Source organism: Anaerocolumna sp. MB42-C2 (genome assembly GCF_030913705.1).
Taxonomy (GTDB): Bacteria; Bacillota; Clostridia; order Lachnospirales; family Lachnospiraceae; genus Anaerocolumna.
Window position 1 is genome coordinate 3,249,556 of sequence record NZ_CP133190.1, and the last position, 57,671, is coordinate 3,307,226.

A 57,671-nucleotide genomic window follows, 5' to 3' on the forward strand; every position below is an offset into this window, starting at 1 on the left:
AGCACCGACACATAATAACGCATAAAAGCTCTTGCTTTTGAAAAATTCAGCTAAGCTATGTTTTTTCATTATTATCACCTCTAGATATATTTTCACCAGAAATGATAGTTTTATTCATTGATAAAAATGTAGAAACAAAAATCTATCAAAAAACATTCTTCTTTTACCCAGTTTTTCCTGCAAATGGTACTTAAAATACTTTAAAAAATCCATAACCAGCTTAAGTTCTTCCGTTTTCACTTCATATTCTCCGTATCTGACACCCATATATACATTTACAATTTTTAAGAAACTGGTATGGTTAAAATATATTTTATCACCGATTCTCGCTGCATAGGATAGCAGAGTTTCATCTGCAGTTAAACGAAATCCCTCTTTATCCAGATAGTGCAGGATTTCCGCCAGGATTAGGGATAATTTTAAATTATCTGAAACACTCTTAAATCTCTTATTATATCTGCTAACTAATATTCCATAATAAATTAAAATAATGCAGACAAATAATATCAGAATACATATCAGGACACCAAGAACAGGAATCAGGTAACTATTTTTGCTTCCTTTATCAAGAGCCTTTGTTCCCGGTATATTTTCATTAACCAGGTTTTGATTATATGGAGGTTCACCGGTTATCTGGGGAATGGCCACTCCGGAATCATGATATGGAGAATCGGATGTAAGATCCGCCCAGGGGGTATACCTGTCTGCATAATACAAAGGTGTAGGTTCAAATGGTATCCAGCCGATTCCTTCTATATAAGCTTCAACCCAGGAATGGGCACTGCTGTTTAAAACCTTATAAGTATTACTGCCGTCCAGATTTTTATAATCAACTACAAACCCCTCTACATAACGGGTCGGTATATCTAAACATCTTGCCAATACACCCATAGTCGTTGCAAAATAAGTGCAATACCCCTTTTTCTGTTCAAATAAAAAGTAATCAACAAAATCTCTTCCTTTTGGTCTTTTACTAACTTTTGTATTATAAGGAAATTTATTTAAATAAGCCTCGATTGCCTTTAGTTTATCATAATTATTATCTAGGCCCCTGGTTAAATCAATGGCAAGGTTTCTTACCCTGTCCGGTAGGTTTGCCGGCAGAATGGTATATTGCTTTTTAATCTCCTGGGATCTTCTGAGTAAATCATTTTTTAACCCGATTATATCAAACTGACTACCCGAAGTATTATAATCAAAAATATCTTTTGCCGTTTTGTTAATGGCATAATCGGATACCATATAGTCCGTCTCTTTTGCATTCCGAAGTATATCCTGTAATCGTTCGCTGCTTAGATTAAGTTCATAATACTGGACCTCATATTTCGTACCCACTCCTTTTGCTCTGTCATAAAGAAATGCGCCTTGATTTGTTTCGCTGTATTTCACGGACTTATTAAAATTTATCTGAAACGTTTTTAACGGATAGAATAAAGATCTGGTTCTGATATCGTAATATTCTACGTTATAACTCTTCTTTTTCACTAAATTGTTTATATCTCTTCCTGTTTCTTTTTCCCTGGTGAATGCATTCAGCAATTCATAAAAGTCACAATAATATTCTTCATGACTGTATTCCCTTTCTGTCTCACTTTTTTCCCACTTCCGCCCTGTGTAAATATCACTGATTGAACCGATTAGATATCCTTTTGACGTGCTTTTATTCTGCGTTTTAATCTTTAGGGCAGTCACTTTATTTATATTTATATCCCCGCCAAGCTCATTCTCATCGTCGGAATAACCGGAGAAATTAAGGACAAATTCAGATCCGGTCCGATCGATAATATATTGCAGCTGAGTCATTAATAAGGAGCCTTTTTCCTCCATTATGTGTACAAAGCTCTTAACTCCCCTCCACTGTATCGGTTCGGCGTGGGAGGGAAAAGAAACTGATAGCAGTGCAATAATCAAACAAGCCGGTGCCAGATAAATAGCAGCTATACTATTATTTACCGTATTACTGCTTCTATTAAATAAGGTTCCGTAATATTCCGCAATCTCGGTCAATCCGTAAAAGATAACAATCCCTACGGATATTTTAGGAATATCCATTTTGTAAACTGCTGATATAATAAGTAAGACTAATAACAAGACAGATGTAACACTTTTTACACCCTTAAACCGATGCAGTATATAAGTTAATATACTGCCGGCAAATAAGATACCTGCGCATACGGCCAGAGCACATCCTCTCTCGTACAGCTTATCATCTCCATTATAAATAAGGCACCACTTATAAACCTTATTAATACCCTTTATGTAATTTATTTTAAAGAATACACTGACCAAAATTCCTGCAACAAAAAGACCGCATAGAGTAAAATAAGTAATCAGATTTTTTTTGTATTGATCAAACAGGTAAATCAAACCTGAAAATGTAATACAAAAAAATAAATGGAAAATGGTATAAATTTTCAAATGAAAAATACTATTTAAAAAAACGCCAAATGCCAAAGTAATAAGAAAGCTGTTTGCTACCGTCAGCCTTCTGGATACAGCAGTATTTTCGTTCATGCATTTAATACCTCCCCAATATCATCCTCTCTTGTAACTAATTTAACTGTAATTCCGGCAAGTTTCATACTTTTCACAATTTCTTCCTCATCAGAATTCACTTTATCCCGAATAAGCAGCAATGATAACTCACTGCCATTCTCCGAAACTTCCAGCATTGATTTGTATAGTTCAAAATTCAGATTGTGGGTAATTAGGACATAAAAACTATTCTCTGCCCCATAGTTTTTACTTTCCCCAAGTATCTCTTCTATTGGAACCTGTGAATTAAAGTGTATCTCAACGCACCTTTTGTAAAATAAATCAAAATCTGTTTTTCCCCGTATCACCTCTGTTTTCAATCCTGATTGTTCGTAATAAACCCTGGCATCGGTTTTATTATCTTTACAATAATTAGCTATTGCTAACACACTTTCAATAATCTGGTCTTCCACTATAACCGTTGTTAAGTTATCTTCTTGGATTTGCCTTAAATCCATTAAAATTATAACTTCTGATTTTGGGTTGGTACTATAACTCCTGCTGAATAATTGATTTTTCTTCGCGCTTAATTTCCAGTGTATCTGTTTTATACTATCGCCTGTCTGATATTTTCTGGTATCAATATCCATGGTATCCTGCTCAGCATTCCGAACATAGGAAGAAATCTTAACATCCTTTTTAACCGGTGCAATTCCTAATCTGGGTATTGATACAATACGGGGAAGGACTGTAACTTTTAATTTTGATGCAATTGGGTATGTTATTCGAAATAAATACAGATAATCGATAATTTCAACCGTATTAGCTCCTACGTAATATTCACCGCGGTAATTACAACGGAGTTTCGTTTCCATTTTCTCTGTTTGACCGGGTAACAGGCAGTATTTCCTTAGCTCTTCTGCATTCCATATAGTAGATTTGTCATGAAGAAAATTAACTTTAACACTTCGGAAAGTAATATAGTCTTCATTGGCAATGGTAAAAGAATAGGGTATCAGATCTCCTTTAACCAGTACTCTTTGCCCGATATCCTGGTAAATCCGAAACCGTATATATACATAATAAGTGTATATCAGTGATATGACCGGGATACATAAGCTCATATAAAAAAGAGCATAAGAAACGTTCCCCCCAAAATTAGAGGCGAATATTCCTGATGCTATAATCAAGATAAATAATATTAAACGGTTAAAAAACATAAAAATACCTTCCTGCTTTTATTTAATTCTATATAACAAAAATAAATCAGCTTTCTATGCCTATTCCGGGTTTTAATTACTGATTGAAGGCAGGAAGTATAGGGACACGGAATTTAGCAATAATTTTATCCAATACCTTTTCTGATGTTTGCTTATTCAGTCTGGCTTCCGGAGATAAAATCAATCTATGCCGGATGACCGGATGTATTACCTTTAATATATCATCGGGGATACAATATTCCCTTCCGGAATAATATGCGGCGGCCTGGGAGGTACGGATAAGTGCCAAGGTCGCTCTTGGGCTGGCACCCAGGGTTATATTTGTGTCATTTCTTGTACCATCTATTATATCTATCATGTATGCAATCAAATCATTATGTACCTTTACTCGTTTAACCTCTTCCTGCATAGCAGATATGGTTTTTCCGTCCGCTACAGGTTCCAGAGATTTTAATGGACTCCTCCTGATATAATAATCTGCCATCCGTTTTTCATCCGTTTTACTTGGATAACCGATGGATAATTTCATAAGGAAACGGTCAAGCTGTGCCTCCGGAAGATTATAGGTACCCAGATAATCAATGGGGTTCTGGGTTGCAATTACCATAAAAGGACAAGGTAGCGGATATGTCTTACCATCCACACTGATTTGCTTCTCTTCCATGGCTTCTAATAGGCTCGCCTGGGTTTTAGGTGAGGTCCGGTTCACTTCGTCTGCTAAAATTATGTGATTCATAATAGCACCGGGAGTGAACTCAAATTTACCCGTCTGCATATTATAAATCGATACACCTGTAATATCACTGGGTAACGTATCCGGTGTAAACTGAATCCGGTTAAAACCGCAATGAATCGATCTGGAAATAGCATTAGCCAACGTTGTTTTCCCTACACCGGGAACGTCTTCTAATAAAAGATGACCTTCTGCCAGTAAGGTTATCATAGCAAATTCAATTACCTCTGTTTTACCAATAATAACTTTTTCAATATTCTTTACGATATCCCCGATTATACTTTGATTTTGCATATGACCTCCCAATTTTTTTCTATACTGTCCTCCATTATTTCCGTCTGTTTAGCCCCAAAGAAACTTCTGCTTTGGGACTTATTACTTATTATCATATCACTTCTTTCGTATTTGTCAATTACTTCCACCAGGCAGAAACCAGGCTGTCAACCTCATGGGAATTAATCCGCTTTCGCAAAAATAAAGCTGTGAACTACAGTTCTTTTAAAGGAAACCCATTAAGAACTGAAGCTCACAGCTTATATATCATTGTAATAATTTCATATCAACCTTATAATTTAAATTGTTCTACTGCTGCTTTTAATTGAACGGATAAATCTTTCAATTCTTTGTAATGAGTAGATACCTCTTCCATTTGTGCTAACTGCTCTTCGCTTGATGCAGATACTTCTTCGGCAGCAGCAGAGGTCTGCTGGGTAGAAGCAGAAATATCTCCCATAATATCTACAATCTCATCTTTCCGGCTTTTCATTGAGATACTTTCGTTATTAATTTCGTTAACATGTTTAATTACATCTTTTAAGGCTCTGGATATTTCCATAAATGCATTTTTCGTTTCACTTACAACTGTATTTTGTTCCATTGACGCTTGCTGTACTAGTTCCATGGTATTTACCGAGAAATTGGAGTAGTTATGGATTTCTCCTATAATACCTTTAATTTCCTCTACTGCATTGCCGGTCTGTTCTGCCAGTTTTCTGATTTCATCCGCTACAACTGCAAAACCCTTTCCGGCTTCCCCTGCTCTGGCTGCCTCAATGGAAGCATTCAGCGCCAAAAGATTAGTCTGCTGTGAAATCTGGGTAATGGTTTCGGTAATAACATTGATTTTTTTACTGCTTTCACTTACCTTAGTTATAACTTCGCTTATTTCCAGGGTTGTTTCATTATTTTTCTGAGTGGATTCCGTCAGTTTTCCAACAGCAATCAATCCCTTATCACTTAACAGATTCGTGGTATCTGCGGTCTGATTCATAAATGCCGCTGAATCAGCTACTGCTTCTATGCTGCCGGCAAGAAGATTTACTTTACCTACCGCATTTTGGGTATCTGAAGCTTCCTCTCCCACCGCAACCGCAACTTCCTGTATTGTAACTGCCACTTCATTAATAGCTCTGGAGGTTTCTTCCGTGATATTTGCTAAGGAGTCAGAAAAGTTCATTACCGTTTCGGAAGAATTTTTCATAGTTCCGATTAATGTCCTCATATTATTTAACATAAGGTTAAAAGATTCTGCCAGCATACCGGTTTCATCTTTATTTTTCACATTCAGTTCACAGATGTTAAGATTTCCATGGGAAACTTCTCCTAAATTACTGCTGATTTTAATAATAGGCTGGGATATATGTTTTGCAAATAAGAGTATAACCACAAGTCCGATTAATATAGAGCCGATAATAATGCTAAGTAATATTCTAAGAATCTGAAGAGAACCGCTGTTGTAATCCGACATGTAAGCACCGGCTGAAACAATCCATCCCCAGTTTGTGTCCAATTCCTGATAGGATATTTTTTCACCGAGTTTCTCCGAGCCCGGCAACGTCCAGGTATAACATACAAATCCCCCTCCGTTTTGTGCGGTTTTAATCTGTTCCTGCACTAATTTGAAATTGTTTCCGCTTTTATCTTCCACATCCCAAACATTCTTGCCCTCCAGTGAGGGATGGGCAACTTCCAGTCCGGTATCATCATATACAATAAAATACCCGTTTTTTCCCAGGTCAATATTCTTATTGATTTCTCTTTTGCCCTCGGCGTCTTTTTCACCTAATAAATAAACTTTAACTTCCTCTTGTGCTTCTTCCAACGAAACACTTCCTGCAGATACTTCTTTTTGTTTTGTATCAATTAATTGGAGCGCCTGCCTTACACTGTTTCTTAAAATTACTTCACCTTTTTTATCCAACTCCGATTTTGCTATTTGATAACTCACAAGTCCGGCCACTAATAAAGGAATAATTAACAGCAGGGAAGTCATAGTTATCAGCTTGGTCCGTATCGTGATTCGTATCTTTTTTTCTACATGTGATTCCAACCCGGGGAGGGCTTCCTTGTTCATTTTTTTTGATTTCATCCGTTCTCTCCGATTTACTTTATTTTGTTATCATAACTTTCTTAAGCTTCCAAATATCCCGGACATATTCCTCTATGGTCCTATCCGATGAAAATTTGCCGCTTTTGGCTGTATTTAATAAGGCTGCCCTGGCCCACTGCAGCTTATTACCATACGCCTTTTCTACTCTTTTCTGTGCTTCATAATAAGCTCTGAAATCCTTTAAGATAAAATACTGATCCGCCCTTTCTCCTCCTTTCGCCTCTAATAAGGATTGATAGATTTCCCTGAAGAGTTCTTTATTATCCCCTGAATATATACCATTTACCAGTTGGTCAGCCACCAATCTGATATCCTCATCCGTATTGTAAATGTCTATTGGATTATAACTTCCATTCTGCTCGTATGTTATGATTTCAGATGCAGTCAACCCAAATATAAAAGCATTTTCAGATCCTACTTCCTCCACAATTTCAATATTAGCTCCATCCATAGTTCCAAGAGTTAAGGCACCGTTAAGCATAAATTTCATATTGCCGGTGCCGGATGCTTCCTTGCTTGCAGTGGATATCTGCTCCGAAACATCTGCTGCCGCAAAAATTAACTCGGCATTGGACACCCTATAATTCTCAATAAAAACTACTTTAATTTTATTCTCTATGGCTTCATCTTTATTAATTACGTCCGCAACACTGTTAATCAGCTTAATTATCGCTTTTGCCCTGCTGTAACCGGCAGATGCTTTTGCTCCGAATATAAACGTCCTTTTTGTGAAATCTATACCCGGATTTTTCTTAAGCTGGTTATATAAAAACATGATATGCAGAATATTTAAAAGCTGACGTTTATATTCATGAAGCCTTTTTACCTGGATATCAAAAATAGAATCCGGATCTACTTCTATTTTGTTGTGCAGTTTAATATATTCTGCAAGTCTTATCTTATTTTGATATTTAATCTCCATAAATTCTTTCAGGCTTTTTTCATCTTCAGCTAAACTGCATAACCGATTCATTTGAGTTAAATCTGTTACCCAGCCGTCTCCTATCTTTTTAGTCACCCATTCCGCTAACAATGGGTTGCCGTGAAGCAGAAACCGGCGTGCCGTAATTCCATTGGTTTTATTATTAAATTTATCCGGATACAATTGATAAAAGTCTTTTAATTCCTGCTTTTTAAGTATCTCCGTATGAATTTTAGCCACTCCGTTTACGGAAAAAGAGCAGATAATAGCCAAATGGGCCATCCTGACCTGTCCATTATATAAAACAGCCATCTTCTCTACCTTATTTTGGTTTCCCGGGTAGATACGCTGTAAATCATTAACAAACCTGCGGTCGATTTCTTCAATAATCTGATAAATTCTTGGAAGCAGTCTGGAAAATAAGTCAATGGGCCATTTCTCCAGGGCTTCCGACATAATGGTATGATTCGTATAGGCACAGGTCTTATTCGTAATGTCCCAGGCTTCTTCCCAGCTTAAATAATATTCATCCAATAAAATGCGCATTAATTCCGCTGTAGTAACCGTCGGGTGCGTATCGTTTAACTGAAAACATACTTTTTCATAGAGGTTCCTTATGTCAGTATGACTTTCCATATACTTATTAACAGCTCTCTGAACACTTGCAGATACAAAGAAATACTGTTGTTTCAGCCTGAGTTCCTTCCCGGCATAATGATTATCATTGGGATACAGAACTTCACATATGGTTCTGGCCAGATTCTCCTGTTCTACTGCTTTTTCATAATCTCCCTTATCAAAGGAATCCAGATTGAAAGTATTGATAGCTTCTGCATCCCAGATTCTTAAAGTGTTAACAATATTATTACCATATCCGATGACCGGCAGGTCATACGGAACAGCCAGAACCGATTGATAATTCTCCTGTACAAAACAGTCTCTGCCCGCCTCGTCGCGAATCAGTTTTACATAACCCCCGAATTTAATCTCCTGGGCATATTCAGGACGTTTTATTTCAAACGGATTGCCGTTTTTTAACCAGTTATCTGGAACTTCCACCTGAAAACCCTTTTCAATTTTTTGTTCAAACATACCGTATTTATAACGGATTCCACAACCGTAAGCGGGATATCCCAGTGTTGACAAAGAATCCAGAAAGCAGGCCGCCAATCTTCCCAGTCCTCCGTTACCCAAAGCAGCATCCGGTTCCTCATCTTCTATCACATTAAGATCAAAACCCAGTTCCTCCAATGCTTCCCGAATTATTTTATCTGCTTTTAAATTAATTATAATGTTACCCAGGGCCCTCCCCATTAAGAACTCCATGGACAAATAATACACGGTTTTTACATCTTCCTCTTCATAAACTCTATGGGTATTCATCCAATCTTCTATAATCATATTTTTAACCGAATAAGCTACTCCATGAAAAATCTGCTGATTGGTAGCTTCTTTAAGCGTTTTTCGAAATAAAAGCTTTACATAACTTTCCACACCTCTTTTAAATTCTTCTTTATTTACAGTTTGCATATTAACCCTCCTTTCGCTAAAATAGTATTATTTTCTACAATATATTACCTATATTATAACTTATCAGAAGTCGGTTTTCAACTTCTGATAAAAGGCGCTGTCTCCCTAGCGCCGTGCATCCGATTATAGAAACATGGTTTTTGTTTCTATAATATAACTTATCAGAAGTTGCATTTCAACTTCTGATAAAAGGCGCTGTCCCGATTATGATTAAAAAACAGATAGCTGATTATACCAAAAGCTATCTGTTATATTATATAAACTATTTTATTGTCCGAAACCCCTTGTAATTCTTGCATAAACCCGGGATATCTTATACCAGGTTGCAAAATCCAAGATACCGGTTGCCGGCAGATTAAATATTTCCTGAAAATCACTTATGGCTGCCACGGTAGCCTGCCCAAAAGTCCCGTCATCTTCAGGAACTGTAATTGCTCTATAAACACCGGATATGGTTATTAATTGATCTTGTATATGGCCTACTGCTTTTCCTGACGAGCCAAGTGTTAAGTCCGTTCCGGGCCATAGTACTTCTGTACCGGCAATGTTATTTGTAGAATTTACGTAAATAGTATCTCCGAAAAAATAGCGTAAAATCTCTATCGCTGTGTATCCCCTGTCACCAAGTTCTTTAGACCCCCATAAGGATATCATAGCAGGACAGATTGCAAGTTCACCCCTGCAGGCCTGTGTTAATATCGGCTGGATAATACCGGGTCTGGATAAATAATTATTAAATATATTATCAACTACCCGGCTGACATTCGTATATATGTTTCTTCCGTAAAACCACTTCTGGTCAAAAGAAACCATCGAAGTTATATCAAAGTCATATCCCTGCCTTTTATACCAATTCGTATATATTCTGTTAAGGGAAAAGGAGATTACTACTAAACTATATGCATGTATTGTTTCCTCCGGCCAGGTAGCATATATCTGACTGCATACCACACTTTTTACATAACTGACATATTGGACGATATATTTTCTTGCGGCAAGGTTACTTGGTACTCCATTGTGAACTGTAATAAATTCCGGTATCATAACTGGTTTTGCATCAGTACCCTCAGCGTATTCTTTTACGTCATTTTCATAAACCTTTGGTGTATCGGTTCCAAATAAATAATTTGGGTCTATAATTATAACTTCCATGTCATTAATTCCAGGTATCAGAGCGGACATACTGACAGGTTGTATGGATTTAATCACGGGTAATACCTGGGCACTGTTAATCACTACGGTTTGATATCCTTTTGCTGTTACAATTATGATATATTCCGTATAAGGCTGGTAAGGTGTCACTTCCAGGCTATATTCAATTGGAGGCGTAATCAGTTCTACTTCCGGTGTTTTTCCTGAAATATCCGTAATAAGACTGTACAAAACCCTGGAAGGGTTATTCTTATTATAGATCTGTACTGCCGCGTTTTCTATCGGATAGGCATTTGCTTTATTAATAACTTGTAACTGCAATATTCCGCTGTTCCCTGACCCCAGCTGTGCCTGATATAATATCTTATACTTATTAAACATTAAGCCTTCCTAAATGTAGATTTATTTATTGTTATATATGCTTAATGCCAGAAAAAGATAACTAATAAGAAATATAAGAATTATCCATGATCGATTTCTTTGTGATGATATAAGAGAAAGAGGTTGATGTTAATCCTTAAGCTGCCTGGTTTGTGCTGTAAATACAGGAACAATCACCTCACATTTGTCATAGCTTTAGATTTAACAACAACCTCTTACATGTTATCTTATAATTTTACTACACCAAGAGTTACATTTTCTCCATTAATATTCCATTCTTTTATAAACCCGGCAGTTTCACCGAGAATAAGCTCTTCGGCCAAAACTTCTGTTTTAATTTCTTCTGAATTTCTATCAAAGATAGCTTTAATGGTATCGTTTCCGGTTTGATATACTTTGATGTGATCCATAACTTCAAAACCTGCATCTTTTCTCATTGTCTGGATTTTACTGATAATTTCTCGTACAAATCCTTCTTCAATGAGTTCTTCGGAAAGTTTTGTATCCAATACTACAGTGATACCTGAGTCCGAATCCGATACATAACCCTCTGTCTGGGCTGCTTCAATTAACAGATCTTCTTTATCAAGTACTGCTTCTGTACCGTCTAAGGTTACTTTCAGGCCTCCGGTAGCATTAATTTCATCCATAGCCTTATTTCCATCCAGCCCAGATAAAATCTGACGGATTTGACCGATTTGTTTACCGAATTTAGGTCCCAAAGTTTTTAACTGAGGTTTAAAGCTATAGGATGTAAAGTTTCTTACATCATCCGTAAAGGTTACCGCCTTAACATTTAATTCTTCTTCTATAATTTCCTTATAAAAATCCGGCAAGCCTAAGACTTTATTTCCTGATACATCCGTGAAGGTATCCTCTGATTTTACATACATTAAACCAATGGGCTGCCTGTTTTTAATATTGGCAGCGTTACGGCAGGCACGGCCTAATACAACGATATCCAATACGGCTTCCATGTTCTCCTCAAGTTCTTTATTAATATACTCCTGTTTGTAAGCAGGGTATTCGCATAAATGGATACTTTCCGGTACTGATTTATCAATATTAACCACCAGGTTGCGGTAAATATCTTCTGTCATATATGGGATAAACGGTGCCGAAACTTTAGCCAGGGTAACCAGTGCCGTGTAAAGAGTCATATAAGCGTTAATCTTATCCTGCTCCATACCTTTTGCCCAGAAACGTTCCCTGCTTCTTCTCACATACCAGTTACTCATTTCATCTACGAAATCATCCAGAATTCTGGCAGCTTCCGTGATTCGGTAATTTTCCAGGTTCTCATCCACGGTTTTAACAACTGTGTTTAATTTGGATAAAAGCCACTTATCCATTACGGTTAATTTATCATAATCTAAGGTATATTTGGTTGCATCAAATCCGTCAATGTTAGCATATAGTACAAAAAACGCATAGGTATTCCAGAAAGTACCCATAAACTTTCTCTGTCCTTCCGTAACGGCTCCGTTGTGGAAACGGTTCGGCAGCCAAAGGGCACTGTTAATGTAGAAATACCAACGGATTGCATCTGCTCCGTGTTCAGAAAGTGCATCAAATGGGTCTACCGCATTTCCCTTGGATTTAGACATCTTCTGACCGTTTTCGTCCTGAACATGACCAAGTACAATTACATTTTTAAATGGTGCCTTATCAAAGATTAAGGTTGATATAGCAAGTAAGGAGTAAAACCATCCTCTGGTCTGGTCAACCGCCTCACTGATAAAGTCAGCCGGGAAATTATCCTGGAACATTTCTTTATTTTCAAATGGATAATGCCATTGTGCAAAAGGCATGGAACCAGAGTCAAACCAGCAATCGATAACCGGTTTTACGCGGCTCATTTCCTTGCCGCATTCCGGACATTTAATGGTTACATTATCAATAAATGGTCTGTGTAATTCTATATTATCCGGACAGTTCTCTGACATGGATTTTAATTCTTCAATACTTCCGATTGCATGTCTGTGACCATCTTCGCATTCCCAGATGTTAAGAGGAGTTCCCCAATAACGGTCGCGGCTGATACCCCAGTCCTGAACATTCTTTAACCAGTCACCAAAACGTCCCTGTCCGATGCTCTCCGGCATCCAGTTAATGGTATTATTATTGGCGATGAGGTGTTCCTTTACATCTGTCATCTTAATGAACCAGGATTCCCTCGCATAATAAATAAGCGGTGTATCACATCTCCAGCAGAAAGGATAACTATGCTCAAACTTTAAGGTCTTAAATAACAGGCCGGTTTGGGCCAACTTACTTATAATACCCTCATCTGCTTTTTTACAGAACATACCTGCAAAATCGGTAACTTCAGGTTTCATTTCACCTTTCGCATCAACTAATTGTACAAAAGGAAGATCATACTTGCGTCCTACATTGGCATCATCTTCACCAAAAGCAGGTGCAATATGAACCACGCCGGTACCGTCGGTCAATGTAACATAATTATCACAGGTTACATAATAAGCTTTCTTGTCCGGTGAGACATAATTAAATAAAGGTTCATATTCCTTATATTCTAAATCGGTTCCGATATAGGTTTCTTCTATTGTATAATTACCATCAATAACTGAAAGAAGTGCTTCTGCTAAAATATATTTCTCTGTTTTAACAGTTACCTGCTCCTCTCCTTCGCTGCTTTCTTTTATGATATCACCCTTGGCATTCAGCCCCACAGAAACCTTTACATAGGATTCATTCGGGTTCACGCAAAGTGCCACATTGGATGGCAGTGTCCAGGGCGTAGTAGTCCAGGCTAAGATGTATTCGTTATCGGTACCTTTTACCTTAAATTTAGCAATTACGGATTTTTCTTTCACATCTTTATAACCTTGAGCCACTTCGTGGCTGGAAAGCGGGGTTCCGCATCTTGGACAATAAGGTACAATCTTAAATCCTTTGTATAATAATCCCTTTTCCCAGATTTGTTTTAATGCCCACCATTCCGATTCAATGAAATCATTATCATAAGTCACATATGGGTTTTCCATATCAGCCCAATATCCAACAGTACCTGAGAAATCTTCCCACATACCTTTATATTTCCATACACTTTCCTTACACTCATGAATAAATGGTTCCAGTCCATATTCTTCGATTTGTTCCTTACCATCCAAACCTAACTTTTTCTCTACTTCCAATTCTACAGGAAGTCCATGGGTATCCCAGCCTGCTTTACGCAGTACATTATATCCTTTCATGGTACGGTATCTTGGTATAATATCCTTAATAACCCTGGTTAATACATGGCCGATATGAGGTTTTCCATTAGCCGTCGGGGGACCGTCATAGAATGTATAGTTTTTACCATTTTTTCTTTCTTCAATGGTTTTCTCAAAAATTTTATTATTTTTCCAAAACTTCAGTACTTCTTTTTCTCTTTCCACAAAGTTAAGATTTGTAGACACTTTATTGTACATTTTATTTCCTCCTTTATAGTTCAATGTTTACAGCGGAGAGTTTTAATCTCTTTCCCTGTGCATCCTGCCCGGTAGGTTTTTTATTTTATAGGGAAGTTAGGAGAGCTTGTGTGGTACAGCTTCGCTGGACATACTCCTATAAAATGAAAAAAGCTCCCATCCATAAACAGGATGAGAGCATATATGCTTCATTGTACCACCTATTTACATACGATTCCATTCGGTAAAAGTATCGCCAAATCAGAATATAATATGCTTCCGTATAACGGTGGAAACCGGCTCGGCTTACTTTGTTCATAATAATGAACTTTCAGCTTACAACTTGGGAGTGATTTTCAGAAATCTGCTACCGGTATCAGGCTTTCACTAACCCCGACTCGCTTTTACTTTCGCTAAAACTGGATTCTTACTCTCTCCGTCATAGTTTTTATAATTACATATTTGATTATTTTTTATAATAATATATTATAATTTAAATGTCAATGTTAATTTTATTTCTCGGCTGATCTCTTAATAAGCACTTATCATCTGGTCAAGAACCGTGTTAATTGATTTTACATCGATTTTTTTATTAATAGACTTTAAATAGTTCTGTATATCAGCACTGGCCATATAATCTTCCATCTGGGTCATCATGTCATAAACCTTTACAGATTTATCTGGGAATTTAAAATCTTTATATTCTATTATTTTAGAATTTACTAAAACAGATACCAGTTTCTTTTCGTATTGTGCGAAATCCATTTTCATAGTCTGGCTCTTGTCTTTACCGGCGCAGTCTACAGCGATACTCATACCGGATAACAGATTACCAGTTATTGTAAACTTACCGTTCATATAACTGGTATAACCGTCACTGGTGCTGGAGAAATTTTCTAATTTAACAAGGAATTTATTCGGTACCGATGATTTCCCATCAGTAAATGCTATGTGAATATCTCCGGTTACGGCTTTTCCGTCTTCTTTCATTTTACCATCAATTTTAAAGGTTTCATCTTTGCTCATAGTATACCAGGCTTCAAAACCAATATCAGAACCCTTTTTAGCAGACACATAACCTAAGAATGAAGTTTTCGGATCGTTATCATAAGTAAAATCACGGGCAATAATATTTCCGTCTGCATCAACGAATACATTCATTACCAAATTCTTATCTTCCGTATCAGCTTTGGATCTTTCTTCCGTAATTTGTGCCAGGGCTGCATTTATAACATTGGTATAATCTTGTTTCGTACCAAGTTTAAATTTTACGTATAAATCAGCCAGATCAGTATCGGATTTCGCTGTCTTTAAAACTTTTTCGGCAATGTCTAACTGCGTATTTTTGGTAATTTGTACGGCTGCTCTTGTTGCAACTTCATTGATTCCGGATGTTGTAACATTGTCATTGATCAGACTTACATCATCTAAGTCTTCCACTAAAATAGATGAGTATTTATTTAACAGCTTATTTAATAATTCTGCTGAAAGTGGATTGTTATATAATAGATCCATAAGTTCTTTGGTAGTAAATGGAATAGGCGTCTGGTTAGATACCCCATTTGTTGGATTCATGGATAGTTTAAGATAAGCCTTGCTTAATTCAGGGATTATGATATATTCTAATTCTTTATCCATATCAACTAATACATTTAATTTGGTAACTTCCTTATCATTGGTAAAAAGTGAAATTTCAGATTTTGATTTTTTATCTGTCTGCATGGATTTAATAGCTGCTTTTACACTATTAAGCCCCTCCAGTCCCATGGACGAAACCAGACTAGGATCGATATCGGCTTTTATCGTCATTTCTGTGCCAATCCCAGCTTTTGATTTCTTGTAATTGTCAAGACATTGTCCATAATACTTGGATATGGCATCGATTTGTTTCTCTAAGTTTGCTTTTTCAACACTCTGGTAATAATCTGCCGGAGTCTCAGTTGATACGGTTGTTTCTTTTGCTACTGCTGTTTTCGACGTTCCTGTTGTTTCTGCGTATGCATTTACCGCCGTAGGTCCAACTAAGGATAAGACCATAAGAACGAGCGTTAACATAGCTGTCCCAAAAACCCTCGGCAGGCAACGGAAAAAAGCTTTGTTAAATGAACCTCCTCCGCTCCTTTGCTGTTCTGTAATTAATTTTGATTCATTCGTACTTAATAAATCATTTGTAGAGTGCTTGATATTTTTTTGACAATCCAACATAATAAACCTCCGCTTTTTTATAATTATATTTTAGGAATAAAAAACCATTCCTATAATTAGGTGCATTGAAGAAAAGCACCCTTTTATGGGAGTATATAAAACTTCTTCCGATAAATTACATTATAGGAAATCACAATTATTTCTATTTCACTAATCATAACAAATTTTGCTAATTTCGTCAATAATCGATACTACCTAACTTCAGATTATATTCAAAGTTCAACCATAGGACTGAACTGTAGTCTTTATATTATTTCAGCTCGCTTTTCCTGATAAAAAATCCTTAAATTAAAAAAGAGGCCTTTATTAAGTTCTTTAAACACAAATCTGCAAATGAATAATTAATTATATTTCCAAAGCAAAATTAGTATTAAGATTAATAAACAGCCTTTAACTTAATAATATTATATGATTCGAGTCCCAAAAGCCAGTTTTATATGGTACATTATCTGTATGGCTTTTGACGCTTGAACATAATAATAGTTTAATTATAAAATATCGGTTACGGAGTTTCTTCGTCCGTAGTCTCATCCGTTGAAGGAGGCGTTATTTCTTCGTCCTGATTTGGTGTTGGAGTTACGGTTTCAGTAGGTACAGGTGTTACGGTCGGAGTTGTTCCGTGTCCTTTCGGGGGTTTCGTTGGTGTTACATTACCATTATCACCGGTATTAGCATCTTTCGTTTCATCGGTAGTATCTTCATCCTCTTTACCGCCGGTTGGCTTTTTTGTAGGTTTAACAGAATCCTCTGTTGTGTCCTTAGTGTCATCTGCAGTATTTTTATCTTCATCCGTATTTTTATCTTCTTCCGTATTTTTCTCAGGTTTGTCTGTCGGCGCCTTAGTCGGTGCCTTAGTCGGTGCCTTAGTTGGTTCCATTACATCTGCTAAATCAATGCCGTAATCCACCAGCTTATCATAACTGATCTGATCAGAGTAATCCGTGCTTGGTTTAAAATTATAATACTCTTCCAAACAAAGGTTATTCTCATATATATATTTTGCCAACGGTTTTCCTACATAACGTATATGCCAGGGTTCGTAAGAATAACCGGTTATTTTTGTCTTATCCTTTGGATAACGGATGATAAAACCATATAAATGAGCATTTTCCGCCAGCCACTTTCCTTCTATTGAATCTCCAAAGGTTTCGTCCAGTCTATTATTTACTGAATCCGCTGATACGTCAATGGCAAGTCCGGTTTGATGTTCACTGAATCCAGGTGTTGCGGAATATTTGGCGGTATGTTCTAACCCCTGTTTTTTCACATTATCCGTAAATATATCATATTGTCTTTCATACGAACGGTAGGCAGATACTCCGTTCAATATTATATTCTGTGCTTTGCCTCCATCAAAAAGCTTCACTAAGGCATCCGCAGCTTCCTGCCTCATAAGTTTCTTTTCATCATAATAGCTGAATGAAAAATTGACATCCGGAACAACTAAATCACCAGGTATGTAATCAGAAGGCAATCGTAATTCTTTATTCACCAGAACTGTCATACTTTCCGGATTGGTATCCAACACCACCTTGTCATGGCCGGTAATTACTTCCAGGGCCTCTTCTTTACTGTTGTCCACTTTCGAATCTCCTGTTGCTTTATTTATATTATTATATTCAGAAGTACTTCCCGAATATGATGGGTCATCATAATAATGTTCAAAGGCATAAGTGGACTCACCTGAAGGGAATAGTGATGTTATGGATGCATAGGTAATCGCGCATAATATAACTAATGGCACACCCACAATAGCTGCCCTTTTTAAATTCCTCTTAATCATACGTTTCTTTTTTTTATTTAGCATACTTGCTCCCATTTTTTAACTACTATCAGGTTTAATGATACCTGACATTTACAAAGTACTGACTGTTATACCTGCATACCTGCCATATAACCAATATTATAACATATTATTAGACAAAATCCATGTTTTCCTTAAATAAAACGACATAACAATTAAAAGCCATAAATTATCTGATTAAATACCGCTAATATTGGTAAAATTAAATGAATTTTATAATATTTTAATTATTATAGCAATGATATCTAAGGGAATTTGTATTAATGATGTTATATCAGTGATAAATTAATTATCATAAATATTATTTAATTGAGACTATTAATATTATCTAATAGCTGGTTTTTTAACTGATATAATTCATTCGACAAGTCTACATATACATCATGAGGATTAACAAGTCTTCTTGTTTCATCCCATAAAGTATCCTGTTCTTTCAGACAATAATCCCTGATTTCCATAACTGACGGAGACTCATAAATACATTTTCCGTCTTTAAATATAGGTTTTAAAATCTCTCTTAAAGTATAAGTTCCTGCTTTTAAGTAAGTCTTTTTCCAGGTAGCTAAAGGATCAAATAATTTCAGAGGATTTTCTTCAGAATATTTCTCATAAGCCATGGAAATCAAGTCTGCTTTAATTTTACCGGTTTCTTTATCATAGATACGGTAAACAGTCTTGTTGCCGGGATTGGTAATTTTCCATGGATTCTCAGACAGCTTAATTTTAGGTATAAACTTACCGTCCTTTTTGATTGCAGCTAACTTATATACCCCTCCAAAAGCCGGACAATCCTTTGAAGTTATCAGATTTGTACCAACACCCCAGGAATTAATGGCAGCCCCTTGTGTTTTAAGGGAATCTATAAGATATTCATCCAAATCACTGGACGCTACAATAGAAGCATCTTTAAATCCGGCAGCATCCAGCATTTTTCTTGCTTTCTTGGATAGATAGGCCAAATCCCCACTGTCCAAACGGATACCGTAACTTTTCGGCATGTTTCCGGCATCTCTTAATTCTGTAAATACTTTAATTGCATTAGGAACCCCTGATCTTAAAGTGTCGTAAGTGTCCACTAACAGTGTGGCATTATTCGGATAAAGATCAGCATATTCCCGGAATGCAGTAAGTTCATCTTCAAAGCTCATAATCCAGCTATGAGCGTGCGTCCCTAAAGCCGGTACATCAAACATTTTAGCTGCAAGAACATTACTTGTCCCATTACAACCGCCTATTACCGCCGCTCTGGCTCCATAGGTTCCGGCATCCGGCCCCTGGGCACGTCTTAAACCAAATTCCATGACCGGTTCCCCTTTGGCAGCATAACATACCCGAGAAGCCTTGGTGGCGATCAGACTTTGATGATTGATAATATTTAAAACTGCAGTCTCTATTAATTGAGCTTCCATGATAGGTGCTATAACCTTTAATAACGGTTCCATAGGGAATACTACCGTTCCCTCCGGGACACCATAGATATCTCCTGTAAATTTAAAACCGGAAAGATAGCTTAAAAAGTCTTCGTCAAACATATTTAAGCTTCTTAAGTATGTGATGTCCTCATTACTGAAATGAATGCTCTTTATATATTCGATAACCTGCTCCAGTCCGGCACATATGGCATAACCGCTTCCGGATGGGTTGTTTCGGTAAAAAACATCAAAAATTACCGTATCATTGCTATTATTTTTATAATAGCCCTGCATCATCGTTAATTCATAAAAATCGGTTAATAAAGTTAAATTCTCATTTCCCATGGTACTACTCCTTTGTTCCCAGGCAGCTCGTCAAGGCTTTCTTTTCCTTACCTTTTGTGAGTGTTTTTTATCTTATCTTACAGGAATGTTTTTTTATCTTTTACATTATAACACATAATCCGAATAGTACAACCAATCGTAAAATATTTAATAATAGTTAAGAATTTCGTAATTTTCGTTTGTCTTGCCTATAAAAATACTTCGTATTTTCAACCATGATGTGATATAATATATAAAGCAAAAAAGAACTGTTACACAAATTATTTGTAATTCAGGCAGTTTTGTATTAACGAATCATAAGAAATTGGAGGGTTTTATGAAAACCATAATTACAGCACTGTTTTTACTTATATTTTTTATTATTAGTATACCTCTTTTTATTGTGGAAATAATTATAGGAAAAATCAATCCGCATTTAAAAGTTAAATCATCCCAAGGCATAGTGGTATCAGCCTTTCGTATCATATTATTTCTGTGTGGTATTAAAAAGACCGTTATCGGTGTTGAGAATGTTCCTAAAGAGGAAGCTGTTTTATATGTTTCAAATCACCGCAGTTATTTTGATATTTTGATCGGTTATACCTCCGTTCCGAATCTGACCGGATTTGTTGCAAAAAAGGAAATGTCCCATATCCCCTTTATCAGTTTGTGGATGTCTTTTTTAAACTGCTTATTTTTGGACCGGGATAATGTCAGGGAAGGCCTTAAGACCATATTAGAGGGTGTAGAATTAATTAAGAAAGGTTATTCTATCTTTATCTCTCCGGAGGGTACAAGAAGCCAGAATGCAGAAATGCTTCCATTTAAGGAGGGAAGTCTTAAAATGGCAGAGAAAACTGGCTGTGCTATCATCCCCGTATCCATTAATAATACGGATAACATATTTGAAAATCATATTCCATGGATAAAAAAGGCACATGTAGTGATTGAATTCGGAAAACCGGTATATCCTAATGAACTAGATAAGGAAAACCGTAAATTTATCGGCTCCTATGTGCAGAATATTATTCGTGAAACCTTGAATAGAAATGCCGGACTCGTCAAATTCTAAGGCTTGAACTTTTAAATAAATAATGATACAATATTACCACTGTATTAATGAGGGAAGGAGGTACATACATGAAACCTGCTGTAATAATACTGTTAATTGTTTTGGCTGTCGTAATCGGAGCACTGATTTTTTTAGTTATTTATGGACGTAAACTCCAAAAAAGGTCAGAAGAAAACCAGGCACAAATGAAAGCCGGTGCTCAGGCAGTCTCAATTTTAGTTATAGATAAAAAGCGCATGAAACTTAAGGAAGCAAATCTTCCGAAAATCGTTTTGGATCAAACGCCAAGATATCTGCGTGGTTCCAAGGTGCCTATTGTAAAAGCCAAAATCGGGCCTAAGATAATGACTTTAATGTGTGATGAAAAAGTATTTGATTTAATCCCGGTTAAAAAAGAAGTAAAAGCAGTTATGAATGGTATTTATATAATGGATGTAAAAGGCCTGCGCTCTAATTTAGATGCAAAACCTGTAAAGCAAAAATTTTTCCAAAGAATGAAAAATAATCTGTTAAATAAAGCAAAATCAAAATAATTTCTTTACAAAAAAGGTTATCGGATCTTTATATCAACTGCAAGAAATTTTGCAGCAAAAGTATAAAGATCTGATAACTTCTTTTTATTATCCGGCTTTCTTGGAGCTAATCTTTAGTTGAATCTGACAATCCGAAATAAAGGAATAATTAATGTCCAGTCCATAGTTAATTTCTGCGGTTATTTTGTCTTCATCTTCCGTAACCCTGATCTGTGACGTATAGATACCAACCTGAAGTTCACCATAAGGAGTCTGGTAGTAAGTAGTATTCTTGGAATTCTCCTCAAACACCATATGCACATTATTTGCTCCGTGTTTAATAATATCGATTTGTTTGTCTGCTATTTTTATGGTGCAGTTTGTGACTCCATCCATATCTTCCAGAATTTCTTCATAAACAACATAATGCTTCCCATTGCGGTTATAATACTCTCCCACGGATATTACTTCCACCGCTTCATCTTTATCTATCTCATATTGAAGACCGGATATTGACACCAATACATCTTTTTTCATATTAAACGCCTGCATAACACATCTATTCACAGATGTGTTACTGCCACAAATAAAAAGAGTGAAAGTATGTGGCATTCCTTTCTTTAAGTATATTTTATTTCACACTAACGCCCATGCTTTATGGGCATAAATCCAGAAGAATAGCCTCTTTTGCAGATTATTGTGTATCCGCAGGTTTTGTCAAGTATACTAAAGCAGTAATTCTCCTGCCGATATTAACACAGGGTATCGGCAAAACTTTCTATATTAACATCTTTCGTCTCTACCACATCACAAGGCAGAATTGTATTTGCAAATTTCTTAAATTTCTCTGCTCCGTCACTTACGTAAAATTTATGTTCTCCGGCCGGATTTACACTTTCTAACCCCTTGGATTTAAGAACTTCTTTTAACATTCTGGCCGTTTCAAATGCAGGATTAACCAGTGTCACCTTGTCACCTAATATTGAGCCGATCGTATGCCGGATAAGCGGATAGTGGGTACAGCCTAAAACAAGAGTATCAATATCATAATCTGTCAGTTCACTCATATACCTCTTTGCGACTTCCACTGTAATAGGGTCAGTAAGCCAGCCCTCTTCAACAAGGGGGACAAAAAGGGGACAAGCTTTACCGTATACTCTCACGTTAGGATTCGTTTTACTCAAATAATCATTATAGATTCCACTGTTGATGGTACCCTCCGTACCAATAATTCCTATTCTGCCGTTCCTGGTAGTTTCAGCCGCAACCTTGGCTCCCGGTTTAACCACACCGATAACTGGTATGGATACTTCCTGTGAGACAGTCTCCAAGGCAAATGCGCTTGCAGTATTACATGCTATTACGATTGCTTTAACATCTTTAGTCTGAAGAAATTTAACAATCTGTCTGGAATAAGTTATAATCGTTTTCTTTGATTTGCTGCCGTATGGAACCCTAGCTGTATCTCCAAAATAAATAATGGTTTCATTCGGTATCTGCCTCATTATCTCCCTTACAACGGTAAGTCCGCCGATACCGGAATCAAAAACACCTATAGGAGCACTACAAGACATCTCCCTGACCTCCTGCTTCCGCTGCCCTTGCAAATGCCAATTGCAGTAATTTTTCAATTAATTGAGGTTTTCCGATTCCTTTCGCCTCCCAGAGCATAGGATACATGCTGATAGAGGTAAAACCCGGCATAGTATTTATCTCATTAAATATAACCTCTCCGGTTTCTTTGTCTACAAAAAAGTCTACCCTGGATAATCCGAATCCATCCACGGCTTTAAATATTTTTACGGCATAATCTCTGATAATCTCCGCCGCATTACCTGGAAGCTCCGGAGATAATACGGTTTTTGAGGCTTCATTGTTATATTTAGCATCATAGTCATAAAAATCAGCAGCTGCAATAATTTCTCCCACACCGGAGGCTTTTGGTTCATTGCCTCCAAGCACGGCACATTCTACTTCCCTGCCGTTTATGGTCTCCTCTACTAAGATTTTTCTGTCGTGCTTTGCAGCCATATGTAATCCTTTGATTAAGTCATCCCTGTTATAAGCCTTTGAAATTCCTCTTGAGGACCCTGCATTAGATGGTTTTATAAATACCGGATAAAGAATTTTCTGTTCAATTTTTTCTACAACCTGGCTGATCTGCTCCAATTCTTTTTTCATAACCGAAACATAGTTTGCCTGTCTGATTCCTAAGGTATCTACAATAATCTTGGTAAATAATTTATCCATGGAAACACCGGAGGCAACAACACCACATCCTACATAAGGAATCCCGGCCAGTTCAAGTAAGCCCTGTACCGTTCCGTCCTCACCATAAAGTCCGTGGAGTGCCGGAAATACCACATCAATCTTTTCTGAGGACACTTTATTGCCATCCAGAAGTAAAACTGCTTTTTGGGTAGCATCCGGTGAAATAACCGCCGTTACAGTACTTTTATTCCAGTCACCTGATTTTATATCTGCTACTGAATCGACTTTAACCCATTTGCCTCCCTTTGTTATTCCTATTATAATAATCCGGTACAAATCCGTGTTAATATTGTTAATAATAGTAGTTGCTGAAACACATGAAACTTCATGCTCCGAGGATTGCCCTCCAAACAAAACTGCTACTGTTTTTTTATTCATAATAATATATCCTTTCTTTATGCCCAAGAGCTATAAAATACAGATAAGTAAACAAGTGCTTATAATTAACAGAAGCTGTTTCACATATACCCGGCAAAAGGGGCAACATTGAATGCCCTGCAGCTGACTATGGGTTTCTGATTGTGCCTCTATAGTATTTTTATTAAGTACTTGAATACTTTATTCATTTTACTATTTATTTCACTAACATTCAATAGCTTTTGCGAATACTATTCCTATTTTTGAATCAGACTCATTCAGTCACTTCATTTCTTTTCTTTACATGAATATATTTACCGCCTTTATAATTGGCAAGAAATGTCATTGCAAATCATAAAATCCTATACGGTCTAGACCCTTTTACATGTTTCGTCTGAAAAAAATTCACCGACCGATTCATTTTAACATATACAGATATTTATTACAAATGATTACTTACCCAAATATTGGTAATACTACTACTAAATAAAAAAATTTAAGGACTTAATTACATATTAATTTAAACAGCCTGTTTTATAGGGCAGAATGGAGTTTTATGAATCATCATAATATATACAGCGCATTGGCTATACATAAGAAATGGAATTACAAAAGTTACATTTACTGTGGATTTTTTTCCTTTAGTGTTTTACTTGTTTTATTTACCTTATTATTATTTAAGGCACTTCCTTCGGATGCCAGAAAAGATAATCTTCAAAAAGGCATCGCTTCGGAAATCATTCGGTTTCACGTTATCGGAAATAGTGATTCCGCCGAGGACCAGGCTTTAAAACTGGTAATTAAAGGAGCTCTGACAGATGCTTTGAGACCCAAATTGGAGCATGTAAAAAACATTAATGAGGCAAGAAGTATCTTAAATAATAATTTAGATGAAATGGAAACCGTCGCCAACAGAATAATCAAGGAAAATGGCTATGATTATACAGCCAAAGCCACCATAGAAAAAGGTTATTTCCCTTTAAAAGTATATGGGGACTTGTCCCTTCCTCCCGGGGAATATGAAGCTGTCCGGGTTGAACTTGGTGCTGCTGCCGGACAAAACTGGTGGTGTATCATGTTTCCACCTCTTTGTTTTGTTGATTCCACTTATAGTGTAGTCCCCAAATCCTCCAAAGAGGAACTAAAATATCTATTAACAGATGAGGAATACAAAGCCGTATTTTCTAATAGGGATACAAAAATTAAAGTAAAGTTTAAAATATTATCAATGATAAAAGATGCAATGAAAGATTAGAAAAAGGCTGCTATTGCAAAGAGCTGCTCCTGCGTTTATAATCATACTAAATGCTGCATTAATAGGTAAGGTCGTTTCGCATTTACCTAAAACTACATAAAGATAAACAGGAGTACTTATGAATTCGATAAAATTAAAAGCCCACGCAAAAATAAACCTCGGCCTGGATGTGGTGAGGAGACGGCAGGATGGATATCATGAAGTCCGCATGATTATGCAGACCGTTGGTCTTTATGATAAGCTGACACTAACCCGTACTAATAATACGTCCATCGTTATTAATACAAATCTGCATTATTTACCTACAGATGATAGTAATCTTGTTTATAAAGCTATTTCCTTAATTCGAAGAGAATATCAAATAGAACAGGGCGTTTATGTTAATCTGGAAAAGAAAATACCGGTTGCTGCAGGTATGGCAGGGGGAAGTTCAGACGCCGCTACAGCTTTATATGGAATGAACCGGCTTTTTGGTTTAAACCTCACTAAAACTGACTTGATGAAACTAGGGCTGCAGCTTGGAGCGGATGTTCCCTATTGTATCATGCGAGGAACCGCTTTATCTGAGGGCATCGGCGAAATTCTGACTCCCTTGCCTCCATTTCCGGAATGTAATGTATTAATTGTGAAACCCGGTATCAGCGTCTCAACTAAATATGTCTATGAAAACCTGAAACTGGATGAAAACACCAAACATCCTGATATAGATGGTATTATCCGTTCTATAATGAGAAATGATCTCTCCGGTGCAGTAAACCTTTTTGGTAATGTTTTAGAAACTGTTACGGAAGCGGAATATCCGATTATCCGAAGTATCAAAGCTACTATGATGGAACTCGGTGCGGTAGGCTCATTAATGAGCGGAAGCGGTCCGACCGTATTTGGGTTATTTGACGATATTAAAAAAGCAGAAAAAGCATTCTACCAGTTTAAGGTAAGTGATTTGGGAAAACAGGTATTCCTTACCGATTTATATCACCCAAGATATTAAGTTTTTATACTGCCTCTCCGATAATTACCATATAAAGTTAATTATTCTACCAAGGAGGGTGCAAGTTATGGGTTTAAATGGAGTTACTTCAGCTTCTTCCGTATACGGAAGCGCTAACACAAACCAAACTAAGAGTAAGGATACAACAAGTAAAACTGCTACAGATACCAATCAGGAGACCCCATCTGCCGTTTATGAAAAAAATACCGGTGAGAGTACTAAGAAAGTCGTTTACAAACAGGATACGGCCACTATCGCCCAATTAAAGGCGGATGCAGAAAAGCATACCAAACAGCTTAGGGATTTAGTAGAAAAAATGCTGTTAAAACAGGGTCAGACCTTTGATGAATCCACCATGTATCAATTATTAAGGGAAGGAAAAGTACCTGTAGATGAAGAAACTGCAGCTCAGGCAAAAGCTGACATTGCGGAAGACGGATATTGGGGTGTAAATCAGACTTCAGACCGTTTAGTATCTTTTGCAAAAGCTCTGACCGGCGGAGATCCGGATAAAATAGACGAGATGATCGACGCCGTGAAAAAAGGTTTTGAACAAGCTACCAAGACCTGGGGCGATGAACTTCCGGATATCTGCAAACAGACTTTGGATACTACAATGGAGAAATTAAATGAGTGGAAAAAATCCGCTTCCGGTCAAGATTCAACCGTAACAAGTTAAGCTTTTATGTGTTTTTGTATCTATAAATGACTCCAGTTAATTACTATATAGGAATCGTTTATACGAACAGAAATTAAGGCCTTGTCATAAATTCGGATATACTAAACATCGGAATTTATGACAGAGCCTTTTTCTTTGCCATAGATAAGGGATTTTTGTAAATTATATCGTTCTTTCTACTTTTTTCATTATAATTAATTTATCGCCAATCTTTATATTATTATCTTCTAATCCGTTGAGTTCTCTGATTCTATCCACAGTTGTATAATATTTCTTCGCAATATTCCACAAACTATCCTGGTTTTTCACAATATAACCCACAATACTTGGCATATTCTGTATTTTTTCATAGTCCAGGTCATAAGCCTCTATATCCGTAATGACAGGTTCCGTGATAGAGTCAAATACAATGGCATTTAATCCGATACCTGCTTTCACCTCTATTTCCTCACTGTCTAACATCATGACACTAAGCTGTTCTAATGCTGGTTTTACGTGATAAATGCTGGTGGGTTTAATTCCTTTTGCTTCAATTGTCTGGTTGAATGGTATAATACCTTTAACAGAATTAAGCGGTTTATTGTCATCTGCACAAATATATAAAATCTGTACCTCTAATACACCGTTTACCTCCAGACCATTATCTACCTGCGTGATATCATCTACTTTAATACCACCGGCTGCATGGCAGACCTGAAGAATATCCGGCTGATTGGCAGTTATTTTAAGACGGTCATTAACCCGCACCTTGCTGTTGTTTTTAACTAATAGATCTTCATAATGAGCATCCTTTAGAACAGGAACCAATTCTTTTACAGGAGAATAAATATCATTTAATAATTCCAGTTCTTCTTCTTCGTATATTTTAATTCCCATTTCCAAAACCACTTCTACATCAATGATTCTTTCCTCTCCGTCTGCATCCGGCATTACTTCCAGACTTTTACTTGCAATAGAGAATTCGATGTTATCTACCATATCTTCCGTACATCCGTTGCAGTCAACTGTTGTGCTAAAAGGTAATTCTGTCTCGAAATACTCAACAGGATTATCATCACTTTCACTGGCATATAAAATAAATACCAGAATTTCACCTTTCACAGTAAATTTATCTGTCAGCAGTCTTACCTCAGGATTTCTTAGTTCAAGCTCACTATATAAAATTTCTGAAATATTTCCTTTGTTAGACGGCAGGTGTATCTGATCTTTTACACGATAAGTATCTTTCTTATCAACAGCAATATCGGTTACTGTTATATTCTTATTTACAAATTGAACGTTCTCGTCACCCTCTATAGAAACCGCTGTTGCCTCATCATACAATTCTTCCACTAGAACTGTAAGCCCTACAATTGCTTTTACATTAATTTTTCTGGAATTTATCAGTCCAGGTGTCAAATCTTCCAGTTCCCAATTAATGATAGCCTCATCGCCGGCGCAGGCTTCATCTAAGTGGATTACTTCGTCAAATGGCACTTCTCCAGACATATTATGTACCGGCCTGACGTTCTCGTCGCTTAAATACAGCATATTAAAGGAAAGAGCGCCTTTTACCATCAATTTACCATTTAACATCTTGACGTCATTAATTTTAATAGCGCCCTGTTCTTTAATAATTTTATAGATGTCCGGTTTCACATCGGGAACATTAAAATCATCGTCTAGGGTAAGCTGAAGGCTGCTTTGACATTTCAATTTATTCATGTGAACATTTTTCTTAATCAGCTCCACAAAAAATCCCTCCTTGTCTTATACCATATCATATTCGGGAGTCCTATTTTTTATGAATAAAAAAGCTCCAATTTATCATCCCGATAAATTGAAGCATGTCTTATCTTATGTTTAAAGGATTAGCATAACATCATCTGCACATCTTTTGTCAATACATCTGCATAACTAAATGACATAGTCTTTACCGCGTCACTTCCGGCGTCATCAATCTGTATGAGAAAAATGCTGGGATAAGTTTGAGTAATTATGCCTTCTGTAATATCCATTTTATTTCTGCCTCTATTCGCCTTAATTTTTACTCTGCTTCCTACGTGACTTATTATTTCTCTACGAACCTTGCTAACATCTGCCTGTTTCACCATAATAACAGCCTCCTTAAGGGTAGTAAAACTTTATATAGGATCTAGGAATCATTGTCGGGATTCCTCAAACTATTGGACATAAGTTCCGAAAATACAGCTATTGCTACTATAGCATGTAATTTCCAACCTGTCAATAAATTTTCTGACAACTTAAGGTTTTTAATGAACTTGTATATAAAAAAGGAAACAAATAAAATTGTAATTTTTTGCAAACTATAGTGATGATTCCAGTTAAGGAATAAAATATTTTTTCATTTTATCGTCATTTTACACAATAAAGCAGATTTATTTGTTTCATTTTCAGATAATCCAACTATATTTTTGTGATTTTTCTCCAATCAATGAATATTTCATTGTTCTTTATAAACAAAAGATAACAGTCTGGTTAAAGTAAGATAGCTTTTCCAGACTGTTGGTTATGTGGATGTTTGTTATTTGCTTTATTTGAATACTACGCTTTTGTCAATAAATTCCGTTTTTACAACAATATACGGATATGTAACTGCATTCGTTACGTAATCGGATTCAGTAGGACCTATCAGATTTGTATCAATATAAACCGCGTTTGATGTTAAGAATAAATCGTCAACTGAAATGCTGTAACCTCCTGTGGGCTGTTCTCCATATCCTACTACAATATACAAATTATCTGCATTAGAATAAGACATTTTGAAGGGTTCTTTTTTCTTTTCGTTTATTATCTGCATCAGCTGTTCCGGAACATCGGCATCCTCAACTACTGTAAATTCCAAATCTTTAATTTTCTTAATATCGGTATTTTCAGACTTACACCCGGTAAATAGTAGAGCGCTTCCAATTACCCCCAATAGAAGTAATATAATCCCAAGCCTTCTCATCTTAACCTCCATAGAATTTCCTTAATTTATTCTATGTCAGAAGTCCAGGAATATGCAAGAAGTCCACATATTCTACTCGGATTTGTCCAGTCCCGAAAAACTGTATTTCACATCCTCCTTGTCATCTTCAATTTCCACTGTGTAGGTCTTTGTCTGATGATTTGCTTGAATTAAGGTAATATAATGAGTTCCGGTTACTTTTGGAAAACTTACCGGGACGGTACCTTTAAACTGTCCGTCAAAATAAATACTGGCACCTTTTGGTTCCTGAACATAAATATTTTCAGAAGCTTTCACTTCATCATAATTTTTATCCGTATCTTTCTCATCCACCGTATCATTCTCGTCGGTACGTCCGTCAGAATCACTCTTTGTTGTGGAGCTGTTATTTTTGTCCTCGGTTTTAACAGGTGTTTCGGAGGTATTTCTGCCATCTGATTCAGTATTGTCTCCGGTATTCTGATTTTCCACAAGATCTATTGAAACGGTTTTACCTGGCCCTATAATCTCCAATTTACCGGAATAGGTAATATAACCGCCTAGCGCTACCTTAATGTTATATTCTCCGTAATTAAGTTCCAGTGCCTTGCTGTAATCTTTTAGTTCCTCATTAATAAAAAGATCTGCTCCCTCCGGAGTGATATTGAATTTGACTTTACCGATCTTTTTAGGCGGTAGTTTGAATTCGCCCATATTAATTACAGTATCCTGAAATGGAACTACTTCTGCTTTTTTGGAACCTTTCAGGGTTCCCTTTTCCATAGTCACATCATAGCTGCCTTCCTTAACAAGGATTGACATGTCTGAAACAATAGGTAATATTTCACTGTTCCCTATGTATACTGTACCTCCGATAAAATCTTTATAGTCCTCAAAGGTAACCGTACCATGTCCTCTGCTCACCTGAATGGACCATACTTCTTTATTATAACCCTTTACCACCAATTCATCTTTGGGATCCAGGTCTTTTGGGGTTAAAAACTGCTTCTGTTTAAAAATTACCACCCCTGCAGAATATTTGTATTTAGTTTCTGCAATGTTAAAAATGTTTTTTTCCTCATCCATGCTCCAATTGCTGACACCTTTATACTCCCAGGCTTTATTCGATATCTGAAGCTTCGATACTACAGAAGAGCTCTTATTATAATAAGCATCTACAATTTCTCCCAGGTTTAACTGGGATACCGATATTACCTTTTCATATTTATCAACTACATTTGTTCCGCCGGTAAGGGTAAGTATAATATCTTGTCCATCCTCTATGTCTAAAAGTGTTATGGTACCGGAACCGGTATCAATCCCTTTTAAAACTGCTAAAATCTTAGTATCCTCTACTTTATTATTACTTTCTTCTAAAGCGGCAGAGCTTTGTTTGTAATTTACTTTTTCTGAAGATTTCTGAGCTGCAATAGATAAAACCACAGTAACTAAAATAAGGAAAAAAGCGCCAAATAATAAAAAAGGAAACAAACCTTTATTATTTTTCTTATGTTCTTTATAACTGATTATCTTATCGTCCAATGTTTTACCTCTCACTATAGAATAAAATAAAAGGGTACCGGCAAAATCACATATAGAAAGGATTTTAAAAACACATATTAAAGCAGTCCCTTTACTGGTAATTTCATTATAGACTATTCCGAATTGTTAAGCAACTATACTTTATACCCTTATGTCAAGGTCGCTCTGAGGCATTCCAGAAATTGCTTCTTTCTATCCATCTGCTCCTGTATTCCGATTAGTTTCTGTATATTCCGCTGGGGGACCCAGGACTTCTTGCCATTATAGTAGAAGTTAGTAATTTTCCAAAACTTTTCGGGGTATAAAAGTAATACATAAAGTAGTTTTAGTTCGTCTTTATCAATTTGAAGTATGCGGTTATAATTATCCAAAATCATACTTCCGATATCCGGATCCCAATCATTTTTCTCCATGACTTTACGCATGAACTGATATATGTCCGTAATTTGAATTCCGACACAAGCACGGTCAAAATTAGTCGTTGCCATATTGGCTTTTATCGTTCCTCTTAATCCTGCTGCTGACAGAACTTCTTCATTTTTAGAAGAATTCCAGTTTACAGAATTTATTTGGTTTGCTTTAAGCACAATAACATTATGATACGTATAATTGCCATGACAAACACACCTATGCTCCACTGCCTCTTTCATCAGTTCGGCATAATTTGACTCACTAAGTATCCTGGTTGCTTCCTGAGACTGATTGTAAAATTCATCATAACAGTTTAAATAGCATAACTCAAACTCGTTTTTTTTTCTTTTTTCCCTTATGTAACTTCTGACCCTCTTAAGCTCACGGTTTCTTTTATCGAAGACCTCCAGTAGATCTACATATGAATTATGCAGTAACTGCTCTTCCGATAACGGAACTTCCCGGAGCAAGGTATGCAGTATTGCCAGATTAACGGTGGCATCCGCAACATCTGCCTCATCCCTTAAATTGCATTCTTCTCCCGGGAACCAATTTTTTAAAACATATTTATTACCTGCACTATCTTCCGTTACAATTTCATTCGAATAATTCTTAACATATAAATCTACATAGGGGTAATTTTGAATGGTTAAATACTCCAGTACCGTATTTTCAAAATCAACTCGGCTTTTTGAGCTCTCTAAGCTTTTCAATAGCTTGAGTCCCTTATCTGTCTCTAATATAAATGCCCCCCTGATTCTGTATGTATTGTAGATTTTTATATTATATTGTCTAAATAGTTCTAGATTTCTATCCTCCATAGGAAAGCCTCCTGACCCAAACTATTGCACCGCTACATAGGGGTGTCTCTTTTAATCCTATGATAAACCATTCCAATTCATGACAGGAATAGCAGGGATTTTGTGATAAAATTTGGAGGTTTTTTGTTTACCTATGGAGTTATTCTTCAGAATTTTCTATACCATCTGGCTTATATTGTAAAGCCATTCTCAGCAATATTTGTTTCTCATTCAGGTTGGGATTATCCAAAACCTGCTCCAACAGACGGTTCAGTATTTCTCCCATTTCTTTGCCCGGTTTAAAACCAATATATATTAAATCCTTACCATTTATTTTTAACATCTTGAGATTTACGCATTCCTGATTGGCTTTGATCTCCTGATAGATGACTTTGGCCTGGTCTAAATGATCCATTTTTTCTTTCCAGGTATTTGGATTTTGAGCGAGAGTATCTGCTGCTTTTACTTCAAACAGTAAATCAAAGATATCCATGCCTATCTTATTAACAGCTTTTCTCATATCCTGCGGTGTAAGGGAAAACTTATAATCATGCCATTTAATTAAACGAAACACCATATCAATCGTTTCATTGTCAAATTTTAATCTTCTCAAAATTAATTTCGCAGTTTCCGCACTTTTCTCTGCATGTCCATAAAAGTGATCGCCTTTTTGATCCGTTGTTTTGCAATATGGTTTCCCCACATCATGAAGTAATAGAGTCCACCGTAGGACCAGTGTTTCTTTGGGGTTAAAAGATACTGCACTATTCCCTGCTTCTTTCACTGCTTTTATGGAATGCATCCCAACCGAGTAGATATGATGGGGGTTATTCTGCTCCGTGTTCATCATAGTATCAAATTCCGGTAATACCACTTTTGTAATATCTGACTTTTGTGCATCGATCAATTTTTCCGGATGAGGAGATAAAAGAAGCTTATTTAGTTCCACCCGGATTCGTTCCGCACTGATTGCTTCCAGATTCGAAGCTTTGGCTATTACTGCTTCTAATGTTTTTTCCTCTATTTCAAAACCCAGCTGGGCAGAGAAACGAATAGCCCGTAAAATGCGAAGTGCATCTTCATCAAAACGTTCCGATGCACTTCCTACACAGCGTATAACTCCGTTTTGAAGATCAGAAAGCCCATTAAATACATCTACCAGCCCTTTTAGTTTATTATATGCCATTGCATTAATGGTAAAGTCCCGTCTTTTTAAATCTTCTATTAAATCTGCGGTAAATTCAACTGTTTTAGGCCTGCGGTTATCTTCATATTCTCCGTCTATCCGGTAAGTGGTGACCTCATAGCCCTCCTTTTCCAACATTACTGTAACGGTACCGTGCACAATACCTGTGTCTATGGTTCTACGGAATAGTTTCTTAACTTCCTGTGGTTTTGCAGAAGTCGTAATATCCCAGTCCTCAGGTTCCTTACCAAGAATAGAGTCCCTGATACATCCGCCGACTGCATAAGCTTCATAACCGTTTTTCATTAATTCATTTATAATATAATCCACCTTCTGGGGCAGTTCTATTTTCATGTTAATACTAAGCCCTTTCTGAATAAAATTCTTTGTATCCCGGGAAACAAACCCGTGTTCCTGATATGTTATATTATAGCCGAAGTTTTGAGGGATAACAATCATTTTTGCGGACATGCCGGATTTCAATAAAAAAACTCAAAGAATGAACAAAAAAACCTGTAAAAAGCTTACCAGGGGATTAAAAGAAATCCTTGATGAGCTTTCACAGGTTATTATAAATCGCATGACATGAAACTATTTAAAAATGTTTTGTTACTACTCTATATATTTTATTATTCCTCAACGGCAGCCTTCTTAGTATTAATGGCTTTTATAACTGCCGGATCAAATTTTGCTTTCCTGTAATAAGTATATAGCCCATTTACTTCCTGCTCAACATCATATAACTGAGTGTAACAGAATGCAAATATATTTGGGTTTTCTAAAAGTGTCGTAGTTAAACCATCATAACGGGATATAAATTCTTCTTCGGTTTTGGGCGCTTCACCATATCCCCAGCCGCCCTCTTCCGATACGGCAGGATCCCATTTAATACCACCGTATTCACTGATAAACACAGGAAGTCCTAGCGTATATTGCTGTCTTTTTATATGGTCGTCCTTTAATTCGCCTCCTGTTTTAAAATCTTCATAATACTCTTTAAATTTATCCGGATCCTGAGTGTAATTATGAAGATCGTATATATCTGTAATAACATGGAAGTTACCACTGGTGTCAATACAAGGTCTGGTTGTATCCAACTGTTTCGTTGTAAGATATACGATTCTTAGGGTATCATCGATTTGTTTTCTTCCTCTGTTATCCCAGGTTTCATTAAACGGACACCAGCCTACGATTGAGGGATGATTAAAATCTCTCTCCACTATTTCAAGCCACTCCGGTAAAAAGGCGTAAAGACCGCTTGGTTTTGATATATCTAAGCCCCAGTTAGCATGTTCTCCCCAAACCATGTAACCCATTTTGTCACAATGATATAAAAATCTGGCTTCGAAAACTTTCTCATGAAGACGTGCTCCGTTAAAACCCATATCCATGGATAATGTGATATCTCGAACTAATGTTTCCTCATCCGGTGCGGTATAGATTCCGTCCGGATAAAAGCCCTGGTCAAGTACCAGACGCTGGAATATGGATTTGCCATTTAGATAAAACTTCATATTCTTTAATTTAACTTCTCTTAAACCAAAATAACTCTTAACCACATCCTGTTCAAACTGAAGTTCCAAATCATAAAGATTTCCTTCTCCCAGCTCCCAAAGATGTATTTCACTAAGTTTAAGAACTGCCTGGATGTTTCCGTTTTCTGCGTGTACAGATACTTCTCCGCATTTTTTACCCTGGTAGCTTGCGACAGCTTTAAAGGTTCCGCTTCCTGCCACAGTTCCGGTTATGTACAGCTGCCCTTCTGATATATTAGGATAATATTTTACTGTTTTAATGTGTTTAACCGGTACATATTCAACCCACACTGTCTGCCATATACCCGTTGTCCTGGTATAATCACACCCTGAGGAATAATAACCGCTGCTTTGTTTCCCTTTGGGCTGTAATCCCGATCTGGTATCGTCTTTGGCATATACAGTTATATCGTTGCTTCCTTTACCTAAAAAGTCAGTGATATCAAATTGAAAAGAGGCATATCCGCCTTTATGTGTGCCCACTTCTTTTCCATTTACATAAACGTTGCATTCATAATCCACCGCACCAAAATGAAGCAGGATTCTTCCCTTTAACTCTTCCTCTGTGACTTCCACAGATCTTTTATACCACACAGCAGGTATGAAATCCTTATAGTTTATGCCGCTTAGTTCACTTTCCGGACAGAAAGGTACTATAATTTTGTCCTTTAACTCTTTCTTTTCATAAAATTTTCTATCAATCCCGCTGTTGCCAAAATCAAATTCGAATTGCCATTCACCGTTCAGATTCTTCCAATTATTTCGTTCCATTTGCGGAAACGGATGTTCCGGTCTTGGTATGCACATAACTCTATTCTCCTTTTTATATAGTTTGCAATTTCTTATTTACTTCTTTGTATTATACTGCTATATTATAGATAAAAACATGGATTTTACCCGCATCTAAGTGAGGAATACAATCATATGGAGCATATAGTAAGTTTTTTATACGATGAGAATAGAATTAATAATCAGTTTATTGTTGAAATGACAGGAATTACTTACCCGGATCCTCATTATTACGTTAATCGGGATAATTCCAGAATATTTTGCTTAGAGTATATTATGGAGGGTGAGGGGACTGTACATATGGACAACCAAATTATATATCCCTCCAAAGGAGATATTTATATCCTTCCCATAGGGCATCATCACCGCTATTATTCAAGTGCAGTCAATCCCTGGAAAAAAATCTGGATGAATATACATGGTCCCTTATGTGATCTGTTGGTAAAGACGTACCATCTGGAAGGGGTTTTACTGATTAAAAGTTTGAATTTGTTGGATTTATTTGAGAAATTTCTCACCGTCTGTGAAGACAAAGAAGCCGGAACTGCTGTTATATATCAGAAATGTGCTCTGATCTATCATGAAATCATCTCACGAATCAGCATGTATATGTATGATAAACCAATTGTTAATAATGCCACCGCGTATAAAATAAAAGAATATATCGATACGAATATTTATGAAAAGTTTTCCATAAACCGTTTGGCAGAAACAGCTTGCTTATCCCCTTCTCAATTAAACCGGATATTTAAAAAGGAGTTTTTGAAAACCCCATACGAATATATCCTGGAACAGAAAATAGAGACAGCTAAGCTGTTGTTAACCAATACAAATATTTCTATTAAACAGATTGCTTATCAGTTAAATTTTTCGGATGAACATTATTTTTCTAATTGTTTTAAAGAGAGATGCGGTCTTTCACCTAAAACATTTGCAGGCAGGGATAACCGTAATAAATAAATGATAAATTTAATAAGCTTTGCCCCAATAAACCATGGATTTCGCTTTTTTACCGCAGCATACGCAGGTGTCTGCAATATGCTCCTGTTCAAACGGCATACAACGGCTGGTTGCGCCAGTTTGTTCTTTGATTGCATCTTCACAGGCTTTGTCTCCACACCACATAGCTTTTACAAATCCCGGTTTATTCGCTATGGCATCTTTAAATTCTTCAAAATCAGATGCGCTGGTGGTATGGGAATCACGGTGATTTCTTGCTCTTTCCAACATTTCATTTTGCATGATTTCTAAAACTTCTGATACGGTTTTATCTAAATCATCCAGAGAAGCAACTATCTTTTCTCTTGTATCACGACGTACAATGACTGCCTGATTTGCTTCAATATCTTTTGGTCCGATTTCAATACGAATAGGAATACCACGCATCTCCTGCTCGCTGAATTTCCAGCCCGGACTCTTATCCGAATCATCTACTTTTACCCTAAAGCCACCCAGTTTTTCTTTCAGTTCGGCTGCTTTTAAAAGCACTCCCTCTTTGTGCTGTGCTATAGGAATAATCATTACCTGAGTAGGAGCAATTCTCGGTGGCAGAACTAAACCGCTGTCATCCCCATGTACCATAATAATAGCTCCGATTAAACGGGTTGTCATACCCCAGGACGTCTGATGAGCATATTGAAGTTTATTATCTTTATCCGTATATTGGATATCAAATGCACGTGCAAATCCATCTCCGAAATTATGACTGGTACCGGACTGAAGTGCCTTTCCGTCATGCATTAATGCTTCTATGGTATAGGTAGCCTTTGCTCCGGCAAACTTTTCTTTCTCTGTTTTCTTTCCTTTAACCATTGGAATCGCTAATATCTGTTCACAAAAATCAGAATATACATTTAACATCTGAATGGTTCTTTCTTCCGCTTCTTCTGCAGTGGCATGTATCGTATGACCCTCCTGCCACAGAAATTCCACTGAACGCAGGAAAGGCCTTGTGGTTTTCTCCCACCGAACTACGGAGCACCATTGATTATATAATTTAGGCAGATCCCTGTATGACTGTACAATATTGGAATAAAAATCACAGAATAAGGTTTCTGAAGTAGGTCTTACACACAATCTCTCCTGCAAAGGTTCCAGTCCGCCGTGGGTTACCCAGGCAACTTCCGGTGCGAATCCTTCTACATGATCTTTTTCTTTCTGCAAAAGACTCTCCGGTATAAACATAGGCATATATACATTTTCAACACCGGTCTCTTTAAATCTCCGATCCAGTTCTTTCTGAATATTTTCCCATATTGCATAACCATTCGGTCTTAAAATCATACATCCTCTTACACTGGAGTAATCAATTAATTCTGCTTTTTTAACAACATCCGTATACCATTGTGCAAAATCCTCTTCCATAGAGGTAATTGCCTCTACTAATTTTTTTTCCTTTGCCATAGCGCTTTCTCCTTTCGAGATTTAGGTTATTGAATTGATGAAAGTCAAATTCCCACTTGGTTTTTGGGAAATAAAAAAAAGCCTTTCATCCACAAGGGACCGAAAGACCTCGGCGGTACCACCCTAATTAACTGCATCTGCAGTTCTCTTTTCCCCCGTTAACGCCGGTTTTACGCTGTATTTTCACACAGTGCTCCAAGGTAGGTTCTATAACATTATCCTAAGAATCTCTCACCACTTAAATTCTCTCTCTGGGAGGATAATTTTTATATACTATTCCTTATCATTGCTTTTATATTGAAGATTTTATGCCACATCAAATATTTTGTCAAGTAATATTCCAATTAACCGTTATTTTTGCATAAATTCAGATGCTGCTTGTATTCATTCACTACAGTAGTAATAATTACTAATCCTAAAGGTCCCAGGATAAAACCTGCAATTCCGAATATTTTCAATCCGATATACATTGACATTAGTGTATAGATTGGTTTTATCCCAATACGATTACCCAGTAATCTGGGTTCTAAAAACTGTCTGATCAGCTGGCAGCCTAGATACAGCGTCAAAAGTACAGCTGCGGAATACAGATCGTGATTAAATAAAGATATGATTCCCCAGGGTACAAGAATAAGCCCGCTGCCCAATATAGGAAACGCATCAAAAATACCGATCCCAATACCTATGATTAATGCATATTTGTTATTAATAAGTAATAATCCCACTGTACATAATCCGGAAATTAATGTCATCATGATAGCCTGGGTTCTTAAGTAAGCAATACCCATCTCAGATAATTTACTGGTAATAAGATGAATATCGGGGTAAAAAATTGAATTACGAAAGCTATTTCCATATTGCTCTTCATCCTTAATAAATAACAAAATAGAGACTAATATTATCAATAGAAAGCCGGCAATTCCTACTAAACCAATCATTATGTTTAAGCTTTGGGAAGTTATAACCGGCATGATTTTTGTTTTCATTATACCTAACATTCCATCCATACTGCTATAAAAATAACTTCTCATAGTTCCCAGCTGTATTCCGAAGAATTCATCGCACCCATCACAGAAAGTATCTACATGAGCTCCTAATATGGACAGGTAGATAGGCATATTTCGCAGCAGTACAGTTAACTGCTGTAGGAACAGACCGCATAATTTACATAAAGTCCAGATTACAGCCGATCCTAATAAACTTAGAGACAGGATTCCACCAACCATTTTTGGCATATGGATTTTTTTATTTAAAAATCTCACCACGGGTAAAAGTATCCATGCTATAAAATATGCCAGTACAAACGGAATAAAAAGGGGAAGAATATATTCAAAACCGATATACACTCCAATAATTGCTGCTATTACAACATATAATAATTTTACTTTATTATTTATGTTAATCATAGAATCCTCCCTTCATCAATCATAATTTAAATGCTTTTACAGTGGAAATTCCTTTCCGATGTTATTTGACAATTAAGTTAAAAACAGAGAGTAATTACATAAGTTGTAATTACTCTCTAAAGTATTGTCTGCAAAATTATTAAATGTATGTTAGGTGATTACTGCAAGGATTTCAAAAGAATGGGTTACCAAAATTATTAGAATGTTCCATGTATAAGCATTAAACAATAAAATACCATGTTTTAATAAAAACCATATCTTAATTAATACCATTGAAATCCCATACAAAAAATATAAATTATCTTATCGCAACAGGTACATATGGTACTTCAGCTGCTGCAGCAGCTTTTACCTGATCCATTCCTTCCAGTATAGTATATTCATCACCGTTTTTACTTACCGATATGGTAGTCTCAATGTAATCGCTTAATTTTTTATACTTTTCTACCAATTCTTTTAAATCATTTAATTCCTCGGCTAAAACCGGATGTGGATATAATCTTTTAGGTGAGATAAGAATTCTGTTAATTCCCTGATTTCCGGATTCAAATTGCCCTCTTTCTTTCATAACTGCTTCAAACTTCTTAGCTTCCTGCATAATAATAGATGCAATTTTTTCAGATGTACAGCATGTACTATCTATTACCAAATTATAATTCGAAAAGTCAAAATAACTTAAATTATACATATCTTTATAACGTTTATCTTCTGTCGCTGCTCTTGCTGCAAGCATCTCCTTCGCTTCCGTTACAGAGGAATACTTTTCTACATTTCCGCGGTCATCGTTTTTTACCCTCTCTGCAGCAACATTAAGGCTTACGGATAAAAATACTTTAAAAGACTGTTCTACAAAATGCCAGGCCAGTCTGGAATCAAATATAATATTTTTGTCTCTGTTTTCTCTTGAAATCCTGGCTGTTGCATCATCGATCATGGTATCATATTTACGGTCACTGCACATTAACTGATTCATTTCAAGCGTAGTGATGTTCATCTCTTCCGCGATTTCACGCTGCACCTTACCGGTGGAATAGATTTCAAATCCATATTTATCCTCTAATATCTTACATATAGTAGATTTTCCGCTTCCTAGATTCCCTGTAATAGTGATATGCATAACGTCCTCCCTGGTATTAAAATAATCTATCCTTTTGATTCTGTTTTTATTTCTTTATAGTGTTAAACATTATACCACCACATATTCCGTACGTAAAGACTTTAGAGGATCAGAAAGCATTAAAATGGATTTTTTTAAGGGGCAGATCCGCTTCCTTATGAGATTCTTTTTCTTCAGCCGGGTACCCTAAGGCCAGGATACATTCTGTTTTATATTTAGCCGGAACACCCAGTAAATTTTTTATATAAGAGTCTACGGTTTCTCCTTGGGGTGTCAGCCTTTCCCTTACTTGCACCCAACAGGAGCCGAGTCCGAGGGAATGAGCCGATAATTGTATCATTATTGCAATTATTGAGGCATCTTCAGTCCATACATCGGAACATTTGGCGTCAGCGAGAACCACAATTCCTGCAGCTGCACCGGATATGAGTTTGGAAGCCGGTCCCCTGGATTCACTTAATTTCTGCAATAATTCTCCGTCAGTTACCACAAGTAATTCCCATGGCCTTAATCCTTTGGAGGAAGGAGCCATTAAGGCGCCTTTTAAAATCTCCTCCATTTTATCCTGTTCTATTGCCTTATCCTGAAATTTTCGGATACTTCTTCTTGTCTTATATAAATTCAGCATACAAAACCCCTTTCTTATAAATTAATATTAGGATCAGTGTGTCAATGGCCTCGTAAAAAAATAAAAGCCACAAACAAACCACAGTCAAAGTCAGCTGACTTTATCTGTGAGACGATAGTGAAATCAGATCGGCAAAAAGCGCCTCCACTTCCTCTTTATTATGGGTTATCACAATCAGGGTTTTGCCCTTAGTCTTTTGTCTGACGTAATCGATGACCTGATTTTTTAATTTATTATCCAAACCTTTAAAGGGTTCATCCATAATAATAATGTCACTGTTTGCCATAACTGCTCTGACTATAGCCACCCTTCGTTTCATACCTCCGCTTAACTCATTTACCTTCTTCTCATAATCTGTTAAACCAACGGATTCCAGTTCATTTTTAATCTGGCTTTCAGTCACTTTTTTATTGCAAACCATTTTAATATTTAAGATTGCACTTATTTCTTCACATAGACGGTTTTCCTGGAATACAGCCGCAAATTTTTTACCGGCAACTCCTTCTATCACGCCGGAATCTGCTTTAACCAAACCCATTAAGATATTAATCAGAGTGGTTTTTCCTATCCCCGATGGACCCATAATGCAGGTAATATTCCCCTCCTTAATCTCCAGGTTTAGCTGATTCAGCACCGGTATGCCATCATATTTTTTTGTCAGATTTCTTACATTAATAGTATTCATAGCCAGCTCCAAGGTTATCAAATATACTGTTTTTCTGGTAATTATTGAGTGTCAAAAGCCAACTTTAAATTATGATTGTCAATTAATTGTAATGCTTTGATACCAAAATCCTAAGTTAGTAAAATTTATTTCCAGATGATTAACGTCTATTTTATTCCGCAGTGATTTTAGTCCAAATCGGTTTTGCCATATTCTATTTAAGTTAACATAATCTGGACTCTGTGAATGAGACAAATAATTAATTTTTCGGAAATCACACTAATAAGAATTATAACTATCGTCCATGCAAATAATTCATCCGTCATTAAATATATTTTAGCCTCATATAACTGTTCTCCAATGGAATACTTGGGTAATCCGATAACTTCAGCAGCAATTCCCGCTTTCCAGCACAATCCAAGTCCAACCGTGCTGGCCGATACAAAATAAGGCATAACTGCCGGGAGATAGATATAACGTACCCTCTTAAATGGAGTAATTTGAAACACATAAGCCATTTCTTTTAGTTTGGTATCCGTTCCCATAATACCTTGCAAAACATTCACATAGATCACCGGTATTACCATCAGAAACGAACATAATATGGACAGATTTTTTGACTCCACCCATAATAAGGCTAAGATAATAAACGATGCCACCGGTGTTGCCTGTATGATTTTCATTAAGGGAGAAATTATTTCTTTTAATACTAAAATTTTATAAGATAAAACAGCAAGTAAGATTCCAAAAAAGATTGCAATCAAAAATCCCATTAATATCTTTAAAAAAGAATTGAAAATTGACAGCCAAAAGACACTTTTACCGGCTAAAGCTCCGAAAGCTTTTATAACGGCAAAGGGAGATGCTAAAAGCATCTCCTTAGAAACAAGTTTACTTGCAAGCTGCCAGACCGCTATCCAGAAAAAAACTGCCAAGAATCTATATTTACTATTATATACAGCCGCTTTTAACTGTTTCATACCGGATTCCTTTCTGCCTGAATAACAAACAGTTATTTTATTTAATATAATAAAAAGATTCATCAGGAAGTTTACCGCCTACCGTATCCGGATTCTGTTCAAATAAAGTCTCCAGGTAACCGCTTATTTTCCCTTTCATGTCCTCACCCTGAATCGAAGTAATATTACAGTACGGTAAAGCCTTTAATACAGGTGCAGCTTTAAAAATATCAAATTTTTCTATTAAAGCAGCTGCGGCTTCCTTATTACTATTTACATACTGTGCAGATTCTTCATATTCGGAGAGAAAAGTATCAACGGCTGCTTTATTCGTTTCCAGGAATTTTTTATTTATAACAATAACACCGGTTACTACCGTACTGCCATTCTCACTGATTTTATCCCATTCCTTCGTGACATCCAATGCAATTCTTAAATTCTTATTATTCATCATTACAGTCGTTACAAAGGGTTGAGGAAGCATAGCTACCGCATCTGTGGCTTCCTTTAAAACTGTGGCTACTTCCGTAGCTTCTGACTTGTACTCTATCGTTACATCCTTTGCCGGATCAATTCCATGGGAAGAAAGTAAATAATTTAACGTATATTCCGGCGTTGTACCTTTACCGGTGGAATAAATTGTCTTACCTTTTAAATCCTCTACACTGTTAATTTCTTTCCCGGTCTCAACTACATATAGTACCCCCAATGTATTAATACCCGCCACAACAAGGCCGCCTTTGGATTTATTATATAATACTGCAGCTAAATTGCAGGGAATAGCAGCAATATCAAAGTTGCCTTTTATGATTCCCGCGGTAATTTCATCCGGTGCACCTGCTATAGTGAAATCATAGTTATTGGCCGCCTCACCTTTTTCAGAATCATCCATAATTTTAACCATTCCCATTGCCGTCGGTCCCTTTAAGGCGGCAATATGAATATCCATCTTTTCCTCCGGTGCCACGCTCTCTGCGGATTCTGCCTCCTCGGTATTCTCTTCGCTCTTTGCCGGATCTTCCGCTGAGGTTGCCTCCTGTACGGTTTCCGTTAAGGTATCTTTTGCTGCATTGCTTTCTGTGTTTCCACTATTTTTTACATTCTTCTGGCATCCTGCAGTCATTGTTAACGTTAAAATCATAACCAACAGTATTGATATATATTTTTTCATATTATCTTTCCTCTTTTCCTATCTTTCTTTACCATATTTAGAATATACTGTTTTTACGTTTATTCCTTCCAGCATACCTAATTTACCGGATAAGGAGCTGATTGTATTATTATCCGCATCAATAACGATACTGATAATACTTACCCCTTTCTCCTTATAGGGGATCCCCATCCTCCCTACAATATACTTACCATATTCATGAAGAATCTGATTCACGCTTTCTACTACTTCTACATTCTCCACAATGATTCCGATTAGCGCAATTCTAGTTTCCACTTAATTTTCACCTCCTGGGTTAAATTGACTGCTGTTTTTAATAGGCTATAAGCTTTCGTGACAATCTGCCTCTGATTCCTTTTACACATCCTGCCGGTCGAGAACAATGCTTATATTTACTATAAACAAAAAACCTCCGTTACCTAAAGGTTCCGGGGGCTTACTTAATTTCTATTCAGTCACCGTCTTACCACCAGGGCTTTCCCTTATGCGTTTTAGAACGATATATGCCTTTTAACAGTCTCTTCATCAGTTATTCCTTTTGAATTGACTTCTATATTCTACCATTTATAAAATCCTTTGTCAAATGCTATACAGAAGTAGCAGGTCTCGGGGTTTTCGTTTTGGCGCTGCAATTCTCCGGTTTTCGGTGACATTACACTCATAACAAACACGTCGCGTTTGTTGCCTGTGAACAGTACCTTCTCTTTATTTCTCTCACAACACAAACCACAAAATAAAGCCTGCCGTAAATTCTAAGCATACTATGTGAGATAGTTTGTTAAATACAGAATTTACAAGCGGGCTTTTATATTATAATGGAATTTATACCTTAAATCGGTACCCAACACCCCAAATAGTCTCGATATATTGAGGTTTTGAAGTGTTAAATTCAATCTTTTCACGGATTTTTTTAATGTGTACCGTAACGGTAGCAATATCACCGATCGATTCCATATCCCATATTTTCTGGAATAATTCTTCTTTAGTATAAACATGGTTGGGGTTCTCTGCCAAAAAAGTCAAAAGGTCAAACTCTTTAGTGGTAAAACTTTTCTCTTCATTATTTACATACACTCTTCTGGCTGTTTTATCAATTTTAATTCCCCTGATTTCAATGATTTCATTTTCTTTTGTACTGGTACCGATTAATCTCTCATATCTGGCCAAATGAGCCTTAACCCTGGCTACTAATTCACTTGGGCTGAATGGTTTGGTAATATAGTCATCCGCACCGAGTCCTAATCCCCTGATTTTATCAATATCATCCTTCTTGGCGGAAACCATAAGTATCGGAATATTTTTAACTGCTCTGATTTTTTTGCATATTTCAAAACCGTCTACATTGGGAAGCATTAAGTCCAATATAATTAAATCAAATTCTTCATTCACTGCTCTTGCTTCTCCGCCATCACCCGTGGTTTCCATCTCAACCTCGAAGCCGCTTAGCTCCAGGTAATCTTTTTCTAATTCTGCAATTGCAATTTCATCCTCTACAATTAATATCCTACTCATATTCTGTAACCTCCTTACATTTTTTCAAGGTGATGTAAATCGTTGTACCTTTTCCTTCTTCACTTTCAGCCCATATGTTACCCATATGGTCCTGGATTATTTTCTTGGCAATTGCCAGACCTAAACCGCTTCCGCCTTTGGTTGAATTACGGGAGGAATCAGCCCTGTAAAAACGCTCAAATATATACGGCAAATCCTTAGAAGCAATACCCTGTCCGTTATCTGCAATTGAAATCTTAACAGATTGACCTATATCTTCAATCTGAATTTTTATGAGACCTTTTCTGGTACCAATATATTTAACGGAATTTCCGATAATATTATTGATAACACGTTTTAACTGTTCCGCATCTGCCGACACTTTAAGTGCAGGATCAGTTTCGTTTCTATAAACAACCTCAATATTTTTAACCTCCAGATCCAAAGTCAGTTCCTCTATGCAATCACTGAAATAATCATGCAGATTAATATTGGTAAAAGTATACGGCATGGTATTGCAGTCTATTTTGGAATAAAAGGATAATTCATCCACCAAAACGGACATATCATTGGCTTTCGTATATATGGTCTTTATATACTTGGCCTGCTTCTCTTTCGTATCTGCCACACCATCCATAATACCCTCTGCATAACCTTTTATGGCAGTGATAGGCGTTTTTAAATCATGAGATATATTACTGATTAGCTCTTTAGTATCCTCTTCATACTTAAGCCTTACTTCAATAAGCTCCTTAAGGCGGATACGCATTTCTTCAAAATCTACACAAAGCTGTCCGATCTCATCCTCCGGATCGCCCTCAATAGAATAATCCAGATTACCCTCTTTCATGGCATCCGTAGCCGCATGCAGGGTATTTAACGGCCTTAAAATACTCCGATATATCCAGATAATCAGCACACCTGCTGTTAATATTACCACAAAGACCAGAGAGCATACCATCTGTATTGCGGAGGATCTGATCTGCGGCACTAAAGTATCTACGTCCGTAATAACAAAGATACTTCCTTCTGACCCGTCCGTAAAATGAAAATCCTGTTGTTTCAGTAAAAATGGGTTTTTGGTGTCAATATACATACCGCCTTCCATATCGGTTGAGTATTTACCATACTTCGGCAAGTATCCTTTAATATATTCCAGATTCTCGTTCTTACCGCTGTATATGATTTGATCGCCTTTTCTTAAAACAATATAAGAATACTTACCCTTTAGTTCTGAATTCAGGTAATTTATATATGTTTCATCCTCAAATCTCTCCGATTCCTGCTTGGAGGTAATCACAATTTCATTATAAACTCCCCTGGTTAACCGGCTTAAAATCTGCAGCGGATTAGAAATCAGCTTAATAGTATCCGATTTCACATCATAGGTCTGCTCTATGGAATTGGCTTGAAATCTTACAATGGTTCCGGCTGCAAGAGTAATTAAAAAAATAGGTAATGCTGTAATTATTAAAAATGCTGTTAACAGCCTGCTTTTCAGTTTCAAATTCTTCACCTGCTTTATATGATTCACTCATCAATAGTAGTTTTATTATATTATAAACAAAAGCCGTGTTCATAATCTTATAGTTCCAATCGGAATATGCACGTTTACCTGCAATTCCTTATTCCGCTTTCATTATATCATACTTCAACCGGAATAATATATAAACTAACCATGACTTTTATAAATATTTTATTAAACTTATATTCTGTTAACAGACTGATGCAAAACGTTTTTGTGCCGGGTTCGAACATGGATTTCAAAAAACAGACAGCCGGTGTCGAAAGAGAGCTTCTCAACCTGACACCGGCTGTTTTATTTTATATAATAGACTTTTAATACTTATTAAAGATATTTCTTTAAGTCATCTACCTTGTTTAATCTTTCCCATGGTAAATTTAACTCATTACGTCCAAAATGCCCATAGGCTGCTGTTTTCTTATATATCGGACGTCTTAAATCCAACATTTTAATAATTCCTGCAGGACGCAAATCAAAATTATCCCGGATTATCTGGATTAGATCATTATTTTCTAATTTCCCGGTATTAAAGGTATCTACCATAATGGAAGTCGGCTGTGCAACGCCGATTGCATAGGATAACTGAATTTCACATTTATCTGCCAAACCTGCCGCTACAATGTTTTTTGCAACATAACGAGCCGCATAAGAAGCTGAACGGTCTACTTTGGTACAATCCTTGCCGGAAAACGCACCGCCGCCATGACGTGCATAACCGCCATAGGTATCTACAATAATTTTACGTCCGGTCAGACCACTGTCACCGTTCGGTCCGCCGATAACAAAACGTCCGGTTGGATTAATAAAGAATTTAGTACTTTCGTCCACTAATTCGCTTGGTAATATTGCATCGAATACGTATTGTTTAATATCTTTATGAATCTGTTCCTGGGTAACCTCAGGATTATGCTGAGTGGATAATACTACAGCATTTAAGTGTATCGGCTTACCCTCTTCATTATATTCTACTGTAACCTGAGACTTTCCGTCCGGACGGAGATATGGTAAGGTTCCGTCTTTTCTTACTTTCGTCAGCTGTTTTGTTAACTGATGTGCCAGATAGATTGGATATGGCAGATATTCTTCCGTTTCATTGCTGGCAAAACCAAACATCATTCCCTGGTCTCCGGCTCCAATTGCTTCCAATTCATTTTCTGACATAGTATGTTCTCTGGCTTCCAGAGCCTTATTAACTCCCATTGCTATATCGGCAGACTGCTCATCCAATGCTACGATAACCCCGCAGGTATTGGCATCAAAACCGTAATCAGATCTGTCATACCCGATTTCGCGTATCGTATCACGAACTATTTTCTGAATGTCAACATAACCGTTTGTGGTTATTTCACCCATAACCAAAACTAAACCGGTGGTTATAGCTGTTTCACAGGCAACCCTGCTCATAGGATCCTGTTCTAATAATGCGTCTAAAACTGCATCTGAAACCTGATCACAGATTTTATCAGGATGTCCTTCTGTAACAGATTCTGAGGTAAATAATAATTTATTCATACTTTTGCTCCTATCTGCGTGTTTTTCACGCTTGTATTAACTACGCCGGGCGCAGCCGTTATGCGGCAGCTTTCTGGCGCCTGGATGTTTTTCTCGCACATGTGCATCAAATCCGGAGATTTTTATAACAAGGTAACTGGTCCGATTTTTATGTTTCATGTCCGGAGGGCTTTCTTTAACATAAGGAAGTTCGTAGAACTATCCTGTGAAATAAAAAAAGCCCGATAAGACGGACTTGATAATAATAAACATCAAATCCTCTTATTGTTCGATTACTCGCTCAGGTTGGCACCTTCCGCAATGGGGGTTGCCGTGACTTCATAGAGCCTTTACTCTCCGTCACTCTGAATAAGAGAAAATATTGCCTAATATGCAATTAATAAAACTTATCAGAAATTGCTATTCAAACCTCTGATAAAAGGCGGTTCTTTATACCACCGTATATTATATCTGATATGTTTGAGAATAAACTATTTTTATTATATTGTCAAGGGCTTTTTTCTTTATTGACAAAATGTAACATAATTCTTATACTTATGCTAACAAAAACTTTATATGTATATAGCGTTTATACGCAAAGATTGGGGGCAATCGTGAAAAAAAAACGTATTACAGTGAAACAGGCTACCCCGGGGATGGTAGCAGGAGAAGATATCTACAATTATAACAACCAGCTGGTTATCTCAGAAGGCACCACCTTGACAGATAAAATTATTACACGTCTTAAATTTTATTCCATTAACGACTTTAGTATTATTTTGGAAGATGTAAAGAAACCGACAATGAAAGATGCCAGCCATTCTCAAATGACACGTGAAAGTATCGAATTCAAACAGTTCAGTAGTTCTTTCATGGAAGCTCTTCCGGTTTTTAAGGGTGAATTAAATAAAATTGAAGCAAAAGATACGACTCTTGATATCAACGGTTTGATAAAACACACTACCCAGATATTGTCGAAAAGCCGTAACGGCATTCATGTATTTGATATGCTTCATTGTATGCGGGAATTTGACGACTTAACTTATGTACATTCCATCAACGTTGCATTAATTGCAAATGTATTCGGGCACTGGCTGAAGTTACCTGAAAAAGACATTGATATCCTTACTGCCAGTGGTTTATTGCATGATATAGGCAAACTCACGCTTCCGTCCGAAATCATTAATAAACAGGACAGTCTCACAGCTTCAGAGTATTCCACCGTTAAAACCCATACGGTTAAGGGCTATCAGATTTTAAAAAATAAAGATGTGGATCTTCGTATAAAATATACTGCTTTAATGCACCACGAACGTTGTGACGGCAGCGGATATCCCAATGGTTTTCACGGTTCTGAAATTGATTCTTTTGCTAAAATAATTGCTATAGCCGATGTTTATGATGCTATGACTTCTGCCAGGGTCTACCGCCCTGCATTATGCCCATTCGAAGCACTCAGTTTATTTGAAGCAGAAGGTCTTCAGAAATTCGACCCTCATTACATAATGACTTTTCTTCAGGAAATTGTGCAATCCTATGTAGGTAAACGTGTGAGATTAAGTGATCAGACCGTAGGTGAAATCCGTTTGATTAATAATCATTATCTATCAAAACCAATTGTTCAGGTCGGTAACCGTTTTATTGATCTTTCTAAAGAGCACAAATTGATTATTGAAGCTATTATATAATAAATACTTTTTGAATATAACTTTTACCGGATATCTTTTTTGAATCTACTATAACATAAAATATCAAAAAAGGATATGAAGAAGCTTCCATTCACTTCTTTTATATCCTTTTCATTTGCTAAAATCAGATAATATATATCTTTGCTACATTTTATATACTTAACTTACTTTCAATTTAAATTTCTGTACGGCTTTTTCGTCTTCGATATCTATTTTAGCCATTGTTGCACCAAGGCCTTGCATTTTCCGTTCAAAATGCTCATAACCCCGTTCAATAAATTCAACCTGTTCCACAATGGTAAACCCTTCGGCTACTAATCCTGCTATAACAAGAGCTGCACCTGCTCTTAAATCAGGTGCACTGACAATCGCACCGGTAAGGCCAGATACTCCTACGATAATTGCAGAATTACCCTCAACCTTAATACTTGCTCCCATTCTGGCAAGTTCATCAACATATTTTAAACGGTTTTCAAACATTGTTTCCGTTACTATGCTTGTCCCCTCAGATGTCACCAGGGTTGCGGCCATCTGCGGCTGCATATCTGTGGGAAAACCGGGATATGGAAGAGTTTTTATATTGGTATGTCCCAATCTGTCAGATGCCGTAACACGTACCGCATCATCATATTCCTCCACCGAAACACCAATTTCTATAAGTTTTGCTGTAATTGCCTCAAGGTGCTTCGGAATAACGTTCTTAATCAGTACGTCCCCCTTTGTTGCCGCTGCTGCAAACATAAAGGTACCGGCTTCTATCTGATCAGGAATTATTGCATATTCACTTCCGGATAAAGACTTAACACCTTTAATACGAATTACATCTGTTCCTGCACCTTTAATACTTGCGCCCATACTATTTAAAAAGTTTGCCACATCAACTACATGAGGCTCTTTCGCTGAGTTTTCGATAATAGTAACCCCGTCTGCAAGGCAAGCCGCCATCATAATATTAATGGTAGCCCCAACGCTGGCTATATCCAGATAAATATGGGTACCCTTTAATTCTTTGGCTTCCGCCTGGATCATACCATGTTCGATTTTAACGGAAGCACCTAAAGCTTCAAACCCTTTAATGTGTTGATCAATGGGCCTGCTTCCGATATTGCATCCACCCGGTAAAGCTACCTGGGCTTTTTTATATTTACCTAATAAAGCTCCTAAAAGATAGTAGGATGCACGTATTTTACGTATGAATTCATAATCTATACTCATGGAATCAATTTTACTTCCATTAATTCTTACAGAATGTTCATTTATTCTATCAACTTTCGCCCCTATTTCCTCAATTGCCTGCAGCATAACCTTTATATCACTTATATCAGGCAGATTTTCAACAGTTACCGTTTCATCCGTCATAATGGCCGCAGACAAAATCCCCAGCGCCGCATTCTTAGCGCCCCCAATTGACACTTCGCCATGCAAAGCTTTGCCGCCTTTTATAATATATTGCTCCATTGCACACCTCATTATTTTTGTTACGTGATTTTTACTATTTTGCACATAAATCACTAATTTTAATTGTAAAATTTGTTAGATTAACTTGATTATACCATAAATTATCTGGTTGTAAAATATTTTTTACATTATTCAGTTCCTGTAAAATAATACTAAAATTCTTTCAGCTTACGGTTAAGAATAATGCCTTACTTCCTCCGCTATCTTATCCATAAGTTCTTCCGCATTTAATTCTTCGCCATCTATAACAATATGGGCATATTTTTCGTATAATGGGCAACGTTCCTCATATAAAGACTTTAATGTCTGACCCTCTTTAAAAACTACCCCTCTTTGTTTTATGTTCCCCAAACGGTTATCAATTGTTTCTAAACTTAATTTTATATATACAACAATGCCAATTTCCCGTAAATGGTTGATCGCTTCAGTACCATATATTATACTTCCGCCTGTTGCTATAACTGTATTGGTTGTTTTGATATCACTGTTAACCTGATTTTCAACGGCAATAAACCCATCTAAACCACGCGCTTCTATGATATCCTTTAATAAACAATTCTCCTGCTCCTGAATTAGTAAATCAGAATCTATAAAATTATATCCCAAAACCTTGGCAAGTATAATACCAATTGTACTTTTCCCGGCGCCAGGCATTCCAATCAATACTATGTTCTTCATATCTTCCTCTCATTCTGTCTTCATGTCACATAAAATCCATCGCAGTATGATAATCAAGCCCCAATGGCTTTATAATCATATTCCCAAAAAGAATTGTGAAGTAATATCTAAAGTTATTCGAAATAATTTCTAAAGATATTATGAAATAAATTCTTTTGAACACAATGAACAGATTATATCACCTTTCGACCACCTCGCCAAGTACTTTTTATTTTTTCCCGTTTTCTAAATCTTAAACAGGTTATTTTTTCTTGACGCTGTATCCAAAATTACCCATTAGTTCTCCCAACCCAAAATACTCTCCATGGGAGTAAACAATAGGGTCTGCTTTACTTAAATCAAACTTGCCTTTTGTGTTTAAATAGGAAATATCTGCATGAACCCCCAAGACTTCCGATATAAACATATCATGAGAACCCAGCTTCATTATTTGCTTCACTTTACATTCTATATTAACCGGACATTCCTGAATCAATGGAGCTTTTACCACTTTTGCAGGAACCGGCGTTAATCTCATCTCTTGAAATTTATCTACATCTCTTCCCGATCTGACTCCGCAATAATCTACTGCTTTCACTAGTTTCTTTGTTGTCAGATTAAGAACAAATTCCTTCGTGTCTTTTATGATATCATAGGATAACCGGCTGGGTCTTACCGATATATATACCATAGCCGGATTGGTGCAGATGGTACCCGTCCAGGCCACAGTAATTATATTGGGTTTTTCCCCTTCCCTCTGGCAGCTGACCATAACAGCCGGCAGGGGATATAACATATTACCGGCTTTCCAAAATTCTTTTTCCATTAAATTTCCTCCCTGCACTATGAACAGAAAAGATTTCCGATCATTTAGTACATTAATCTGATAAAAGGTATATTTCTAATTCTTAATAACTACTATGCTATTTTTATAAAATATTGTATAATAGAATTATATAACATTTAAATTGATAAGCTTTGTCTACCGGTGCAGATAAAGCAAAGAACACAAACGCTGAAAAATTGAGGTGAGTACAATGTCAAATAACTTTTTAAATATTGAATCCGTTTCTGATGAAGTCCAGGATAAAGTCAGGCAGACCCTAAAATTTCGTACGGGTAATTTTGTATGGCGTATTAAATTTTCTTCACCGTTAAATCCTGCTACCGTAAATAATCGTAATCTTTATGTCACTTCCATCAACCAAATTCCTCTTAAAACCCATATAAGTTACGATTCCATTAATAAATACATAGAAATTGAACCCTTAGAGCCTTATACGGAAAATGAATCCTACATATTAACGGTTACTCAAAATGTAAAATCCGTAGGCGGTAAAAACCTAAAGAAAAATATTCAGATTCAATTTAAAATCTAAACATTGTCCTGCTGGAGAGTTATCATCAAGGCAGGAATTAACTGTTTCTTCCTTGATACAACTCCCCTCAGATAAATAATATCGCTGCCTTTATCCAGTTTAAAAGCATTTACAAGCAATTCTTTTGAACCGGCACCCTGATATAGCAATTCCGTGGAACTGTCAATTATATTGGTAAGCATAAAGAATAGCATTTCCACTCCATGATCTTTGAATGCTTTCTGCATATATGGTACCAGTTTTTCCTTAATGGCTTCTAATTCTTCCTGATTCATGGAATTAATTTGACCTACTCCAAAAATCAGATCTCCAGCCGTAAATTTTTTAAAGTCCTGATAGAATATTTCCTCCGGTGATTTTGAGGTCAGGTTGCTGCCTGCCGCAAACATTTCTTTTGCATATTCCTCTACCTGTATACCGGCTATTTTCGCAAGTTCCTCAGAGGAGGTCCGGTCTATGTCGGTACAGGTAGGAGACCGGTAAACCAGGGTATCGGATAGTATGGCCGAGCATAACAAACCTGCCATCTGAGGTTCAACCTCAATACCATTTTCACGGTACATCTGGTATATTATAGTAGCCGTGCAACCTAAAGGTTGGTTACGGAAAAATACCGGGCTTATGGTTTCTAAACTGCCAAGGCGATGATGATCTATGATTTCCAGTATTTCTGCATCCTCCAGACCATCCACTGCCTGGGATTTCTCATTATGATCCACTAATATAACTTTTTTTCTTTTTGGATTTAAAAGGTTTCGTCTGGAGATCATACCAATATAACATCCGTCTTTATTCAGAACCGGAAAATCACGGTACCTTTTTTTTGCCATAATTTCCCTGATATCCTCTATATAATCTTCCGTGGAAAAGGTTATTAACTCCTGGGCAGTCATAAAAAACCAGATTGGTATGCTTTGATTAATCAACCTGGCAGCTGTAAATGTATCAAAAGGAGTCCGAATAATCGTACATTTATTGTTCTGCGCCAGTTTTGTTATGGTTTTTGATACCTTGGCGCCGTCACAGACTATGATACATTTCGCATTCATTTCAATTGCGCAAAGCTGGGATTCATACCGGTTTCCTAATATTACTATATCGCCTTTTTCAATATAAGTTTCCATCAGGTCCGGATTAGCGGCAGCGATCAGAACTTTACCATCAGCAAAAATTTCTTCCAAATCTCCTGCTGCCAATTCACCCTCTAAGGTTTCTATAATATTAATACAAGATGTTTCCGCTTTCGTTAATATCCGGTTATCATAAACATCCATGTATGACTTAGCGATATCACCAATGGTAATTAAACCCTCCAGACGATTATCTTGATTAATAATAGGTAACGTTACCACATTATTTTTTCGCATATAGGACCAGGCGGTTTTAAGTGATATATCTTTTTTAACCCCCTCTGTCCTTCGTATCTCTATATCTTTTACCTGGGTACGGATATCCGATAAGTAGCTGGGTGCTGTGACCTTAAACCGATCCAGTACAAACCTTGTTTCAGAATTTATCTGACCTGCCCTTTTTGCTTTGTATTCTCCGCCGGTTAGAATCCTTTTTAACTTTGCATAAGCAATTGCTGAACAAATGGAGTCCGTATCCGGATTGATATGCCCTATGACATATATTTCATTATCCATTTGATTCCTCCTCCCATATATAATTGTGACTTTTCAGTCAATACCGTTCTAACAACATCATGTATGCGTTTATATTCACAGAATAGATACCTGTTTTGGCGCTAAATAACTGGAATTCTTAGAATTTGTCCATTTTGCACAATATTATATAAAATCCTCTTTTTTAATATATAAGAAGTCTTCTGAACTTAAATCCCGGTCATGAATAATATCCGAAAGCAGAGATTTATTTCTTTTATCTGCAGATGTTTTAGTCCTTTTTGCCAATTCCATTACAGCCTCTAACCGATCTTCATTTTTTACAACGTTAATGATTCTTTCTATTTCCTTTTCAAAAGCGATTTTAACTTCCCTGGTAAATTCATAATCGTTATTCCGTATATAAGTAAAAGCAAATCCTGATAAATCTTCTTTTGAATACTCTGGGAGATTTATCATATTACCGAATATCTCACCTATGTTAGGATTCCTATCAAAAAGATTTTTCATACCTTTTTGATTATCCTCTAATATAACAAATATATTTTCTCCTAAATTCTGTATTAACGAAACTAATTGTTCAACGGCATCCGAATCCAGTAATCCGGCTTCTTCAATAATCAGGGAACTGTTAATCAATTTATCTTTCTTTGATTCCAAAGAAATTCCGTTAAGCTTTGAGGCCGATATTTTTGCTATACGATTTGTATTGATCCAATTAAGTCCATAAAGTGCCTTTGATATTTTCTTTGCCAGAGTCGTTTTACCGGTTTTTCTTTCGCCGATAACTACTATGTGATTTGTTTTTGAATAGTCAGACAGGATACTTTCTAAGCATGATTCTATTTGATTTCTGCAGGAATCCATGTTGACAAAATATCCAAAATCTTTTTCGTAATTCATACCGGCTTCAGAAAATATAGAATCAAATTTATCCGGAGTATATCTTGATTCTTTTTGATTCTTCTCCATATTAATTACCGGCTGTTTCATAACCTCAATCTCATTCTCATTTGTTTTATTATTTTCCACATCGGATAACGGAATAATCTCTTTTTGTTCGGTTATTATTTTTTCATCTGTAACTTCTTTTTTAACTTCATTATCATCAGATTTTTGAAGTTCATCGGTTATTCCGAGATATTGGTCTTCTTCTATTTCTTCTGCTCCGTTATATTGGTTTTCTTCCGTTGTTCCGAGATATTGTTCTTCCTCGGCCTCTTCTTTCATTTCATAATTTTGTTTCTCGTCTGCTTCTTCATTTACTTCTAAATATTGAGTCTCTTCCTTGTCTTCCTGATCTTTTGAATAGGATTCTTCATTTTCAAGGTCAGTATCTAATTTCCTTACAATATGAAATATATGATTTGGTACGGATCCATTTTCTGAGCTTTTTTCTGCATTCTCCAGACCATCTCCTGAATTCTCAATCTCTTTTTTAAGATGCTCCAAACCGTTTTTATGCATTACATCTCTTTCTAGTTTTCTTGCAACTTTTTTAAAAAATGCTTGCAGTTCAGGATCATTATTCTCTGTATTTTCCATATCTCTTTCATAATCACTGTGCCGGGTCTTTAGCATATCCGGTTTCCCATTGGCAGAAGTATCTTCCTCAGCTAAGAATTGATCGATCTGACTTCGCATAACGCTGAAATCTTTCGTTTTATCCAGTCCAAACTTCTTTTCTGCTTCTTTTTTTTCTTTTGCTTTCAGCATA

Annotated in this window: 44 protein-coding genes, 1 pseudogene, 1 riboswitch and 1 other annotated feature (2 of these 47 only partly in view); of the genes and pseudogenes, 8 read left to right on the forward strand and 37 right to left on the reverse strand. The window is 36.6% G+C overall.

The window, feature by feature from the left end:
• From RBU59_RS14380 to RBU59_RS14430, 11 genes and pseudogenes are all read right to left on the reverse strand, one after another.
• A protein-coding gene (locus RBU59_RS14380) for a M23 family metallopeptidase (protein WP_308143211.1) crosses the window boundary here: on the reverse strand, window positions 1-69 show its beginning. It extends 882 nt beyond the left edge of the window; 69 of the gene's 951 nt are visible here — the first part of the coding sequence; it begins with the start codon at window positions 67-69; its stop codon lies off the left edge, out of view.
• Between the two features lie 45 nt (window positions 70-114).
• On the reverse strand, window positions 115-2,514 hold the full coding sequence (locus RBU59_RS14385) for a transglutaminase-like domain-containing protein (protein ID WP_308143212.1): 2,400 nt from the start codon (window positions 2,512-2,514) through the stop codon (window positions 115-117).
• Entirely contained in the window at window positions 2,511-3,695 is a 1,185-nt protein-coding gene (locus RBU59_RS14390; RefSeq protein WP_308143213.1) for a DUF58 domain-containing protein, read from the reverse strand. The genes RBU59_RS14385 and RBU59_RS14390 overlap by 4 nt, the downstream gene beginning before the upstream one ends.
• Window positions 3,696-3,771: 76 nt before the next feature.
• On the reverse strand, window positions 3,772-4,722 hold the full coding sequence (locus RBU59_RS14395; RefSeq protein ID WP_308143214.1) for an AAA family ATPase: 951 nt from the start codon (window positions 4,720-4,722) through the stop codon (window positions 3,772-3,774).
• A 271-nt stretch (window positions 4,723-4,993) separates the two neighbouring features.
• Window positions 4,994-6,796, reverse strand: a complete 1,803-nt coding sequence (locus RBU59_RS14400; protein ID WP_308143215.1) for a methyl-accepting chemotaxis protein — start codon at window positions 6,794-6,796, stop codon at window positions 4,994-4,996.
• A 19-nt stretch (window positions 6,797-6,815) separates the two neighbouring features.
• The gene (locus RBU59_RS14405; RefSeq protein WP_308143216.1) at window positions 6,816-9,269 is read right to left on the reverse strand and encodes a glycogen/starch/alpha-glucan phosphorylase; all 2,454 of its coding nucleotides are present in this window, start codon (window positions 9,267-9,269) and stop codon (window positions 6,816-6,818) included.
• A gap of 267 nt (window positions 9,270-9,536) precedes the next feature.
• Entirely contained in the window at window positions 9,537-10,802 is a 1,266-nt protein-coding gene (locus RBU59_RS14410; protein WP_308143217.1) for a peptidoglycan-binding domain-containing protein, read from the reverse strand.
• A gap of 227 nt (window positions 10,803-11,029) precedes the next feature.
• The gene (ileS, locus tag RBU59_RS14415) at window positions 11,030-14,239 is read right to left on the reverse strand and encodes an isoleucine--tRNA ligase (RefSeq protein WP_308143218.1); all 3,210 of its coding nucleotides are present in this window, start codon (window positions 14,237-14,239) and stop codon (window positions 11,030-11,032) included.
• Between the two features lie 510 nt (window positions 14,240-14,749).
• Window positions 14,750-16,423, reverse strand: coding sequence for a hypothetical protein (locus RBU59_RS14420; protein WP_308143219.1), 1,674 nt, complete (start codon window positions 16,421-16,423; stop codon window positions 14,750-14,752).
• A 952-nt stretch (window positions 16,424-17,375) separates the two neighbouring features.
• Window positions 17,376-18,242 (reverse strand): annotated as a pseudogene (locus RBU59_RS14425) (M15 family metallopeptidase); the annotation flags it as partial.
• 290 nt (window positions 18,243-18,532) lie between these two features.
• Window positions 18,533-19,984, reverse strand: coding sequence for a nicotinate phosphoribosyltransferase (locus RBU59_RS14430; protein ID WP_308143221.1), 1,452 nt, complete (start codon window positions 19,982-19,984; stop codon window positions 18,533-18,535).
• Between the two features lie 316 nt (window positions 19,985-20,300).
• Between RBU59_RS14430 and RBU59_RS14435 the strand changes: the two genes are divergently transcribed.
• A complete protein-coding gene (locus RBU59_RS14435) occupies window positions 20,301-21,035 on the forward strand; it encodes a lysophospholipid acyltransferase family protein (protein WP_308143222.1) in 735 nt (244 codons plus the stop codon).
• 68 nt (window positions 21,036-21,103) lie between these two features.
• Window positions 21,104-21,568 carry a hypothetical protein gene (locus RBU59_RS14440; RefSeq protein WP_308143223.1) on the forward strand — a complete coding sequence of 155 codons (465 nt, stop codon included), beginning with the start codon at window positions 21,104-21,106 and terminating at the stop codon, window positions 21,566-21,568.
• 87 nt (window positions 21,569-21,655) lie between these two features.
• On the opposite strand, the gene RBU59_RS14445 is transcribed toward RBU59_RS14440, so the two are convergent.
• The 3 genes from RBU59_RS14445 to RBU59_RS14455 form a co-directional block, all read right to left on the reverse strand.
• Entirely contained in the window at window positions 21,656-22,084 is a 429-nt protein-coding gene (locus RBU59_RS14445; RefSeq protein ID WP_308143224.1) for a DUF1934 domain-containing protein, read from the reverse strand.
• 215 nt (window positions 22,085-22,299) lie between these two features.
• On the reverse strand, window positions 22,300-23,121 hold the full coding sequence (murI, locus tag RBU59_RS14450; protein ID WP_308143225.1) for a glutamate racemase: 822 nt from the start codon (window positions 23,119-23,121) through the stop codon (window positions 22,300-22,302).
• Window positions 23,111-24,196, reverse strand: coding sequence for a D-alanine--D-alanine ligase family protein (locus RBU59_RS14455; protein ID WP_308143226.1), 1,086 nt, complete (start codon window positions 24,194-24,196; stop codon window positions 23,111-23,113). Before RBU59_RS14455 ends, murI begins: the two co-directional genes overlap by 11 nt.
• A gap of 535 nt (window positions 24,197-24,731) precedes the next feature.
• On the opposite strand from RBU59_RS14455, the gene spoIIR reads away from it, so the two are divergent.
• The 3 genes from spoIIR (at window position 24,732) to RBU59_RS14470 (ending at window position 27,100) form a co-directional block, all read left to right on the forward strand.
• Window positions 24,732-25,430, forward strand: coding sequence for a stage II sporulation protein R (spoIIR, locus tag RBU59_RS14460; protein ID WP_308143227.1), 699 nt, complete (start codon window positions 24,732-24,734; stop codon window positions 25,428-25,430).
• Between the two features lie 118 nt (window positions 25,431-25,548).
• Window positions 25,549-26,421 carry a 4-(cytidine 5'-diphospho)-2-C-methyl-D-erythritol kinase gene (ispE, locus tag RBU59_RS14465; protein ID WP_308143228.1) on the forward strand — a complete coding sequence of 291 codons (873 nt, stop codon included), beginning with the start codon at window positions 25,549-25,551 and terminating at the stop codon, window positions 26,419-26,421.
• Between the two features lie 67 nt (window positions 26,422-26,488).
• Window positions 26,489-27,100, forward strand: a complete 612-nt coding sequence (locus RBU59_RS14470; RefSeq protein WP_308143229.1) for a hypothetical protein — start codon at window positions 26,489-26,491, stop codon at window positions 27,098-27,100.
• A 162-nt stretch (window positions 27,101-27,262) separates the two neighbouring features.
• On the opposite strand, the gene RBU59_RS14475 is transcribed toward RBU59_RS14470, so the two are convergent.
• From RBU59_RS14475 to RBU59_RS14505, 7 genes are all read right to left on the reverse strand, one after another.
• On the reverse strand, window positions 27,263-28,831 hold the full coding sequence (locus tag RBU59_RS14475) for a DUF3794 and LysM peptidoglycan-binding domain-containing protein (RefSeq protein WP_308143230.1): 1,569 nt from the start codon (window positions 28,829-28,831) through the stop codon (window positions 27,263-27,265).
• Window positions 28,832-28,950: 119 nt separating this feature from the next.
• Window positions 28,951-29,193 (reverse strand): Veg family protein, encoded by a 243-nt coding sequence (locus RBU59_RS14480; RefSeq protein ID WP_308143231.1) that lies wholly within the window; start codon window positions 29,191-29,193, stop codon window positions 28,951-28,953.
• A gap of 440 nt (window positions 29,194-29,633) precedes the next feature.
• Window positions 29,634-30,050, reverse strand: coding sequence for a protease complex subunit PrcB family protein (locus tag RBU59_RS14485; RefSeq protein ID WP_308143232.1), 417 nt, complete (start codon window positions 30,048-30,050; stop codon window positions 29,634-29,636).
• 72 nt (window positions 30,051-30,122) lie between these two features.
• Entirely contained in the window at window positions 30,123-31,571 is a 1,449-nt protein-coding gene (locus tag RBU59_RS14490) for a PEGA domain-containing protein (RefSeq protein ID WP_308143233.1), read from the reverse strand.
• 149 nt (window positions 31,572-31,720) lie between these two features.
• Complete coding sequence (locus RBU59_RS14495) at window positions 31,721-32,803, reverse strand: hypothetical protein (protein ID WP_308143234.1); 1,083 nt, start codon at window positions 32,801-32,803, stop codon at window positions 31,721-31,723.
• Between the two features lie 139 nt (window positions 32,804-32,942).
• Window positions 32,943-34,322 (reverse strand): CCA tRNA nucleotidyltransferase, encoded by a 1,380-nt coding sequence (locus RBU59_RS14500; protein WP_334307759.1) that lies wholly within the window; start codon window positions 34,320-34,322, stop codon window positions 32,943-32,945.
• 275 nt (window positions 34,323-34,597) lie between these two features.
• Window positions 34,598-36,310 carry a glycoside hydrolase family 2 protein gene (locus RBU59_RS14505; protein ID WP_308143236.1) on the reverse strand — a complete coding sequence of 571 codons (1,713 nt, stop codon included), beginning with the start codon at window positions 36,308-36,310 and terminating at the stop codon, window positions 34,598-34,600.
• A 117-nt stretch (window positions 36,311-36,427) separates the two neighbouring features.
• Here RBU59_RS14505 and RBU59_RS14510 point away from each other — a divergent pair, with 117 nt between their 5' ends.
• Entirely contained in the window at window positions 36,428-37,252 is an 825-nt protein-coding gene (locus RBU59_RS14510; protein WP_308143237.1) for an AraC family transcriptional regulator, read from the forward strand.
• A gap of 9 nt (window positions 37,253-37,261) precedes the next feature.
• Here RBU59_RS14510 and proS read toward each other — a convergent pair whose 3' ends face one another.
• The 11 genes from proS to metK all read right to left on the reverse strand — a co-directional run bounded on the left by proS (window position 37,262) and on the right by metK (window position 49,168).
• Window positions 37,262-38,695 (reverse strand): proline--tRNA ligase, encoded by a 1,434-nt coding sequence (proS, locus tag RBU59_RS14515; RefSeq protein WP_308143238.1) that lies wholly within the window; start codon window positions 38,693-38,695, stop codon window positions 37,262-37,264.
• A gap of 91 nt (window positions 38,696-38,786) precedes the next feature.
• Window positions 38,787-38,991 (reverse strand) — a binding site (T-box leader).
• Window positions 38,992-39,039: 48 nt separating this feature from the next.
• Window positions 39,040-40,101, reverse strand: coding sequence for an AI-2E family transporter (locus tag RBU59_RS14520; protein ID WP_308143239.1), 1,062 nt, complete (start codon window positions 40,099-40,101; stop codon window positions 39,040-39,042).
• 298 nt (window positions 40,102-40,399) lie between these two features.
• Window positions 40,400-41,218 (reverse strand): cytidylate kinase family protein, encoded by an 819-nt coding sequence (locus RBU59_RS14525; RefSeq protein ID WP_308143240.1) that lies wholly within the window; start codon window positions 41,216-41,218, stop codon window positions 40,400-40,402.
• A gap of 109 nt (window positions 41,219-41,327) precedes the next feature.
• Window positions 41,328-41,846 (reverse strand): nitroreductase family protein, encoded by a 519-nt coding sequence (locus RBU59_RS14530; protein ID WP_308143241.1) that lies wholly within the window; start codon window positions 41,844-41,846, stop codon window positions 41,328-41,330.
• Window positions 41,847-41,946: 100 nt separating this feature from the next.
• On the reverse strand, window positions 41,947-42,531 hold the full coding sequence (locus RBU59_RS14535; protein WP_308143242.1) for an ATP-binding cassette domain-containing protein: 585 nt from the start codon (window positions 42,529-42,531) through the stop codon (window positions 41,947-41,949).
• Between the two features lie 197 nt (window positions 42,532-42,728).
• Window positions 42,729-43,490: an ABC transporter permease gene (locus RBU59_RS14540; protein ID WP_308143243.1), complete on the reverse strand. Its 762-nt coding sequence runs from the start codon at window positions 43,488-43,490 to the stop codon at window positions 42,729-42,731.
• Window positions 43,491-43,527: 37 nt separating this feature from the next.
• Window positions 43,528-44,640 carry an ABC transporter substrate-binding protein gene (locus tag RBU59_RS14545; RefSeq protein ID WP_308143244.1) on the reverse strand — a complete coding sequence of 371 codons (1,113 nt, stop codon included), beginning with the start codon at window positions 44,638-44,640 and terminating at the stop codon, window positions 43,528-43,530.
• An 18-nt stretch (window positions 44,641-44,658) separates the two neighbouring features.
• A complete protein-coding gene (locus RBU59_RS14550) occupies window positions 44,659-44,916 on the reverse strand; it encodes a TM1266 family iron-only hydrogenase system putative regulator (RefSeq protein WP_308143245.1) in 258 nt (85 codons plus the stop codon).
• A gap of 546 nt (window positions 44,917-45,462) precedes the next feature.
• Window positions 45,463-46,152: a response regulator transcription factor gene (locus RBU59_RS14555; protein ID WP_308143246.1), complete on the reverse strand. Its 690-nt coding sequence runs from the start codon at window positions 46,150-46,152 to the stop codon at window positions 45,463-45,465.
• The gene (locus RBU59_RS14560; RefSeq protein ID WP_334307736.1) at window positions 46,145-47,647 is read right to left on the reverse strand and encodes a sensor histidine kinase; all 1,503 of its coding nucleotides are present in this window, start codon (window positions 47,645-47,647) and stop codon (window positions 46,145-46,147) included. Before RBU59_RS14560 ends, RBU59_RS14555 begins: the two co-directional genes overlap by 8 nt.
• A gap of 333 nt (window positions 47,648-47,980) precedes the next feature.
• Complete coding sequence (gene metK, locus RBU59_RS14565; protein WP_308143248.1) at window positions 47,981-49,168, reverse strand: methionine adenosyltransferase; 1,188 nt, start codon at window positions 49,166-49,168, stop codon at window positions 47,981-47,983.
• Between the two features lie 258 nt (window positions 49,169-49,426).
• Window positions 49,427-49,523: riboswitch (SAM riboswitch) on the reverse strand.
• A 238-nt stretch (window positions 49,524-49,761) separates the two neighbouring features.
• Here metK and RBU59_RS14570 point away from each other — a divergent pair.
• Window positions 49,762-50,835 carry an HD-GYP domain-containing protein gene (locus RBU59_RS14570; RefSeq protein WP_308143249.1) on the forward strand — a complete coding sequence of 358 codons (1,074 nt, stop codon included), beginning with the start codon at window positions 49,762-49,764 and terminating at the stop codon, window positions 50,833-50,835.
• Window positions 50,836-50,994: 159 nt separating this feature from the next.
• Here RBU59_RS14570 and RBU59_RS14575 read toward each other — a convergent pair whose 3' ends face one another.
• The 3 genes from RBU59_RS14575 to RBU59_RS14585 all read right to left on the reverse strand — a co-directional run bounded on the left by RBU59_RS14575 (window position 50,995) and on the right by RBU59_RS14585 (window position 53,776).
• Complete coding sequence (locus RBU59_RS14575) at window positions 50,995-52,293, reverse strand: UDP-N-acetylglucosamine 1-carboxyvinyltransferase (protein ID WP_308143250.1); 1,299 nt, start codon at window positions 52,291-52,293, stop codon at window positions 50,995-50,997.
• 174 nt (window positions 52,294-52,467) lie between these two features.
• On the reverse strand, window positions 52,468-52,971 hold the full coding sequence (locus tag RBU59_RS14580) for a shikimate kinase (RefSeq protein WP_308143251.1): 504 nt from the start codon (window positions 52,969-52,971) through the stop codon (window positions 52,468-52,470).
• Window positions 52,972-53,212: 241 nt separating this feature from the next.
• Window positions 53,213-53,776 carry a flavin reductase family protein gene (locus RBU59_RS14585; RefSeq protein ID WP_308143252.1) on the reverse strand — a complete coding sequence of 188 codons (564 nt, stop codon included), beginning with the start codon at window positions 53,774-53,776 and terminating at the stop codon, window positions 53,213-53,215.
• Window positions 53,777-53,987: 211 nt separating this feature from the next.
• On the opposite strand from RBU59_RS14585, the gene RBU59_RS14590 reads away from it, so the two are divergent.
• Window positions 53,988-54,329, forward strand: a complete 342-nt coding sequence (locus RBU59_RS14590) for an Ig-like domain-containing protein (protein ID WP_308143253.1) — start codon at window positions 53,988-53,990, stop codon at window positions 54,327-54,329.
• Here RBU59_RS14590 and RBU59_RS14595 read toward each other — a convergent pair.
• Both RBU59_RS14595 and RBU59_RS14600 read right to left on the reverse strand, forming a co-directional pair.
• Window positions 54,326-55,975, reverse strand: coding sequence for a putative manganese-dependent inorganic diphosphatase (locus RBU59_RS14595; RefSeq protein WP_308143254.1), 1,650 nt, complete (start codon window positions 55,973-55,975; stop codon window positions 54,326-54,328). The two genes, RBU59_RS14590 and RBU59_RS14595, sit on opposite strands and share 4 nt — an antisense overlap.
• A gap of 144 nt (window positions 55,976-56,119) precedes the next feature.
• Window positions 56,120-57,671, reverse strand: the 3' portion of a protein-coding gene (locus RBU59_RS14600; protein WP_308143255.1) for a hypothetical protein. 584 nt of this gene lie beyond the right edge of the window; only the last 1,552 of its 2,136 coding nucleotides appear in the window; the start codon falls outside the window, past its right edge; its stop codon occupies window positions 56,120-56,122.

Coding starts and splice junctions, on each gene's coding strand:
- RBU59_RS14385 (WP_308143212.1), bottom strand. CDS start 2,514: ATGAACGAAAATACTGCTGTATCCAGAAGGCTGACGGTAGCAAACAGC.
- RBU59_RS14420 (WP_308143219.1), bottom strand. CDS start 16,423: ATGTTGGATTGTCAAAAAAATATCAAGCACTCTACAAATGATTTATTA.
- RBU59_RS14455 (WP_308143226.1), bottom strand. CDS start 24,196: ATGAATAAAAAAACAGTAGCAGTTTTGTTTGGAGGGCAATCCTCGGAG.
- RBU59_RS14435 (WP_308143222.1), top strand. CDS start 20,301: ATGAAAACCATAATTACAGCACTGTTTTTACTTATATTTTTTATTATT.
- RBU59_RS14500 (WP_334307759.1), bottom strand. CDS start 34,322: ATGAAAATAGAACTGCCCCAGAAGGTGGATTATATTATAAATGAATTA.
- RBU59_RS14495 (WP_308143234.1), bottom strand. CDS start 32,803: ATGGAGGATAGAAATCTAGAACTATTTAGACAATATAATATAAAAATC.
- RBU59_RS14530 (WP_308143241.1), bottom strand. CDS start 41,846: ATGCTGAATTTATATAAGACAAGAAGAAGTATCCGAAAATTTCAGGAT.
- RBU59_RS14540 (WP_308143243.1), bottom strand. CDS start 43,490: ATGAAACAGTTAAAAGCGGCTGTATATAATAGTAAATATAGATTCTTG.
- RBU59_RS14595 (WP_308143254.1), bottom strand. CDS start 55,975: ATGGATAATGAAATATATGTCATAGGGCATATCAATCCGGATACGGAC.
- metK (WP_308143248.1), bottom strand. CDS start 49,168: ATGAATAAATTATTATTTACCTCAGAATCTGTTACAGAAGGACATCCT.
- RBU59_RS14395 (WP_308143214.1), bottom strand. CDS start 4,722: ATGCAAAATCAAAGTATAATCGGGGATATCGTAAAGAATATTGAAAAA.
- RBU59_RS14510 (WP_308143237.1), top strand. CDS start 36,428: ATGGAGCATATAGTAAGTTTTTTATACGATGAGAATAGAATTAATAAT.
- RBU59_RS14445 (WP_308143224.1), bottom strand. CDS start 22,084: ATGAAAAAAGATGTATTGGTGTCAATATCCGGTCTTCAATATGAGATA.
- proS (WP_308143238.1), bottom strand. CDS start 38,695: ATGGCAAAGGAAAAAAAATTAGTAGAGGCAATTACCTCTATGGAAGAG.
- RBU59_RS14480 (WP_308143231.1), bottom strand. CDS start 29,193: ATGGTGAAACAGGCAGATGTTAGCAAGGTTCGTAGAGAAATAATAAGT.
- RBU59_RS14555 (WP_308143246.1), bottom strand. CDS start 46,152: ATGAGTAGGATATTAATTGTAGAGGATGAAATTGCAATTGCAGAATTA.
- RBU59_RS14580 (WP_308143251.1), bottom strand. CDS start 52,971: ATGAAGAACATAGTATTGATTGGAATGCCTGGCGCCGGGAAAAGTACA.
- ispE (WP_308143228.1), top strand. CDS start 25,549: ATGAATTCGATAAAATTAAAAGCCCACGCAAAAATAAACCTCGGCCTG.
- RBU59_RS14505 (WP_308143236.1), bottom strand. CDS start 36,310: ATGTGCATACCAAGACCGGAACATCCGTTTCCGCAAATGGAACGAAAT.
- RBU59_RS14485 (WP_308143232.1), bottom strand. CDS start 30,050: ATGAGAAGGCTTGGGATTATATTACTTCTATTGGGGGTAATTGGAAGC.
- RBU59_RS14535 (WP_308143242.1), bottom strand. CDS start 42,531: ATGAATACTATTAATGTAAGAAATCTGACAAAAAAATATGATGGCATA.
- RBU59_RS14440 (WP_308143223.1), top strand. CDS start 21,104: ATGAAACCTGCTGTAATAATACTGTTAATTGTTTTGGCTGTCGTAATC.
- RBU59_RS14520 (WP_308143239.1), bottom strand. CDS start 40,101: ATGATTAACATAAATAATAAAGTAAAATTATTATATGTTGTAATAGCA.
- RBU59_RS14470 (WP_308143229.1), top strand. CDS start 26,489: ATGGGTTTAAATGGAGTTACTTCAGCTTCTTCCGTATACGGAAGCGCT.
- spoIIR (WP_308143227.1), top strand. CDS start 24,732: ATGAATCATCATAATATATACAGCGCATTGGCTATACATAAGAAATGG.
- RBU59_RS14590 (WP_308143253.1), top strand. CDS start 53,988: ATGTCAAATAACTTTTTAAATATTGAATCCGTTTCTGATGAAGTCCAG.
- RBU59_RS14390 (WP_308143213.1), bottom strand. CDS start 3,695: ATGTTTTTTAACCGTTTAATATTATTTATCTTGATTATAGCATCAGGA.
- RBU59_RS14430 (WP_308143221.1), bottom strand. CDS start 19,984: ATGGGAAATGAGAATTTAACTTTATTAACCGATTTTTATGAATTAACG.
- RBU59_RS14585 (WP_308143252.1), bottom strand. CDS start 53,776: ATGGAAAAAGAATTTTGGAAAGCCGGTAATATGTTATATCCCCTGCCG.
- murI (WP_308143225.1), bottom strand. CDS start 23,121: ATGTCTTGTAGTGCTCCTATAGGTGTTTTTGATTCCGGTATCGGCGGA.
- RBU59_RS14400 (WP_308143215.1), bottom strand. CDS start 6,796: ATGAAATCAAAAAAAATGAACAAGGAAGCCCTCCCCGGGTTGGAATCA.
- RBU59_RS14525 (WP_308143240.1), bottom strand. CDS start 41,218: ATGCATATCACTATTACAGGGAATCTAGGAAGCGGAAAATCTACTATA.
- RBU59_RS14405 (WP_308143216.1), bottom strand. CDS start 9,269: ATGCAAACTGTAAATAAAGAAGAATTTAAAAGAGGTGTGGAAAGTTAT.
- RBU59_RS14410 (WP_308143217.1), bottom strand. CDS start 10,802: ATGTTTAATAAGTATAAGATATTATATCAGGCACAGCTGGGGTCAGGG.
- RBU59_RS14575 (WP_308143250.1), bottom strand. CDS start 52,293: ATGGAGCAATATATTATAAAAGGCGGCAAAGCTTTGCATGGCGAAGTG.
- ileS (WP_308143218.1), bottom strand. CDS start 14,239: ATGTACAATAAAGTGTCTACAAATCTTAACTTTGTGGAAAGAGAAAAA.
- RBU59_RS14545 (WP_308143244.1), bottom strand. CDS start 44,640: ATGAAAAAATATATATCAATACTGTTGGTTATGATTTTAACGTTAACA.